Consider the following 49621-nt stretch of genomic DNA (forward strand, 5'->3'; position numbering starts at 1 on the left):
GGAGTAACTTGTGATGCTGATAATCTGTTGACTAGCAGTCTGACTCCACAAGCACCCACACGAATTGCTTGATTCAGTTGTTAAAGAGCGGTTGGTTAAGATCTTTCGTCTCAACCGAGGCGCGCATTCTACAGCAGCCTCATTTGCTGTCAAGTGATTATTTTCAGAAGTTTTCAAAGTTTCGCTTGGAAATCCTTAACAACTTCAACCACTTGCGCTTCAGATCTCTCGTCAGCGGGAGGCGAATTCTACAGCGTTACACGCTGCTGTCAACACCTCTTTTTCAACTCCCTTTCGGCTTCGATGAACTGAAGCAACCTGCTGCCGAAAACTGCGTAACTCGTTGTTTACCAAGGAGTTTTCCGTTTCGACTGCGCCGGAAGTGGGGCGAATTATAGACACCTGGAATCTGCCGTCAACCACTATTTACGCCTTTTTGGCAGAAGAGCCCTTTTTAGCCATCAGACGCGGGATTCGACGAGCCAAAGGCGGTAGCCGCAGCACTAACAGCAACGCACCTATAGAGGCATAGATCACCCACTCCTTCAGGTCGGCGCGCACAATCCAGAGCATATGCAGCAATCCAAGCCCGAGAATGACATACGCCAGGCGATGCAACTTCTTCCAGCCGGCCCTCAATCGTCGCTGACTGTATCGATTGGAAGTCACCGCCAATGCCAGCAAACCAAGAAAACCCAACACCCCGACAATAATGTAAGGCCGCTTGCGCAACTCGACACCCAACTGCGACCAGTCAAAGCCAAGTATGAATGCGCAATAACTACCGAGATGGAGCAGCACATAGGTAAAGCACCACAACCCCAACTGTCGCCGCACGGCATTCCACCCCGCCCAACCGGTGAGTTTCTGCAAAGGGGTCATGCTCAAGGTTACAAGCAGCAGAACAAGCGCCCCCAAACCCAGCCGATCAACCAGCACCTTGCCCGGATCCGGCCCAAGGACATCCTCCCAGGCCTGGTACAACCACAGCAGCGGCCACACCAGCACCACGACAAAGAGACCGATACGCCAAAACGGATAGCGCATCAGTAGTTCTTCCTCAAGTCGAGCCCCGTATATAGAGAGGCGACTTCCTCTGAATAGCCATTGAACATCTGCGTGTCACGCACATTCGGCTTGAACAGACCACTGGGCAGGCGGCGTTCACGCGCCTGAGTCCAGCGAGGATGATCAACGGCGGGATTCACGTTCGCATAAAAACCATATTCATCCGCAGCGATGCTCTGCCAGGTGGTTTTCGGCTGCTCGCTGACCAGACTGATGCGCACGATGGACTTGATGCTCTTGAAGCCATATTTCCAGGGCACCACCAAACGCAACGGCGCGCCGTTTTGATTAGGCAACTCACGCCCGTACATGCCCACCGCAAGAATCGCCAACGGGTTCATCGCCTCATCCAGACGCAGCCCCTCTATATATGGCCAGTCGATCAAGGCAAAACCGGAGCGTTGACCCGGCATGCTCTTGGGATCCTGCAGGGTTTCGAAGCGGATGAATCTGGCTTTCGAGGTTGGCTCGACTTCCTTGAGCAAGGCCGAGAGAGGAAAACCGATCCAGGGAATGACCATCGACCAGGCTTCCACGCAGCGCAGTCGGTAGATTCGCTCCTCCAGCTGATACGGTTTCATGAAGTCTTCCAGCGCATACCGACCGGGCTTGCCCACCTCCCCGTCCACCACCACCGACCACGGTTCCGTCTTCAGCGTGCCGGCATTGGCGGCCGGATCACCTTTTTCGGTGCCGAACTCGTAAAAGTTGTTGTAGTGGGTCGCATCCTTGAACGGGGTGATCGCCTCATCCTTGACGACAACCGCCCCCCACTTGACCGAGGAAAGCTTTTCGCTGAACCAGGAAGGCGCCTTGCCAGGCTCGACGCCCGCATAACGCGCCACATCGTCGGCAGCCGCCCACCGAGGAAGGCCGCTCACGGCCAAACCGGCAACAGCAACACCCAATACATTGCGTCGAGAAAGGTAGATGGATTCTGGCGTGACATCCGACTCATGGCAGTCGGATGCTTTAGGGACTTTGATCAGCATGGCTACTCCGCAGCATTGGAGAACAGATGCACCAACAGACTGCGGAGTATGAGGGAAATTACATCACTCGACGCTTTTACGCCGACGAAGATGTAACAGGTATTGAACCGGGCCGGACGCGGCATAGGCGAGGAAGACCAGCAGCAGAATGCGTGGCGGATCACTGAAAACAACCGCAAACACCAACACTACCGCGAGAATCGCCACGAAAGGCACTCGCCCCTTCAGGTCCAGCTCCTTGAAGCTGTTGTACTTGATGTTGCTGACCATCAGCATGCCGGCCGCCGCCACCATCAGCGCAACCAGGAAAGACATCTTGGAACCCTGGATGCCGTAGTCGCTGAACGCCCAGACGATACCTGCAACCACACCCGCAGCGGCGGGACTGGCCAGACCGATGAAGTAGCGCTTGTCCGCGGTGCCGACCTGGGTGTTGAAGCGCGCAAGGCGCAATGCCGCGCCCGCTACATAGATGAAGGCGACCATCCAGCCAACCTTGCCCATGTCACCCAAGGCCCAGCCGAAGGCCAGCAATGCCGGGGCCACACCAAAGGCAACCATGTCCGACAGCGAGTCGTACTCGGCACCGAATGCACTCTGGGTATTGGTCATGCGGGCTACGCGCCCATCAAGACCATCGAGCACCATGGCGACGAAGATCGCGATCGCCGCGAACGCGAAATACTTGCTCGCATTGACCGAGTCACCAGCACTCAGGGCCGCCTGGGCGCTCATCGAGTTGATGATGGAATAGAACCCCGCGAACAGGTTCGCAGTGGTGAACAGATTCGGCAGAAGATAGATACCGCGATGCCGGACTTTACGACCTTCGGCGTCATGCCCTTCTTCGACATGCTCATCGATGGGCAGCAGGCTTTCGGCGTCAGAAGGCTGGTTTGGCTCTTCGGGGCGTTCGCTCATGGACATTACCTTGCAACGGGTGGAAAGTTTGGACAGGTGTCTGGGACGAGGGTTCGGCCGCAAACGATGCAGCTTTATACCAGAACCGGTCTCCCAAACGAAAAAACGCGGCCTAAGCCGCGTTTTTCGTACAAGCGCGTGACTTAGTTTTTGGCTTTGTCGACGATCTTGTTGGCACCGATCCACGGCATCATGGAGCGCAGTTGCTCGCCGATGATTTCGATACCGTGAGCGGCGTTGTTACGACGCTTGGCGGTCATCGAAGGATAGCCGGTAGCGCCTTCGCTGATGAACATCTTGGCGTATTCGCCGTCCTGAATACGTTTCAGGGCGTTGCGCATTGCCTGACGGGATTCGGCGTTGATGACTTCAGGGCCGGTCACGTACTCGCCGTATTCGGCGTTGTTGGAGATCGAGTAGTTCATGTTGGCGATACCGCCTTCGTACATGAGGTCAACGATCAGCTTCAGTTCGTGCAGGCACTCGAAGTAGGCCATTTCCGGCGCGTAGCCAGCTTCAACCAGGGTTTCGAAACCGGCCTTGACCAGTTCAACGGTACCGCCGCACAGAACGGCTTGTTCGCCGAACAGGTCGGTTTCGGTCTCGTCCTTGAAGGTGGTTTCGATGATGCCGGTACGACCGCCACCAACACCGGCAGCGTAGGACAGAGCGACGTTCTTGGCGTTGCCCGAGGCGTCCTGGTAGATAGCGATCAGGTCAGGGATACCGCCGCCCTTCACGAACTCGGAACGTACGGTGTGGCCTGGAGCCTTCGGCGCGATCATGATCACGTCGAGGTCAGCGCGCGGTACAACCTGGTTGTAGTGAATCGCGAAACCGTGGGAGAAGGCCAGGGTGGCGCCCTTCTTGATGTTCGGCTCGATTTCGTTCTTGTACAGGGAGGACTGGAACTCGTCCGGGGTCAGGATCATGACCAGGTCGGCAGCTGCAACGGCAGAAGCAACGTCGGTCACTTTCAGGCCATGGGCTTCAGCCTTGGCAACGGTAGCCGAACCTTTACGCAGGCCGACAGTCACGTCAACGCCGGAGTCTTTCAGGTTGCACGCTTGAGCGTGGCCCTGGGAACCGTAACCGATGATGGCAACTTTCTTGCCCTGGATGATCGACAGGTCGCAGTCTTTATCGTAGAAAACTTTCATGAATTTCCCCTATATCAGGCCGTTCAGGCCGTTCGCTAATTTGGTTTAGATGCTGAGTACTTTGTCGCCGCGGGCAATGCCGGTCACGCCGCTACGGACGGTTTCCAGAATCGAGGCGGTGCCGATGGACTGAATGAAGCTGTCGAGCTTGTCGCTGGTACCGGTCAGCTGAACGGTATACACGCTGGCGCTGACATCGACGATCTGTCCACGGTAAATATCGGTAGTGCGCTTGATCTCGGCACGCTGGGCGCCGGTGGCCTTGACCTTGACCAGCATCAGTTCGCGCTCGATGTGAGCACTCTCCGACAGGTCGACCAGTTTTACCACTTCGATCAGCTTGTTCAGGTTCTTGGTGATCTGCTCGATGACTTCATCGTGACCAACCGTGGTCAGCGTCAGACGCGACAGGGTCGGGTCTTCGGTCGGGGCCACGGTCAGGCTTTCGATGTTGTAGTTGCGCTGCGAGAACAGGCCAACCACACGAGACAGAGCGCCGGGTTCGTTTTCCAGAAGCAAGGAAATAATGTGCCGCATGATTAGGTACGCTCCGTCTTGCTCAGCCACATATCGCGCATGGAGCCGTCTTTGATCTGCATCGGGTAGACGTGCTCGCTGGTATCGACCGAAATATCGATCACCACCAGGCGATCTTTCATGGCGAACGCTTCTTCCATCTTCGACTTCAAATCTTTCGATTCAGTGATGCGCACGCCAACGTGGCCATAGGCCTCTGCCAGCTTGACGAAGTCAGGCAACGACTCCATGTAGGAGTGCGAGTGACGGCTGCCATAGCTCATGTCCTGCCACTGACGAACCATACCCAGAACGCCGTTGTTCAGAATGACGATTTTTACCGGCAAACCGTATTGCAGGCAGGTGGACAGTTCCTGGATGTTCATCTGGATACTGCCTTCGCCCGTTACACAGGCGACGTCCGCATCCGGATAGCTCAACTGAATGCCCATGGCCGCCGGAAAACCGAAGCCCATGGTGCCCAGGCCACCGGAGTTGATCCAACGGTTCGGCTTGTTGAACTTGTAGTACTGCGCCGCGAACATCTGGTGCTGACCCACGTCGGAGGTCACAAAGGCGTCGCCCTTGGTCACTTCGCACAGGGTTTCGATCACGGTCTGCGGCTTGATGACGCTGCCGTCGCCCTTGTCGTAAGGGAACAGACCGCGATCACCGCGCCACTCGTCAACCTGCTTCCACCAACTGGCAACGGACTCCTTGTTCGGGGTCTCGCCGATTTCCTTGAGGATCGCGACCATTTCGGTCAGGACACTCTCGACCGGACCGACGATAGGCACGTCGGCCTTGATGGTCTTGGAGATCGAAGCCGGGTCGATGTCGATGTGAATGATCTTGGCGTTCGGGCAGAACTTGGCCGGGCCGTTGATCACGCGGTCATCGAAGCGCGCGCCGACGGCGAGGATCACATCAGCATGATGCATCGCCAGGTTGGCGGTGTAGCTGCCGTGCATGCCGAGCATGCCGATGAACTGACGGTCGGTGCCAGGGAAGCCACCGAGGCCCATCAGGGTATTGGTCACTGGCAGGTTGAGCATCTTCGCCAGTTCGGTCAGTGGTGCGGAACCACCGCCGAGAATCACACCGCCGCCCGAGTACAACACTGGGCGCTTGGCCGCCAGGAGCATTTCTGCCGCCTTGCGGATTTGACCGGAGTGACCGCGAACAGCCGGGCTGTAGGAGCGCAACTTGGCTTTTTTCGGGAAGACGTATTCGAACTTCTCGGCCGGATTGGTCATGTCTTTCGGAATATCGACGACGACCGGACCAGGACGACCGGATTGCGCCAGGTAGAACGCCTTTTTCATGACTTCCGGGATTTCCGACGCATGCTTGATCATGAAGCTGTGCTTCACGATCGGCCGGGAGATACCGATCATGTCGGTTTCCTGGAACGCATCCGTGCCGACCATGGTGCTAGGCACCTGACCGGAGATGATCACCATTGGAATGGAGTCCATGTAGGCGGTCGCGATACCGGTAATGGCGTTTGTTGCGCCAGGACCGGAAGTCACCAGTACCACACCGGCTTTACCGGTGGCACGGGCGTAGCCGTCAGCCATATGGGTAGCCGCTTGTTCGTGACGAACCAGGATGTGGGTCACTTCCGGTTCTTTGAACAGGGCATCGTAGACATGAAGAAGAGCACCACCCGGGTACCCGTAGATATATTTGACGCCTTCGTCACGCAAGAAGCGGACGAGCATCTCACCGCCAGATAAAAGCTCCACGTTGCTCACCTCTAAAACGCCAGAATACCGCCCACGAAAAATGGGACGGGTCTTAATAGGTTTACTTCTCGGCAGAGCATGAGCGACGGTGGTCGCCGACTACGTCAGCACTGACTGAGCAAGTATTGGGATCGTCCCAAGTGTTGCGGGGCTTTCCCACCCAGCGCGAGGTAACGCGTTGCGGGTGTAACAGGTCGACGCGGATATGCGCCTCATGATCTGCTGAGAGGGTCTGCTTCTGGCAGTCCCTGTACAGCGGACTTTGGATTCTTCTGTTTCGTCCTTCGCAAGTCAAGTCGTCTATGTGCTTTATTCTACTAAGCACATGAGAACGCAAGAAAAAACCCGTAAATCAGCCCTGTGTTAGCTTCGATTGCGCAACTTTTGGCAAAAAATTGGCACTCGAATGCACTTCCCCTGCAGCGGCTGACAAAATAGAGAGATATTGTGAACAACTGCCAGCGGATGCTGGCAGCTTCTGGCTCAGCGGGACGCTGTGATCAACTGATCAAACTGCTTGAGCAATACCTGCAACTGCCGATCCTTGCCCTGGACATTGCGCCCGGCAAAAACCATTTCAGCCATTTCCTGAATGCCCGAAGCGTTGGGTAGCGGCAAATCCTGCTCGAGGATCATCTTCATGCGTGGCAGGAAGATCCATTGCAGCCATTGCTCGAAATCCAGTGTATCGACCGAAAACGGCTCGACACTGGAAAGCGCTTCGGCAGAGGGCGAAACTTCATCCCACCACCCTTGCATCCGCAACTCGCGCTCGATCAACAACAGTTGATCGGCGATTTTCAGAAAGCGCGCATCCATCACAGCGTTACCTTGGCCTTCTGGCGAGCCAATGCAGCACCCTGGGAGTCACCCTGCTTTTCGCGCGCCTGGGCAATCAGCTCCCACAAGTTGGCCTGAAGGGCTGGACGGCCGCTGGCGAAGGTCAGCCCACGGCGAGCGAACTGTTCGGCCTGGGCGGCATCACCTTGAGCCATGCGCACCTGCGCCAGACGGTAAAGCACCTGCGGCTCACGCGGGGCAACGCGTTGTGCGCGTTCGAGGCTGGAGGAGGCACCGTTGAGATCACCGCTCGCCTGTTGCTGTTGAGCGGTGGTCAGCAAAGCCAATACCGGGCTGTCCAGTTGCTCGTCGGCGGAAAGTCCGCCCGAACTGGCCGATGGAATCCCGCTTGGCGACGACGGCATGCTGTAGCTGCCCTGATTGATCGGCGCCGATTGGACCGGCGACGTGTCAATCGGCCCCGGGGTGATCGGACCCGGGGTGATCGGCGTGGTGCTGATCGGCGTCGACGTCGTTGCCGCGCCTGGCACCATCACCACAACGCCGGTGTCGCCCTGCGGAATCGCCTGGGTCTGCGACTGACCTTGCGCAGGACGCTTGACGGTCGTCTGGCGGAAACCGCCATTGGCCGAGATCCGCTCACTGTTGGATACGGCGGTGCCGGAATCCACGACCGGAATCGAGCCACGTTGTACGCTGGAACAGCCGCTGAGCAAAGCTACGGCGGCAACCGCTGGAATCAACCACTTGTTCACTTGAAACCCTCTTTGCTTAATTCATCCAGCCCTTGACCCAGTCCATCACCGACTCAGCAGGGTTTTCACCACCGCAAGCGGCGCCGGGAGGCGGTTCGCTGCCGCGAATATACGGCATCTGCACGGCACCCGGGCAACCGGCGTCAGAACCTTGTCCGGTTCGCGAGTCCACCCAGGCCTGAACGATATTATCCGGCTGCGGCATGTCCAGCGGCAACGGGTCGGCCTTGCGCATGAAGCTGGTCCAGACCTGCAAGGCCCCGGTGGCGCCGGTGAATGGCGTCTTGCCATTGTCGTCGCGACCCAGCCAGACCACCGCCAGCAAATCCTGGCTAAAACCGGCAAACCAGCTGTCCCGCGAGTCGTTACTGGTACCGGTCTTGCCCGCCAGGGTCAGGGTCCTTGGCAGCACGTTATAGACCGAGCTGCCCGTACCTTCACGCATCACCCGCTGCATGGCGCTCTGGATCAGGTAAATGGAGGCCGGATCGAAACGCTGCTGAATCTGGAACGGATAACGCTTGAGCGGTTCGCCCTCGGCAGTCAGCACGCTACGAATCCCGCGCATCGGCGTATTGAAACCGCCGTTGGCGAGGGTCTGGTACATGGTCGCCACTTCGATCGGCGTCATGCCGCCAGCGCCAAGCAACATCGACGGGAAGGCAGGGAATTCACGGGTCACACCCAGGCGCTCCACCGTCTTCAGGACGTTCGGCACACCGACCGCCAAACCGAGACGCGCGGTCGACAGGTTGTAGGAATGCGCCAGACCTTGATAGAGGAACACCGTACCGTGAGACCGACGATCATAGTTCTGCGGTTTCCAGACCTGACCGTCCGCGCCTTTGACCGAGAAGGATTCGTCCGACAGCCAGCTGGTCAACGTGTACTGGCTCGGTTTCTCCAGTGCGGTCAGATAAACCGCCGGCTTGATCAGCGAGCCGATCGGCCGTACCGCATCCAGCGCCCGGTTGAACCCGGCAAAGCTGGCCTGGCGACTGCCGATCATGGCCTGCACTTCCCCGGTCTCCGGGTTGGTCACGACCATTGCCGCCTCGACGTCATCGGAACCCTTGCGCCCCGCCAGACGCTTGAAGGTGTCGTTGACCGAGGCTTCAGCCTTCATCTGCAGGATCGGGTCGAAGCTGGTGAAGATCCGCAGACCTTCCTCGGTCAAGTCTTCGTCGCGATAGTCTTCGCGCAACTGACGCTTGACCAGATCGAGGAAGCCGGGGAACGAGCTGTCCGCCAGACTGCCGCGCTTGGTCACGCCCAGCGGCATTTTCTTCGCCGCCTCAACCTGCTCGGCAGTCGCAACGCCCTGCTCTTGCAGCACATCGAGTACCAGGTTGCGCCGCTCGAGGGCACGCTCTGGATAACGACGAGGGTTATAGGAAGAAGGCCCCTTGACCATGCCCACCAGCAGCGCGACTTGATGCAGCTTGAGCTCGGCCAGCGGCTGACTGAAAAAGAACTGGCTGGCCAGACCGAAACCGTGCACCGCGCGCTGACCATCCTGCCCGATAAACACTTCGTTGAGGTAAGCCTCAAGAATTTCGGACTTGTCGTAATGCAGTTCAAGCAGCAGCGCCATCATCGCTTCGGTGAGTTTGCGGCTCAGGCTGCGCTCGTTGGTCAGGTAGAAGTTTTTGACCAACTGCTGAGTCAGGGTACTGCCGCCCTGACGCATGCGCCCGGACGAACCGTTGACCCAGATTGCACGGGCGATCGACTTCGGCGACACACCAAAGTGATGATAGAAATCACGGTCCTCGACCGCCACCAGCGTTTCAAGCAGGTACGGTGGCACCTGATCGATCTTGATCAGAATCCGGTCTTCGAGGTTTTTCGGGTACAGGCCGCCGATCAGCAGTGGCTCCAGGCGCACCACCGACAGTTTCGAGCCTTTTGCCCCCGCCAACTCGGCTACGTAATCGCCGGAGAAACGCACCCGCACCGGTTGCGCTTGCTCCATGCCTTCATAGAACTGGAAGCCACGGGTGTTCAGATCAACGGTATTGCCGTTGACCGACGCCGCCCCCGGACCATTGGCCACGCTTTCACGGCGATAGCCCAGGGCATCGAGCTCGGTCAGGAAATCATCCCTGCTCAGTTTCTGTCCGACGAACAGTTCGAGCGGGCGCGCGTAAACCTTGGCCGGAATGGTCCAGCGTTTGCCGGAGAACTTCTCCTGGACGATTGCATCAAGGTAAACGGCGAATCCGGCCAGCACCACAAGGGCGACCAGACTGAGTTTAATGGCCCAGCCCAGCCACGGGCGCAGGCCCCTGGAGGGTGGTTTTTTCGGGGTGCGGGGAGTTCGAGTACGAGTCATGGCGGCGGATTATACGCACTTTATTCATCCTCAACAGGAGCGCTCCGAGGTTTGCGTCAAGCGGACTTGCGGCCATAATGACGGCCTTGAATTTTCCAGACTCTGAAGGATCGCCTGTGAGCCAGTCCCTGATCGCTGCCCTGCAAAACCCTGCCCTCTACCCGCATCCTGTAGAGGGATTCCAGGTCATCGAGACCCATATTTCCTGGGTACTGCTCACCGGCCCCTATGCCTATAAAGTGAAGAAGCCGGTCAATTTCGGTTTTCTCGACTTCACCAGCCTTGAGGCTCGCGAACACTTTTGCGCTGAAGAGCTGCGCCTGAACCAGCGCCTGACCGACGATTTGTACCTTGAAGTGCTGCCCGTCACCGGCAGCGCCGAGGCTCCGCAACTGGGCGGCGAAGGCCCGGCCATCGAATATGTACTGAAGATGCGCCAGTTCTCGCAAACCGGCTTGCTCAGCACCCTGCAAGCCAATGGCGAACTGACCACCGCGCACATCGACGAGATGGCCGAGCAAATCGCCCGCTTCCACCTCAACGCACCGAAAGTGCCGGCCGGGCACGAAGCCGGCACCCCGGACAGCGTCATGGCGCCAGTGCGGCAGAACTTCGAACAGATCCGTCCGTTCCTCAGCGACAAGGCCGACCTGTTGCAACTCGACGCCCTGCAAGCCTGGGCCGAAAGCAGTTTCGAACGTCTCAAGCCGCTGCTCGCCCAGCGCAAGGCCGAAGGTTTCATTCGTGAATGCCACGGTGACATCCACTTGGGCAACGCCACCGTGATCAACGGCAAGGTCGTGATCTTCGACTGCATCGAATTCAACGAACCGTTTCGCTTTACCGACGTTTACGCCGACACCGGCTTCCTGGCGATGGACCTGGAAGATCGCGGCCTGAAGTGCCTGGCGCGTCGCTTCATCAGCCAGTACCTGGAACTGACCGGCGACTATCGCGGCCTCGAACTGCTGAACTTCTATAAAGCCTACCGCGCACTGGTTCGCGCCAAGGTTGCCCTGTTCAGCATGCCGGCCGACGCTACTGCGGTGCAGCGCGCCACGACCCTGCGCCAGTACCGCAATTACGCCAACCTGGCGGAAAGCTACAGCACCATTCCTTCACGCTTCATGGCCATTACCCACGGTGTTTCCGCTGTCGGCAAGAGCCATGTTGCCATGCGCCTGGTCGAAGCCCTGGGCGCGATTCGCCTGCGTTCCGATGTCGAGCGCAAGCGCCTGTTCGGCGAGCAAACCGTCGAGAACGACGTACAGGCCGGCATCTATAGCGCCGACGCCAGTGCAGCGACCTATGCCCGCCTGCACGAAATCTCCGACGTCATTCTGCGCGCAGGCTTCCCGGTGGTGGTCGACGCCACTTACCTCAAGCAAGATCAGCGTGACAGTGCAGCGAAGGTTGCCGAAGCCACCGGCGCACCCTTCCTGATCCTCGACTGCAATGCGCCACAGGCCGTGATCGAAAGCTGGCTGGCCATGCGCCAGGCGGACAAAAAAGACCCGTCCGACGCCACCCTGGCCGTCATCGCAGCCCAGCAAGCCAGCCGGGAAGCGCTGACGCCCGCGGAAATCCTCTGCAGCAAGCGCGTCCAGACCAATGAAAGCGGGACGCTCGATACCGTTGTCGCGCAAATTCGTCAGCGCCTTCCGGGCCTGTAAGGAAGTTTTTCAGCCGTGAAGCCTCCGCTGGCTTCACGGCCGTCAAATAGTGGCACTATACTGGCGTCATAAAACCAACAGGTGATGCGACATGAGCCAGCCGAAACTTCTCGACACACCGCTGTATGCCCTGCTGCACAAAGACGACATCAAAGGCTTCAACAGTGAACGCCCCAAGGATGGCCCCATCGACATGGTGGGTGGAGATTTCCGGGGGCTGGACCTGCGCGAGTTGAATGCCGACGGCGTGGATTTCAGCGACGCCTACTTCCGCTCCGCCGACTTGCGTGGCATCGATTTTCGCAAAGCTAACCTGGAAGGTGCGAGCCTGGCTCACGCGCAAATCTCCGGTACTTACTTTCCGGTGGAACTCAGTGCCGACGAAATCCTGATGTCGATGAACTTCGGCACGCGATTGCGCTATCGCACCCGCTGATCATCGTCGCTGACTGAAACCTCCAGCGTCTCTCGTTGCGCTGGGCTGCGGGGATGTTCGCCCTTGATTCCCAGACTCTGCCCCGCCTCTTTCTCCTGCACTCACAGTCTTATGAGCGCACTGCCAATACTCGTTTCTTAGAAGCTTTTGCGTCGTAAACGAGCAAACAATCACGCTTTTCCTACTGATGGCTACACTCCTCAGAAGATTGCCCACGCTCTCCATTCGGCCATCGCAAGGAGGCTTGATGAATGATGAACTGCAACACCTGAAGAATCTTGGCAAGACGTCAGCGCAATGGCTGCATGCCGTGGGCATCCATAGCGCTTCGGACTTGCGTCGCCTCGGGGCGGTGGATGCCTATCGGGCCGTGCGCACGCGCGGTTTTCGGGCGTCCAAGGTGTTGTTGTACGCAATTGAAGGCGCCCTGATGGACGTTCACTGGAATGATATTCCAGCCGAGCGCAAGGAAGCCCTGAACAAACAACTGGAAGCCATTTCTACACGCCACAAGAATTGATCCGACAAATATTTCTGAAGCTTTGCAACCTGAAACCCAATGATTACGAGGCCGGCAGGCACAATTGCGGCGAATCGCAAAGAAATCGAAAAACAGCGGTTGACTTGGTAATGAGAATCGATATGATTATCACAACTGGTCGCGAGACTGGTCGATATTCTGAAAAGCCCTTGGTTCGGACTCTCGGATTATCTCCTCATCAGGCTAATCACGGTTATTTGACCCGGCTCTTGCCGGGTCTTTTTTTGCCTGTGGAAAAGTACTGACAGGGTCAGGCGTAGCGTCCTTCCAAGGATTCCACGGGCAAGTCCGCCATTTGATAGCATTCAACACTCAAGCTCGGACATATCCGGTCACGAGCCGCGGGACCGAGGACAGACATGAAGTTGCTTTGCGCAGGTGCCGAGCTGGTCAATGACAGCAGCCGCGGGTTCGACATCGATGGTCAAAAGTTTTTTGCAGTGCGCCGCAATGGCCAGGTTTACGTCTACATCAATCGCTGCCCGCACCGGGGCGTTGCCCTGGAGTGGCATCCCGACCAGTTTCTCGACCCCAGCAACAGCCTGATCCAGTGCGCCACCCATGGCGCACTGTTCCTGATCGAAGACGGTGAATGCGTCGCCGGCCCTTGCGCGGGGCAAACCTTGACCAGCGTGGCCTGCCGCGAGGATGAACAAGGAATCTGGATCAGCCGTTAGCCACCCGGCAACACGTCCAGCCGCCGCTCGACCAGCATTTCTTCATGGCTCAACCGCACACCGTAGGCCAACACCTCGACCCCACAGGCAATCGCCTCACTCAGGGCCTGCGCATAAACCGCATCGATTTCCTGTGCCGGGCGCACAGCCTCGATGTCGGTGAGGCAAACACAGTACAACTGCACCGCGCGAATACCGTCCCTGGCCAGGTGCGCCAGCTCCCGCAGATGCTTGGCGCCACGCAGGGTGACCGCATCGGGAAACGCCGCCACCGCCGTACCATCGAAGCCCAGGGTCACGCTTTTGACTTCGACGTAGGCCGGCCCTTCGGGGTAATCGAGGCGAAAATCGATACGACTGTTTTCCTGACCATAAGCCACTTCGCGTTTGAGCCCGGTAAACCCGTTCAGCTCGGTGATGACGCCCGCTCGCAGCGCCTCTTCGATCAAACCATTGGCACGGGCGGTGTTCACGCAAAACAGCCGCCCTTGCGGGGTTTCACCGACCTCCCAGGTACCGGGCAACTTGCGTTTCGGATCGTTGGAGCGACTGAACCAGACCTGCCCGCCTTCGACCTGACAATTGAGCATCGAGCCTGTGTTCGGACAGTGAATGGTCAGCAATTCGCCGCCAACGGTTTCGATATCGGCGAGAAAACGCTTGTAACGTCGGATCAGGCGCCCTTCTTCGAGGGGAGGATGAAAACGCATCAGCCTTGCCAGCTCCGCAACCCACGGGCAATGCGCTCGACCGCCTCCTGCAAACGCTCGAGATTTTGCGTGTAGGCGAACCGCACATGATGTCCGGCCTGATAACGCCCGAAGTCCAGCCCCGGGGTGAATGCCACATGTTCGGTCTCGAGAAAATGCTTACAGAACGCGAAGGCATCGCCGCCGAACTTGCTGATATCGGCGTACAAATAGAAAGCCCCTTCGGGCTCCACGGCAATGCCGAAGCCCAATTCACGCAAGGCCGGCAGCAGGTAATCCCGACGCCGGCCAAATTCGGCGCGACGCTCTTCGAGAATGCTGATGGTTGCCGGCTCGAAACAGGCCAGCGCAGCGTGCTGTGCCATGCTTGGAGCACTGATATAGAGATTTTGGGCGAGTTTTTCCAGCTCACCGACGGCCGCGTCGGGGGCCACCAGCCATCCGAGCCGCCAACCGGTCATTCCGAAGTACTTCGAGAAACTGTTCAGAACGAATGCACTGTCGTCGACTTCCAGCACGCTGGCCGCATCGGTGCCGTAGGTCAGGCCGTGATAAATCTCGTCGACCACCAGATGACCGTGGCGCTCCTTGATCGCGACAGACAGCTTCGCCAACTCGTCGCGGGTCAGGATCGTGCCGGTCGGATTGGCTGGCGACGCCACCAATGCGCCGACGCTGTCGTGGTCCCAATGACGCTCGATCAGGCCCGGCGTCAATTGATAACGCACATCCGGGCCGACCGGCACCAGTTGTGCCGCGCCTTCGACCAGTCGCAGGAAGTGCCGGTTACACGGGTAGCCCGGGTCCGCCAGCAGCCAGTGTTTACCGGGGTCGACCAGCAAAGCGCTGGCCAGCAGCAATGCGCCGGACCCGCCAGGCGTGATGAGGATGCGCCGCGGGTCGATGTTCAAGCCATAACGCTGCTGATAAAAGCCCGAAATGGCCTCACGCAGCTGCGGAATGCCGCGCGCGGCAGTGTACCGGGTCTTCCCCGCTGCAAGCGCAGCCTGGCCGGCCTGGATGATCGGTTCGGCGGTGGTGAAGTCCGGCTCGCCGATTTCCAGGTGAATCACATCGTGACCGGCCGCCTGCAATTCATTGGCCCGCGCCAACAGCGCCATGACATGGAAAGGTTCGATCGCGCGACTGCGGGCACTGTAGGACTGAGCCATTGGCCTTCCTTCAACGGAAAAAAAACCGATTCTACCCAAGCGCAGGAACGAGCGAGAACCTAAAGCGGTCAGAGGCCTTGTAACACCGATCACAAACGACTCAAGCGCGCGCGCAAGGTTTGACTAAAATCAATAATTGAGCACGGTTCCAGAGCCACCAGACAACGGTTTGTCATCATTTGCAAGCACCCTGTGCCGCGAGCTCGACATCCGGGAGTAGCGCGGCCCGAGTTGATCTGGTAAGTTCGCCCGCTTGCAGCCGCAGGGCCGGCAGGTGTCGGTGATGGAGCAATCCTGCGCAGATGGATTACAAGAGTAGAGGCGGTCTATTTCATGTCCACCCAAGCAAAGCAGCAAAACCAGACGATCAGCGGCTTCGAGCCCTATGTTCAGAAAACCGGCGAAGAGTACATGGGCGAGCCCATGCGCAAGCACTTCACCAAGGTCCTGAATCAGTGGAAAAAAGAGCTGATGGAAGGTGTCGACAAGACCGTGGACCACATGAAGGACGAAGCGGCCAACTTTCCTGATCCGGCAGACCGTGCCAGCCAGGAAGAGGAATTCGCCCTCGAACTGCGTGCCCGCGACCGTGAACGCAAGTTGATCAAGAAGATCGACAAGACACTTCAGTTGATCGAAGACGAAGAGTACGGCTGGTGTGAATCCTGCGGCATCGAGATTGGCGTCAAGCGTCTCGAAGCGCGCCCTACCGCCGACCTGTGCATCGACTGCAAGACCCTGGCGGAAATCAAGGAAAAGCAAGTCGGCAAATAATGGCGACTTGAACGAAGAACGGAGCGTGCGAACGCTCCGTTTTTGTTTCCAGAATTCGCCTCGGCAATACACTGTGGGAGCGAGCCTGCTCGCGAAGGGGCCATCAACTTCAACATCGATGCTGGCTGATACACCGCATTCGCGAGCAAGCTCGCTCCCACAGGTGCCTGGCGCAAGCCCGAAACAAGTGACATTGTATTCATGACCGCCACCTCCCCCACTTACATCGGGCGCTTCGCCCCCACCCCTAGCGGCCATCTGCACTTCGGTTCGCTGGTCGCCGCACTGGCCTCCTACCTCGACGCGCGCTCGGTGGGCGGACGCTGGCTGATGCGCATGGAAGACCTTGATCCACCCCGCGAGGAACCCGGCGCCCAGGCGGCCATTCTCAAGGCCCTGGAAAGCTATGGCTTCGAATGGGATGGCGACCTGGTTCGCCAAAGCGATCGGCACGATGCCTACGCCGAGGTGCTCGATCGCCTGTTCAATCAAGGCCTGGCCTACGCCTGCACCTGCTCGCGCAAACAGCTGGAGCCGTATCACGGGATTTATCCGGGGCTGTGCCGAAATGCCGGCCATGGCACTGAGGATGCAGCCATCCGCCTGCGCGTACCGGAACTGGAATACCACTTCATCGACCGGGTGCAGGGCCAATACCGCCAGCATCTGGGGCGGGAAGTCGGCGATTTCGTGATCCGCCGCCGCGACGGGCTCTACGCCTATCAATTGGCCGTGGTCCTGGACGACGCCTGGCAGGGCATCACCGATATCGTTCGCGGTGCCGACCTGCTGGACTCCACGCCCCGCCAGCTCTACCTGCAAGAACTGCTCGGCCTGCCGCAACCGCGTTATCTGCATATCCCGCTGATTACCCAGCCGGATGGCAACAAACTCGGCAAGTCCTACCGCTCGCCACCGTTGACCGAGGATCAGGCTACGCCCCTGCTGCTGCGGGCGTTGCGGGCGCTGGGACAGAACCCTGGAACCGAACTGACGTACGCCACGCCACGGGAAGTACTGAATTGGGGCATTGTCCACTGGGATGCCTCGCTGATCCCGCGCACTCTGAGCCTGCCCGAGGCACAGCTATTGTGATCGCACTTGCAGTGGCGCGCCCATCCGTTACCATCGCCGCACGTTATCGGGCACACGCATAAAAAAGAGAGGCCGGGATGTACATCTATCGCTTGGTCCTGCTTTTGGTAGTGGGCATTTACCTGTTTTCCCCGGCCATCATGGATTGGTGGATCGACGCCACTGGCGCCTGGTATCGCCCTTATCTGCTCTGGCTGATTCTGATCGTCGTGACCTTCATCCTGCAGAGCCAAAAAGATGCCGATGAGCTTTAGCCTGACCCAGATGATCCTGATCAGCGCCGCGTACCTGGCGGTGCTGTTCGGCGTTGCCTGGATCAGCGAACGGGGCATGATTCCCCGGGCGATCATTCGCCACCCGCTGACTTACACCCTGTCACTGGGCGTCTACGCCAGCGCTTGGGCGTTTTACGGCACCGTGGGCCTGGCCTATCAGTACGGCTACGGCTTTTTGTCCAGCTACCTGGGGGTTTCCGGGGCATTCCTGCTGGCGCCGGTGCTGCTCTACCCGATCCTGAAGATCACCCGCACCTATCAACTGTCGTCGCTGGCGGACCTGTTTGCCTTCCGCTTCCGCAGTACCTGGGCCGGCGCGCTGACCACGATTTTCATGCTGGTCGGCGTACTGCCGCTGCTGGCCCTGCAGATTCAGGCGGTCGCCGACTCCATCGGTATCCTCACCCAAGAGCCTGTACAACATCGCGTGGCCCTGAGCTTCTGCGCCTTGATTACGCTGTTCACGATTTTCTTCGGCTCCCGCCACATCGCCACCCGCGAAAAGCATGAAGGCCTGGTGTTCGCGATTGCCTTCGAGTCGGTGATCAAGCTGATCGCCCTCGGCGGTGTCGGGCTGTATGCGCTGTACGGCGTGTTCGACGGCCCGCAACAGCTTGAACTGTGGCTGTTGCAAAACCAGACCGCTCTTGCTGCCCTGCACACGCCCTTGCAGGAAGGCCCGTGGCGTACATTGCTGCTGGTGTTCTTCGCCTCGGCGATCGTGATGCCGCACATGTATCACATGACCTTTACCGAGAACCTCAACCCGCGCTCGCTGGTCAGTGCGAGCTGGGGCCTGCCGCTGTTCCTGTTGCTGATGAGCCTGGCGGTGCCGCTGATTCTCTGGGCCGGCCTGAAGCTCGGCGCCACCACCAACCCGGAATACTTCACCCTGGGCATCGGCATTGCCGCCAACAGCAAGGCTTTGGCGTTGCTGGCCTATGTCGGCGGACTGTCCGCCGCCAGTGGCCTGATCATCGTCACCACGCTGGCGCTGTCCGGGATGGCCTTGAACCACCTGGTGCTGCCGCTGTATCAACCACCGGCCGAAGGCAACATCTACCGCTGGCTGAAGTGGACCCGCCGGGCGCTGATTGTCGCCATCATCATGGCCGGCTACGGCTTCTACCTGATGCTCGGTGCCGAGCAGGACCTGGCCAACCTCGGCATTGTCGCTTTCGTCGCCACGCTGCAGTTCCTGCCGGGCGTGCTCTCGGTCCTGTATTGGCCGACCGCCAACCGTCGCGGCTTCATCGCTGGCTTGCTGGCGGGGATCCTGGTGTGGCTGGTGACCATGCTGTTACCGCTGGTCGGCAACCTGCAAGGCTTCTACATTCCGCTGCTGAACATGATCTACGTGCTGGACGACACCAGCTGGCACATGGCGGCGATTGCCTCGCTGGCGGCCAACGTGCTGATGTTCACCCTGATCTCGCTGTTTACCAACGCCAGCACCGAAGAGGCCAGCGCTGCCGAAGCCTGCGCCGTGGATAACGTGCGCCGTCCGCAACGCCGGGAACTGCACGCCGCCTCGCCCCAGGAATTCGCCACGCAACTGGCCAAGCCACTGGGTGCGAAAGCGGCGCAGAAAGAGGTGGAACAGGCACTACGCGACCTCTATCTGCCTTTCGACGAACGCCGACCCTATGCCCTGCGCCGCCTGCGTGACCGCATCGAGGCCAACCTCTCCGGCCTGATGGGCCCGAGCGTGGCCCAGGACATGGTCGAGACGTTCCTGCCGTACAAGGCTGGCGGCGAAAACTACGTCACCGAAGACATTCACTTCATCGAAAGCCGGCTCGAGGATTACCACTCGCGATTGACCGGCCTGGCCGCCGAACTCGATGCCCTGCGCCGCTATCACCGCCAGACCCTGCAGGAATTGCCGATGGGCGTTTGCTCGCTGGCCAAGGATCAGGAAATCCTCATGTGGAACAAGGCCATGGAGGAACTGACCGGCATCGCCGCGCAGCGCGTGGTCGGTTCGCGCCTGAGTACCATTGCCGACCCATGGAAAGAACTGCTGCAAGGCTTCATCAATCTGCCGGACGAACACTTGCACAAACAGCACCTGGCCCTAGACGGCCAGACACGCTGGCTGAACCTGCACAAAGCGGCGATCGACGAACCCCTCGCGCCGGGTAACAGCGGCTTGGTGTTGCTGGTGGAAGATTTGACCGAAACCCAGATGCTCGAGGATAAACTGGTGCACTCCGAGCGTCTGGCCAGCATCGGTCGACTGGCGGCCGGCGTGGCCCATGAAATCGGCAACCCGATCACCGGTATCGCGTGCCTGGCGCAGAACCTGCGCGAAGAACGTGAAGAAGACGGCGAGTTGAAGGAAATCAGCGGCCAGATCCTCGAGCAGACCAAACGCGTGTCGCGCATCGTCCAATCGCTGATGAGTTTTGCCCATGCCGGCAGCCATCAGCACAGCGACGAGCCCGTCTGTCTGGCCGAAGTGGCTCAGGATGCCATCGGCCTGCTGGCCCTGAACCGACGCAATTTCGAAGTGCAGTTCTACAACCTGTGCGACCCCGAACACTGGGTCGAAGGCGACCCGCAACGGCTGGCCCAGGTATTGATCAACCTGCTGTCAAACGCCCGTGACGCCTCGCCTCCCGGCAGTGCGGTACGAGTCAAGAGCGAAGCCGGCGAACACACGGTCGATCTGATCGTGGAAGACGAAGGCAGCGGTATTCCGTCGAACATCATGGACCGATTGTTCGAACCTTTCTTCACCACCAAGGACCCTGGCGAAGGCACCGGTCTGGGCCTTGCACTGGTCTATTCCATCGTTGAAGAGCATTATGGACAAATCACCATCGACAGCCCGGCTGATGTTCAAAGCCAACGCGGCACCCGAATCAGGGTTACCTTGCCGCGTCATGTCGAAGCGACGTCCGCTGTGAACTGAGACCGTCGAGAGTATCGAATCAATGCCGCACATTTTGATCGTCGAAGACGAAACCATTATCCGCTCTGCCTTACGCCGCCTGCTGGAACGTAACCAGTACCAGGTCAGCGAAGCCGGATCAGTGCAGGAAGCACAAGAACGCTTCACCATTCCCTCGTTCGACCTGATCATCAGTGACCTGCGCCTGCCGGGCGCGCCTGGCACGGAGTTGATCAAGCTCGCCCAGGGCACGCCGGTGCTGATCATGACCAGCTATGCCAGCCTGCGCTCGGCGGTCGACTCGATGAAAATGGGTGCGGTGGACTACATTGCCAAGCCATTCGACCATGACGAAATGCTGCAAGCCGCCGCACGCATCCTGCGTGACCGACAAACGGTACAAGCCGGCGGCGAAGCGGTTACCGGCAAAGCCGCCAACGGCGCGGCGAAATCCGGGACCGACAACAGCAACGGTGAAATCGGCATTATCGGCTCGTGCCCACCGATGCAGGACCTGTACGGCAAGATCCGCAAAGTGGCACCGACCGACTCCAACGTTCTGATCCAGGGCGAATCGGGTACTGGTAAAGAACTGGTGGCGCGCGCCCTGCACAACCTGTCCAAACGCGCCAAGGCACCGATGATTTCGGTGAACTGCGCGGCGATTCCGGAAAGCCTGATCGAATCCGAACTGTTCGGCCACGAAAAAGGCGCATTCACCGGCGCCAGCGCCGGACGCGCCGGCCTGGTGGAAGCGGCGGACGGCGGCACCTTGTTCCTCGACGAAATCGGCGAACTGCCACTGGAAGCCCAGGCTCGCCTGCTGCGCGTATTGCAGGAAGGCGAAATTCGTCGCGTGGGCTCGGTGCAGTCGCAGAAAGTCGATGTGCGCCTGATCGCCGCGACTCACCGCGACCTCAAGAGCCTGGCGAAGATCGGCCAGTTCCGCGAAGACTTGTATTACCGCCTCCACGTTATCGCGCTGAAGCTTCCAGCCCTGCGCGAACGCGGTGCGGACGTCAACGAAATCGCCAATGCGTTCCTGGCGCGGCAAAGCGCGCGAATCAACCGCACCGACCTGAAGTTCGCCGCGGATGCCGAGCAAGCCATTCGTCACTACTCCTGGCCGGGTAACGTTCGCGAACTGGAAAACGCCGTCGAGCGCGCCGTTATCCTGTGCGAAAGCCCGGAAATTTCCGCCGAGCTGCTGGGCATCGACATCGAACTGGGCGACCTGGAAGACGACGAGTTCATTGGCCTGGCGCCCCAACAAGGCAACGGCAACACCGGTAACAGCAACCACGAACCGACCGAAGACCTCTCCCTGGAAGACTACTTCCAGCATTTCGTCCTCGAACATCAGGACCACATGACCGAAACCGAGCTGGCCCGCAAGCTCGGAGTCAGCCGCAAATGCCTGTGGGAGCGCCGTCAGCGCCTGGGCATCCCGCGGCGCAAGACCGGGGTGGCCAGCGAAAGCTGAACCGCACCTGTCTCATGTGCGGGGTAACACGTGACTTTGTGAAAAAACTGTTACCTCAGCTTTTTCACGTAACAAAAGCCGGGGCTTACGGTAACGAAGCCCCGGCTTTTTTTGGCCATCGAAATACCTGCAGACCGGCCTAACCCCTTGTTTTATTGGGTTTCGCAAAAGTTGGCACGCACCCTGCTATATGTTTGGTACAAGAACAATAACAAGCAATGCACAAGACAATAAAAATAAGACGAATCGACTCACGCACAATAAAAACAAGACGGCGAGAGGCGCAGCTAACTGATTCTTTTGGAGAGGCGTTGTATTTGGGGCTTGCCCCACGACCAGGCCGAGAACAACAAAAAACTGTCTTAAGACAGAGCCTGTACTGGTTGGATCGAAAGATCACTGCAATTCAGCGACCAAAGCAATCCGTTTGCTCTTGGCTCCCGATTGGGAGGGTCATGAAGGAAAGCTTCATGGCGAGGGCGCTCAACAAAAACAAGAAGCCCGAAACCAAAAATAAAAATAGAGCATGCAACTACTTCTTGGGGAGCTTCGGCTCCCCTTGTGGTTTCTGCGATTCGGAAAACCCCTGTGGGAGCGGGCCTGCTCGCGAAAAACCCATTGGCGCCGCTGGACACCTGATTCCCGCATTATCGTTAACGACCATCGCGAGCGTGCTCGCTCCTACAAGGTCAATTTGCGCCGTCCTACACCATCCCCCGACTAAATGCTAGAATCCCCGCCCATCATGCGGTCATTCTTCTGTTATGGCCGAATATTCCTTCAAACAGTGCATCCCATGCTGAAGAAGCTGTTCCAGTCATTCCGTACTCCCAAGCGTCCTACGCAACACATTCGCAGCACGCCTGAAGTGCTCAACAGCGGCCAACACTCGCTGCAGAAGGCGCAATTCAGCCGCTACGCGGTGAATATCGTTGAACGCCTGCAGAGCGCCGGTTATCAGGCTTACCTGGTGGGCGGTTGCGTGCGCGACATGCTGTTGGGTATCACACCGAAAGATTTCGACGTAGCCACCAGCGCCACACCCGAGCAGGTACGGGCCGAATTCCGTAACGCGCGAATCATCGGGCGCCGGTTCAAACTGGTGCACATCCACTTCGGCCGCGAAATCATCGAAGTCGCGACCTTCCGCGCCAATCACCCGCAAAACGAAGACGAGGAAGACAGCAACCAGTCTTCGCGCAACGAAAGCGGGCGCATCCTGCGCGATAACGTCTATGGCACCCTGGAAGAAGACGCGCAACGTCGCGACTTCACCATCAATGCCTTGTATTACGATCCGGTCAGCGAACGCATCCTCGATTACGCCAACGGCGTACACGACATCCGCAATCACCTGATCCGCCTGATCGGCGATCCGACGCAACGCTACCAGGAAGACCCGGTACGGATGCTGCGGGCCGTGCGCTTCGCCGCCAAGCTGAACTTCGGCATCGAAAAACACAGCGCCCTGCCGATCCGCGGCCTGGCGCCGATGCTGCGCGAGATCCCGTCGGCCCGCCTGTTCGAAGAGGTGCTCAAGCTGTTCCTCTCCGGCCATGCCGCCGATACGTTTGAAATGTTGGTCGACCTGCAGTTGTTCGATCCACTGTTCCCGGCCAGCGCCGAAGCACTGGAATACAACCCGACGTACACCCATACCCTGATCAGCGAAGCCCTGATCAATACCGACCTGCGGATCAAGCAGAACAAACCGGTAACCCCGGCGTTCCTGTTTGCAGCCCTGCTCTGGCCTGCCCTGCCGGCCCGAGTCCTGCGCCTGCAGGAGCGTGGCATGCCGCCGATTCCGGCGATGCAGGAAGCGGCACACGAGCTGATCGCCGAGCAGTGCCAGCGCATCGCGATTCCGAAACGTTTCACCATGCCGATCCGCGAGATCTGGGACATGCAGGAACGCCTGCCCCGCCGCAGCGGCAAGCGTGCCGATCTGCTGCTGGACAATCCGCGCTTCCGTGCCGGCTACGACTTCCTGCTGCTACGCGAAAGCGCCGGCGAGCAGACCGATGGCCTGGGCGAATGGTGGACGGACTATCAGGACGCCAACGAAAGCGAGCGTCGCGACATGATTCGCGACCTCAGCGGCAAGGACGAAGGCACCGGCGCCCCGCGCAAGCGTCGCCGCAGCGGGGGATCCAAGCGAAAACGCACCGCCGGCGCGTCGAGCACCACGGGCGAGTAATCCATGGAACGCATCTACATCGGCATGGGCAGCAATCTGGCTGACCCCGCCGAACAATTACGCAGCGCCGTCGAGGCGCTGGCGCAGTTGCCGCAATCGGAGCTGGTCGGGGTATCCGCGTTTTATCAAAGCGACTCGCTGCTACCCGGACAACCGCGCTACACCAACGCGGTGGCCGCTCTCGACAGCACGCTGGCGCCGCTCGACCTTCTGGATGCCTTGCAAGCCATCGAAAACGGCCAGGGTCGCGAGCGCCTTGAGCGCTGGGGACCGCGCACACTGGATCTCGACATCTTGCTGTTCGGTGATCGCCTGATCGACGAACCGCGCCTCAAGGTTCCCCATTACCACATGCAGGAACGGGCCTTCGTGCTGTATCCGCTGGCGGAACTGACCCCTGCGGATCTGCGCCTGGCCGATGGCCGGATCTTGGCCGAACTGCTCAAGGCATGCCCGTTCGTCGGCCTGGAACGCCTCCCCCAGATTTGACGAAGATCCCCTGTGGGAGCGAGCCTGCTCGCGATAGCGGTAGTACATTCAATATTGATATGGACTGACACACCGCCATCGCGAGCAGGCTCGCTCCCACATTGGTTTGTGACGAACACAAAAGTGCAGCCAACCGCCGAATCGAACAAACCTGCTGAATCGCATCAGTTACCCCGGTAACACCCCACCCGTAACAATGCGGTAACACACGCAATTGACTTCCCTCGTTCTCCTCACGACTATAGGCGTCCCGCTGCCGCCTACACGGCGTTCAAGGGCGCAATCCAGGCCTTAAAAGCACGACGAAAGAGCGTGCGCCTGTATTCAACGAAGAATCACGCGCGTTACTCGCAGTAGTTTCCACAGCGCCTGAATGAGGAACTTTTCATGCCAGCCATCACCCTGACCACCCTGCAAGGTCTGAAGCAAAAAGGTGAAAAGATCACCATGCTGACCTGCTACGACGCGACCTTCGCCCACACCTGCAACCAGGCCGGTGTCGAAGTGCTGCTGGTGGGCGACTCCCTCGGCATGGTTTTGCAGGGCCACGACAGCACCTTGCCTGTCACCACTTCCGAAATGGCTTACCACGTGGCCGCCGTCAAACGCGGTAACAGCGATGCCCTGATCCTCGCCGACCTGCCTTTCATGGCCTACGCCACCACCGAGCAAGCCATGACCAACAGCGCCCTGTTGATGCAGGCCGGCGCGCACATGGTCAAGGTCGAAGGAGCGTTGTGGCTGGCCGATTCGATCCGCCTGCTGGCCGAGCGCGGCATCCCTGTCTGCGCGCACATGGGCCTGACGCCGCAGTCGGTGAACATCCTGGGCGGCTACAAGGTCCAGGGTCGCAATGAAAACCAGGCGCGGCAGATGCGTGCCGACGCGATCGCCCTGGAACAGGCTGGCGCGGCAATGCTGCTGCTCGAGTGCGTCCCGAGCGAACTGGCGGAAGAAATCACCCAGGCGGTGAAGATTCCGGTGATCGGTATTGGCGCCGGCAATCGCACCGATGGCCAGGTGCTGGTTCTGCACGACATGCTGGGCCTGTCCATTACCGGGCGCATGCCGAAATTCGTGAAAAACTTCATGACCGGCCAGACCAGCATTGAAGCTGCATTGAATGCCTACGTGACTGAAGTCAAAGCGGCGACTTTCCCTGGAATCGAACACGGATTCTCTGCATGAACACCGTAAAAACCGTACGCGAACTGCGGGCCGCCGTGGCCCGAGCCCGTAGCGAAAGCAAGCGCATCGCCTTTGTGCCAACCATGGGCAACCTGCACAGCGGCCACGTGGCGCTGGTGACCAAAGCCTCCCAACGGGCGGACTTCGTGGTGGCGAGCGTTTTCGTCAACCCGCTGCAATTCGGTGCTGGCGAAGACCTCGACAAGTACCCGCGCACCCTCGCCGCCGACCAGGAAAAACTGCTCCAGGCCGGTTGCCATCTGCTGTTTGCCCCGACCGTTGAAGAGATGTATCCCGACGGCATGGCCGGCCAGACCCGCGTCAGCGTCCCGCAATTGTCCGAAGGCTTGTGCGGCGCCAGCCGTCCGGGGCACTTCGAAGGCGTGGCGACTGTGGTCAGCAAGCTGTTCAACATGGTCCAGCCGGACCTGGCGATTTTCGGCGAGAAAGACTTCCAGCAACTGGCGGTGATTCGCGCACTGGTTCATGACCTGAACATGCCGATCCAGATCATCGGTGAGCCTACTGTTCGCGCAAGCGATGGCCTGGCGCTGTCGTCGCGCAACGGTTTCCTCAGCGAAGAGCAACGCGCTGTGGCACCGGTGGTCTACCGCACGCTGAATGCGATCGGCGAAGCGATCAAGCAGGGCGAACGCGACTACCCGACGCTGATCGGCACCCAGATCAAACAGCTCGAAGCAGCCGGCCTGCGTCCTGATTATCTGGAAATCCGCCACGCCCTGACCTTGCGCCCGGCAACGGCGCAGGATCGTGACCTGGTGATTCTGGTGGCGGCGTTCCTCGGTACGACGCGGTTGATCGACAACCTGCACCTGAACCTCGACGCGCCAAACTAATCACCGAAATTCACCTGTAGGAGCGAGCCTGCTCGCGATGAACTCCGACGCGCCGCGTACATTCAGGAAACACGCGTAATCGTTAACGTCCATCGCGAGCAGGCTCGCTCCCACAGGGGCGCTTCTGCGTCCAAAAAGACTGTATTGCCGCCCACAACCCCTTCGGGCAAACTGCCCGCCGTTCGATTCCGACCTGGGAAATACTCATGCACGCCATCATGCTCAAAGCCAAGCTGCATCGCGCCGAAGTCACCCACGCTGTACTCGATTACGAAGGCTCCTGCGCCATCGACGGTGAATGGCTGGACCTGTCCGGCATTCGTGAGTACGAACAGATCCAGATCTACAACGTCGACAACGGCGAGCGTTTCACCACCTACGCCATCCGTGGCGAGGAAGGTTCGCGCATGATCTCGGTCAACGGCGCCGCCGCGCACAAGGCCAAGGTTGGCGATCGCGTGATCATCTGCGCTTACGCCCATTACAGCGAAGCCGAACTGCTCAACTTCAAACCGCGCATGCTCTACATGGCACCGGGCAATGAACTGAGCCACACCAGCAACGCCATTCCGGTCCAGGTCGCCTGACCCGAGCCTGTCTCTTCCGTTTGTCGGACCATTCCTAACTTCGATGTTAAAAAAGTACCGGAAACAGGTCAGACAAAGTCAAGACAGATCATTGCGCGGGGTTTACTGTAGTCGCCCTGCGCCATGAAATCGTGTCGACGCAGTTGACCGGAACGCCCACCCACAGCGCTCCGGGATTTTTAGTGTTCAAAAGGCCGTTCAAGTAATAAGGAAACCCGCAGCGATGGCGTATTACCGCACTCCTCATGACGTTACCGCTCTGCCTGCCTGGCAAGCGTTGAATGACCACCGCCAAGCCATGCAGGATTTCAGCATGCGCGAAGCCTTCAATGCCGATCCGCAGCGTTTTACCCAATTCACCCTCAGCAGCTGCGGCCTGTTTCTCGACTATTCGAAAAACCTGATCAACGCCGAGACCCGCAATCTGCTGGTGGGCCTGGCCAACGAAGTCGACCTCAAGGGCGCGATCAAGTCGCTGTTCGATGGCGAAATCGTCAACGCGTCCGAAGGCCGTCCGGCCCTGCACACGGCCCTGCGCCGCCCGGTCGGCGACAAGCTGTCGGTCAACGGCGTCAATGTGATGCCCGAAGTGCACAAGGTGCTGAACCAGATCACCGACCTCGTCGGCCGTATCCACGACGGTCTGTGGCGCGGTTACACCGAAAAACCGATCACCGACGTGGTGAACATCGGCATCGGTGGTTCCTTCCTCGGCCCTGAGCTGGTGTCCGAAGCGCTGCTGTCCTACGCCCAGAAAGGCGTGCGTTGCCACTATCTGGCAAACATCGACGGCAGCGAATTCCACGAACTGGCCATGAAGCTGCGCGCCGAGACCACGCTGTTCATCGTCTCGTCGAAATCCTTCAACACCCTCGAAACCCTGAAGAACGCCCAGGCCGCCCGTGCCTGGTATCTGGCCCAGGGTGGTTCGGAAGCCGAGCTGTATCGCCACTTCATCGCGGTATCGAGCAACAACGCCGCCGCTGTGGCGTTCGGCATCCGCGAAGAAAACATCTTCCCGATGTGGGACTGGGTCGGCGGGCGCTACTCGCTGTGGTCGGCCATCGGATTGCCGATTGCCCTGGCCATCGGCATGTCGAACTTCAAGGAATTGCTGTCCGGTGCCTACACCATGGACCAGCACTTCCAGACCGCGCCGTTCGAACAGAACATGCCGGTGCTGCTGGCCCTGCTCGGCGTGTGGTACGGCAACTTCTGGGGCGCGCAAAGCCACGCGATCCTGCCATACGATCACTACCTGCGTAACATCACCAAGCACCTGCAACAGCTGGACATGGAGTCCAACGGCAAGAGCGTGCGCCAGGACGGCAAGCCGGTTTCCACCGACACCGGGCCGGTGATCTGGGGCGGCGTCGGCTGCAACGGTCAGCACGCCTACCACCAGTTGCTGCACCAAGGCACCCAACTGATCCCGGCCGACTTCATCGTGCCGATCGTCAGCTTCAACCCGGTGTCCGACCACCACCAGTGGCTGTACGCCAACTGCCTGTCACAGAGCCAGGCGCTGATGCTCGGCAAGACCCTTCCTGAGGCCGAAGCCGAACTGCGCGACAAAGGCATGAGCGAAGACGATGTGCAGAAGCTCGCGCCGCACAAGGTGATCCCGGGTAACCGTCCGAGCAACACCCTGGTAGTCGAACGCATCAGCCCCCGTCGCCTCGGCGCTCTGGTGGCGATGTACGAACACAAAGTCTTCGTGCAAAGCGTGATCTGGGGCATCAATGCCTTCGACCAGTGGGGTGTGGAGCTGGGCAAAGAGCTGGGCAAAGGCGTCTACAACCGCCTGGTCGGCAGCGAAGAAACCCCGGCCGAGGACGCCTCGACCCAGGGGCTGATCAATTACTTCCGTGGTCGTCACCGCGGGTGATTTGAAGCCTGCCCACAGAGTGTGTATTGAGTACAAACTCTGTGGGCAACGAATATCCAATGTGGGAGCGGGCTTGCTCGCGAAGGCGGTGGTTCAGTCAACAAGAATGTTGAATGTACCGGCCTCTTCGCGAGCAAGCCCGCTCCCACAGTTGTTTTGTGTACGGCTTGAACCCATTGACCTCTCGGCGCATCTTAATCTTTGTCGCAAAACAAGATTAAGGAACCGTCATGTTCGATATCAGCACGTTCCCCAAAGCCGATGCCGTCCGCCGGGCCGCACAATTGAGTCAAGACGACTATCAGCGCCTGTACCGCCAATCCGTTGAACACCCCAGCACCTTCTGGGCCGAACAGGCCACGCGTTTTCTCGACTGGAGCGCGCCCTGGGAAACCGTCCAGCGCTACAACCTGAAAACCGGTGAAGCCAGCTGGTTTGCCGGTGCGCAATTGAACGTCAGCTACAACTGCATCGACCGGCACCTGGAGAAACGTGGCAATCAGGTCGCCATCATTTGGGAAGGCGACGACCCTGCCGACTCGACATCGATCACCTACAAAAAACTGCATGAAAACGTCTGCCGCCTGGCCAATGTGCTGAAAAGCCGTGGTGTGAAAAAAGGCGACCGCGTGTGCATCTACATGCCGATGATTCCCGAGGCGGCCTACGCCATGCTGGCCTGTACCCGCATCGGTGCGGTGCACTCGGTGGTGTTCGGCGGCTTCTCCCCGGACTCGTTGCGCGATCGCATTCTCGACGCCGACTGCCGCACCGTGATCACTGCCAATGAAGGCGTGCGCGGCGGCAAGGTCGTGCCACTCAAGCAGAACGTCGACAAGGCGCTGCAAAGCTGCCCGGACGTGAGCACCGTGCTGGTGGTCGAGCGCAGCAAGGGGCAGGTGAACCGAGTCGAAGGACGGGACATCACGTATCAGCAGGCCCTGAGCGAAGCCAGCGCCGATTGCCCGCCCGAGCCGATGGACGCCGAAGACCCGCTGTTTATCCTCTACACCTCCGGCAGCACCGGCAAGCCCAAGGGCGTACTGCACACCACCGCAGGCTACCTGCTGCAAGCCGCGATGACCTTCAAGTACGTGCTGGACTACCGCGACGGCGAAGTCTTCTGGTGCACCGCCGACGTCGGCTGGGTCACCGGCCACAGCTACATCGTCTACGGTCCGCTGGCCAACGGCGCGACCACGCTGATCTTCGAAGGCGTGCCGAACTACCCGAGTACCTCGCGCTTCTGGCAGGTGATCGACAAGCACAAGGTGAACATTTTCTACACCGCCCCGACGGCCCTGCGCGCACTGATGCGCGAAGGCCCGGAACCGTTGAAGCAAACATCCCGCGCCAGCGTCAGGCTACTCGGCACGGTTGGCGAGCCGATCAACCCGGAAGCCTGGGAGTGGTATTTCCATGAGGTCGGCGAAGAGCGTTGCCCGATCGTCGATACCTGGTGGCAGACCGAAACCGGCGGCATCATGCTCAGCCCGCTGGTCAGCGCCCAGCGGATCAAGCCTGGTTGTGCGACACAGCCGATGTTCGGCGTGCAACCGGTGCTGCTCGACGAGCAAGGCAGGGAAATCAAAGGTGCCGGCAGCGGCGTACTGGCCATAAAGTCGAGCTGGCCGGCGCAGATCCGCAGTGTCTATCGCGACCCGCAACGCATGGTCGACACCTACTTCAAGCCCTACCCCGGCTACTACTTCACCGGCGACGGCGCGCGGCGCGATGAGGATGGCGACTACTGGATCACCGGGCGCATCGACGATGTGATCAACGTATCCGGCCACCGTATCGGCACCGCCGAAGTGGAAAGCGCCCTGGTGCTGCACGAGAGCATCGCCGAGGCTGCCGCGGTCGGTTACCCCCACGACATCAAGGGCCAGGGCATCTATGTCTTCGTCACGCCCATGAACGGCGTCGATACCAACGATGAACTGAAGAAGGAATTGCTGGCCCTGGTCAGCAAGGAAATCGGCAGTTTCGCCAAACCGGACTTGATCCAGTGGGCGCCGGCCTTGCCGAAAACCCGCTCAGGCAAGATCATGCGGCGCATTCTGCGCAAGATCGCCTGCAACGAACTGGACAGTCTGGGTGATACTTCGACCCTGGCCGATCCGAGCGTGGTGCAAGGCTTGATCGATAAACGCCTGAATCAATGACGTATTGTGCCCTGTAGGAGCAAGCTTGCTCGCGATGAACGCCGACGCGCCGCGTATATTCAGGAAGCACGCGTTATTGTTAACGTCCATCGCGAGCAAGCTCGCTCCTACAGGTTCACCATGGAATTCATCCGCACCCGCATCGAAACCCAGATCATGAGCCTGACCGGTTTGTCCCTGGGCAAACTCGACCTGGAAAACCCCAAGGGCGACCCCGGGCTGTTCGGGCCGGACTCGGTGAGCTGGCAAGTCCATGGCGATTTCAGCAGCATGCTGATCGGCGGCATCAGCGCCCTGATGCTGCAGGCGCTGCACCCGCTGGCATTAGCCGGGGTCTGGGACCATTCGAACTTTCGTCAAGACATGCTCGGTCGCTTGCGCCGCACCGGGCAGTTCATCTCCGGCACCACCTTCGGCTCACGCCAGGACGCCGACTGGCTGATCGAGAAAGTCCGCACCATTCACCTGCAAGTGACCGGTACGGCGCCGGATGGACGCCCTTACGCAGCCAGCGATCCTGATCTGCTGACCTGGGTGCACGTCGCGGAGGTCAGCAACTTCCTCGCCGCGCACCTGCGCTATCGCAATCCACATTTGTCCCTCGCGGATCAGGATCGTTATTACGCCGAGATTGCCCTGGTTGCCGAACGTCTTGGGGCGCGTGATGTGCCCCGTTCACGGCAGGAAATTTCCGATTACCTTGAGCGCGTTCGCCCACAATTGTTGTGCGACGAACGCAGTCGGGAAGTTCTGCGCCTGTTGCTGAACGCCCCCTCCCCCAGTCGTCTGGCCAAGCCTTTCGGCGGTCTGATGATGCAGGCCGGGATCGACCTGCTGCCGGACTGGGCCAGCGACATGCTCGGCGTCAGCCAGAACCCGCTGCAACGCAAGCTGATCCGCGCCAGCGTCAATCGCAGTGCGCCGATGCTGCGCTGGGCGGTGCGGAATGGGTCGGTGCAGCGGGCCAGACGGCGGATGGGGTTGCTGAGTTAGAAACCACTGAAAAGCATCGCGAGCAAACTCGCTCCCACAGGGGGCTTTTGTTGTTCGAAAATCCCGCGTACGACACGAATCCAGTGTGGGAGCGAGCCTGCTCGCGAAGGCAGCGCCTCGATCCCGAGCCAAAACTGTTAAACTCCCGCGCCCAATTCCCTCCTGCAAGGCGCCCAGCATGTCTTCCTTGAATCAGGCGCTGCGCGCCGCCCTCGAACGTCGCCAGGATCTGCTGGCGGAGCTGCACAGTCAGGGCACCGATTGCTATCGCCTGTTCCACGGCAGCCAGGAAGGCGCCGGTGGCTTGACCATCGACCGCTACGGCCCGCAACTGCTGGTGCAAAGTTTCCACCAGGCACTGGAACGCGAGACGCTGCTGCAACTGCACGAAGCGATCAATCAACACTTGGGTTTTGAAACCCTGCTGGTCTACAACGACCGCTCCCGTGGCAATTCGCGCATCGATCGCGAAGACATCGTCTACCGCGCCGACGAAGCCGCCCTGCAAGACCTGGTCGGCCACGAATGGGGCCTGAACTATCGGGTGCGCGGTCGCCATGCCGGACAGGACCCGCTGCTGTTCCTCGACCTGCGCAACACTCGCGGCTGGGTCAAGGACCACAGCAAGAACAAAAGCGTGCTGAACCTGTTCGCCTACACCTGTGGTGTCGGCCTCAGTGCCGCCGCCGGTGGCGCGCGCGAGGTGTGCAACCTGGACTTCGCCGAAGGCAACCTGGCGGTCGGTCGGGAGAACGGCCAACTCAACCCGCAGTTGCCGACCATGGAATTTATCCAGTCCGACTACTTCCCGGCCATTCGCCAACTGGCCGGCCTGCCGATCAGCCAGCGCCGCGGGCAAAAACTGCCGAGCTATCAGCGCCTGGAACAGCGCCAGTACGATCTGGTGCTGCTCGACCCTCCGGCGTGGGCCAAGAGCGCATTCGGCACCGTCGACCTGCTGCGCGACTACCAGAGCCTGCTCAAACCGGCCTTGTTGACCACCGCCGACAATGGCGTACTGATCTGCTGCAACAACCTGGCAAAAGTCAGCATGGATGACTGGCGCGAGCAGGTTTTGCGTTGCGCAGAGAAGGCCGGACGGCCGGTGCGTGAATGGACCGTGATGAAACCGGGCGCCGACTTCCCGTCGATGGATCAGCAACCACCGCTGAAAACCCTGATTCTGCAGCTTTGACCGCTGTGGGAAAAATCTGAAACTTACTGATCAGGCCAATCACTTGGGAACCGGAAACGCGTGCCATACTCCAAGGCACTCCGACCCAGACAGATGAAGCCGCACATGTACAAAGGATTGATTCGCGCCATTGGCGCCTTGTTGACTGCTCTGGCCCTCTACAGCTTGCTGGGTTTTCTGATTTTACCGGGTGTCGCGTTACGCGTTGCCAACCAGCAACTGGCTAACTACGCCACCACACCCGCGACCATCCAGCGGATCGAATTCAATCCGTTCAGCCTTGAACTGACCCTTTGGGGCTTGAACATCGGCGAGCCCGGCAAAGAGCAGGTCGGTTTCGAACGCCTGTATGCCAATCTGCAACTCGACAGCCTGTGGACCAGGGCGGTGCACCTGTCCAATGTCGAACTGGACAAGCCCAAGACCGAAATCCTGTTCAGCAAGGATGGCAAACTCAATCTGCTCGGGCTGTTCAAACTGCCAGCGAGCGAGCCCACACCCGCCGACCCGGATGCCAAGCCGTTTCCGCTGCGCATCGAGCGGATCAAACTGGCGGGCGGCGCCGTGCACTTTGAAGATGCCCGGCCCAGCGAGCCCATCGAGTTTCTCTACGACACACTCGATTTCGAGCTGAAGAACCTCAGTACCCTGCCCGATGACAGCGCCGACATGACCCTGGTGGCCGTCGGCCCCAATGGCGGACAGATTGACTGGACCGGTAACTTCAGTCTGGTCCCGATCGCCTCCGAAGGTAAGCTGAAAATTACCGATGGCAAGATGAAAGCCTTTTGGCCCTATGTGCGCGATGCCGTGCCACTGGACCTCGAAAACGGCGTCATGAGCATCAGTACCGACTACAAATTCAGCCTGGCCAAGGAAACCGAGCTGTTGCTGAGCAATGTAGCGGTCAACATTGCACCCTTCGCGATCAAGGCCCCGGATGGCCGGCCGCTGGTGAAGCTCGAGCGCCTGGACGTCAGCGAAACCACCGTGGACCTGGCCAAACAGCAAGTGGTGGTCGGCAAGATCCGCAGCCACAAACTGGAAACCTGGGCCGCGCTGGAATCGGACGGCCAACTCGACTGGCAGAAACTGTTCGCCAGCCAACCGTCAAAACCCACCGCCAAAGCCAAGGCAGATGCCGAACCGGCCCGCACTCCGGCGGCGGCAGACTCACCGAAGCCCGAACCGGCCGCCCCAGGCAAACCCTGGCAGGTGCTGCTCAAGGACGTACAGTTGCGCGATTACCAGGTGCATCTGGCTGACCGAAAGGCACAGCCTCCCGTCGCCCTGGATCTGGCTCCGCTGAACCTCGACCTGCAAAACTTCGACAGCCTCAACGGTTCTCCCTTTACCCTCAAGCTCGATACCGGCGTGGGCAAGCAAGGCAAGATCATGGCCGACGGCGAGGTCAACCTGGCCCCGGTCAGCGCCAGGCTGAAGGTACAGACCAGGGACATCGACCTGCGGGTTGCCCAGTCCTACATCACGCCATTCATTCGCCTGGAATTGCGCAGCGGCATGCTCGGCAGCGATCTGGCGGTCGACCTGAAAAGCACCGAGCCCCTGGCGTTCAACGTCACCGGCCGCGCCCAGGTCGATCAGTTGCATACCCTGGACACCCTGAAAACCCGCGACTTCCTCAAGTGGCAACAGGTCGTGGTCGAAGGTCTGAACTATCAGCATGGGGACAGCCTGTCGATCGACAAGATCAACCTGTTCCAGCCCTACGCGCGCTTCATGATCAACGATGATCGCACCACCAACATCGATGACCTGCTGATTCCCCAACCGGCGGACTCCGGGGCAAAACAGGCGGTAAGCAAATCCGCCGGCAACGAGAAACCGCTGGGCATCCACATCGGTGGCATTTTCATCAATGACGGTTCGGCCAACTTCGCCGACTTCAGCCTGACGCCGAACTTCGCCACCGCCATCCAGCAACTCAACGGGCAGATCGGCACCATCGACAGCCGTCAGCAGAAACCGGCCGGTGTCGACGTCAAGGGCAAGGTCGATCGCTACGCACCGGTGACCATCAAGGGCTCGGTCAATCCGTTCGACCCGATGGCCAGCCTCGACATCGCCACCAGCTTCAAACGTGTGGAACTGACCACGTTGACGCCCTATTCCGGCAAGTTCGCCGGCTACCGTATCCGCAAGGGCCGGCTCAATCTCGACCTGCACTACCAGATCACCAAGGGTCAGCTCAAAGCCGAAAACAAAGTGGTGGTGGAACAACTGCAACTGGGTGAAAAAGTCGACAGCCCGGATGCCGTGAGCCTGCCGCTGAAACTGGCCATTGCCTTGCTCAAGGACGTCGACGGCAAGATCTCCATCGAACTGCCGGTCACCGGCGACCTGAACAACCCTCAGTTCAGCGTCATGCCGATTATCTGGCAGACCCTGCGTAACCTGGTCGTCAAAGCCGCGGCGGCACCGTTCAAACTCATTGGCGGGTTGGTCAACGGTGGTGGTTCGGAAGACCTGGGCAGCGTTTCATTCGCTGCGGGCTCCAGCGACCTGAGCAAGGACGCCGAAGGTGCCTTGGACAAACTGTCCAAGGCGCTCAAGGAACGCCCGGCCCTGCGCCTGGAAATCGAAGGCACCGCCGCCCAGAGCAGCGATGGCCCGCTGATCGCCGAACAACGCCTGGAACGTGAATACCAATACAACTACTACAAAATGCTCCAGCGCCGCGGTGACAAGGTCCCGGCCCAGGCTTCGTTACTGGAAGTGCCTGACGACGAAAAAGGCCCCCTGCTTGAAGGTATCTACCGCACTCGCCTGAAAACCCAGCCCCCTGCCGAATGGAAGGATCTGGGCAAGGAAGAACGCACAGCGAAAATGCGCGCCGAGGTGATCAAGTTCTGGAGCACCAGCGACGTGCTGTTGCGTCAACTGGGCCAGGAACGCGCCAGCAGTATCAAGGATTACCTGGTCGACAAGGCCCAACTGGAAGATGACCGGGTGTACTTCATCGACGCCAATCTGGGCGAGGCGCAAAGTGATGGCCGCGTGGTAACACAGATGCATCTGGATGCCGAGTGATGAATCGCCGGCTGGAGTCTGCTCGCGATGGCGACAAAACAGTCAACATTGATGTCGCCTGAAAGACTGTCATCGTCGGAACGCCGCCCGGAGCAGGCTCACTCCTGCAAATTGATTTTCAGCGCTACACATAGAACAGGCCCCGGCAAAAATGCACGGGGCCTGTGACGGCCACATCCTTATGGCCCTTCGCATGAACACTCAGGTGGCAACAGACGTAAGACTCGGCCCGTCTGTCGCGCCTTCTCCCGGTCCAGGCGAGAAGTCTTGCCTTACTCGGCTTTGAGGCCGTCAGCGGAGACCGCCTTGACCCCTTTGATTTTCTTGGTGATGGCCACAGCCATCTCTTTTTGCGAATCGGTCACAGCGGTGGTCGACGACAGCGATACCACGCCTTTGTTTGTTTCAACCTTGATGTCGCTACCTGGAATGCCTTTTTCGGTCATCAGGTCAGCTTTGACTTTGGTGGTGATCCAGGTATCGGAAGTAGCTTCTTTCGCTTCGGTCATTTCACCGGCAGCCAGCACCATTGGCGACTGGGTTGCCTGGGTGGTTTGAGCAAACGCAACGTTGGCCATGGTCAGGGTCAGCGCGGTAGCAGCAGCGGCAGTGATAGCGAACTTCTTCATACGAGTAACTCCTGTTTTTCGGAAAGTTACCTGGAATATTGCGAACGCTGTGCCAACTCTGAAACAGAGAGTAAATACATATTAATCAACAAGTTATAAAATCAGCCAATTTTCGGAATCATGCAAAATGCACGAGAAGCACAATCACTGCATGCAAGTTGCGGGTTTGTGGAAAGTTCCTAAGATGCTGAATTTCCGAGCTTTATCTGCGGCATTTGACGACAGGTCGACAAACAGGAAAATCCCCGCAAAAGCGGGGACTTGATTCAGCAATTCATGCCGCAGAACCGGTACACCCTTTAGGCAAGTAGTCCTGGGAAACGCTGCTCTTACATGACCAGCCTTTGTCTTCGTCCCGTGTCAAGGTGACGGTTTTGCCCTGGACCACCCCAGGGGCATTGTGCAACGTACAAACGATTGATCCCCCTCCCGCCTGCGTTGTGCCCGTCACAGACAGGGCGCAATGGTTGGTCGATGTCTCGCCGGCGGGCGCCACGTTGGCAATTGTCGGGGTTTCCCCCTGGCTGATCACATCCTCGAACGGCACCTTCATTGCAGTCAGCTCGGCCATCGCCGCCGTGACCTTGGCCCGCGCCTGGTACTTGGAATACATCGGCAGACCCAGTGTTGCCAGGATCCCGATGATCGCCACTACGACGAGCAACTCGATCAGGGTAAAACCTTTCTGATTGTTCATGTACAAGCTCCATGCATGAGTCGAAGGCTCATGACCTGCCCCATGGCAGCACAGCCTGTGCCAAGGCCAGAAGCCCCTGTTGGCAGGGGATATGGTGACAGCAAAGCCCTCACCTACTACCTGGATCAGCACTATCTGACGTTTTTTGTCACCTCACCCTTCCGGGTTTGGCCCCGTCCCCTGACTAGGCTATAAGAGCAATTCAATCGGAATACCCAGGACTGAACATGGCGGTCAAGGCAGCGAAAATCAGCGTGTATGCATGGGAAGGCATCGACCGCAAAGGCACAAAAGTGACCGGCGAACTCAGCGCTCAAAACCCGGCGCTGATCAAGGCGAAGCTGCGCAAGCAAGGCATCACTCCCGGCAAAGTCCGCAAAAAAAACCATTCGGTTTTCAACATGGGCAAGCGCATCAAGGCCCAGGACATTGCCCTGTTCACCCGGCAAATAGCGACGATGATGAAGGCTGGCGTACCGTTGTTGCAGTCCTTCGACATCATCGGCGAAGGCTTCGACAATCCGGCCATGCGCAAACTGGTGGACGAACTGAAACAGGAAGTTGCAGCAGGCAGCAGCTTCGCCGCCGCCCTGCGCAAGAAGCCCCGGTATTTCGATGAGCTGTATTGCAACCTGGTGGATGCCGGCGAACAGGCCGGTGCCCTCGACACCCTTTTGGAGCGGGTCGCGACCTACAAGGAAAAGAGCGAAAGCCTCAAGGCCAGGATCAGGAAAGCCATGACCTACCCGCTGGTGGTGGTGTTCGTCGCTGCGATTGTCACCGGGATTCTGCTGGTCAATGTCGTGCCGCAGTTCGAATCGGTGTTCAAAGGCTTTGGTGCCGAACTGCCGGCCTTCACCGTGATGGTCATTGGCCTGTCGCAATTCATGCAGGCCTGGTGGTGGGTGGTCCTTGGCGCGCTGATCACAACGGCCTTCGGCGTGCGCCACGCCCTCAGGACATCCCCGGCCTTCCGCGACCGGATGGACACCTGGCTGCTGAAACTGCCGCTGGTGGGCACCCTGATGCACAAGTCCGCCGTGGCCCGGTTCGCCCGTACACTGTCGACCACTTTCGCTGCCGGCGTGCCGCTGGTGGAGGCCCTGGAATCAGTGGCCGGAGCGACCGGCAATAGCGTGTTCAAGCGCGCGGTATTGCGCATCCGGCAGGACATCTCGACCGGCATGCAATTGCATTTCGCCATGCGCACCTGCGGCGTCTTTCCGAACATGGCGATACAAATGACCGCCATCGGCGAAGAGTCCGGCACCCTGGACGCTATGCTCGATAAAGTCGCGGGGTTCTACGAAGACAACGTCGATAACATGGTCGATAACCTCACCAGCCTGATGGAGCCGTTCATCATGGTGGTGCTGGGTGTTATCGTCGGTGGACTGGTAGTTGCCATGTACCTGCCCATCTTCCAACTTGGCTCAGCGATCTGACATGCCCTTGAATGAAATCCTGATTCACTCTGCGCTGGCCTTTGTCCTTCTCGCAGGCATCACTGGCCTGCTGGTCGGCAGTTTCCTCAATGTCGTGATCTGGCGCCTGCCGAAAATGCTCGAACGCGACTGGCGTGAGCAGGCCCATGACATTCTCGGGCTGCCTGGCGAAACACCGCTGCCGACCTACAACCTGTTGCTGCCCCACTCCCAGTGCCCGCACTGCGGTCACCGAATCCGCGCCTGGGAAAACATCCCGCTGCTCAGCTACGTTTTTTTGCGCGGCCGCTGTTCAGCCTGTGCGGCAGCGATCAGCCCGCGCTATCCGTTGACCGAACTGGCCTGCGGGCTGTTGTCGGCGTTTGTTGCCTGGCACTTCGGCTTCGGTTGGCCGGCCGGCCTGATGCTGATCCTGAGCTGGGGGTTGCTGGCGATGAGCCTGATCGACGCCGAACATCAGATTTTGCCCGATGTACTGGTGCTGCCGCTGATATGGCTGGGGTTGATCGTCAACAGTTTCGGCCTGTTCGTGTCGTTGCACGACGCGCTTTGGGGAGCGATCGCCGGCTACGGCCTGCTGTGGTCGGTGTTCTGGCTGTTCAAGCTGATCACCGGCAAGGAGGGCATGGGCTACGGTGATTTCAAGCTGCTGGCGATGCTGGGCGCCTGGGGTGGCTGGCAAATTTTGCCGCTGACCATCCTGCTGTCCTCGCTGGTGGGTGCCATTATCGGGCTGATCCTGCTGCGCTGGCGCAATGCAAAAACCTCGACGCCAATCCCTTTCGGCCCCTATCTGGCCATTGCCGGCTGGATTGCGTTGCTCTGGGGTGGTCAAATAACCGACCTCTATTGGCAGCTTGTCGGTTTGAAATGAATAGCCCTGTGGAAAAACCCTGGATTCTCGGCCTGACCGGCGGCATTGGCAGCGGCAAAAGTGCGGCCGCCCAACACTTCATCGACCTGGGTGTGCATGTGGTCGACGCCGATCATGCTGCTCGCTGGGTAGTGGAACCCGGTCGCCCGGCACTGGCACAAATCGCCGAACACTTCGGCCCTGGCGTGTTGCAGGCCGACGGGCAACTGGACCGCGCCGCGCTACGCAAATTGATCTTCGAGGTACCTGAAGAACGCCGCTGGCTGGAGGCCCTCCTGCATCCGCTGATCGGCGAGGAGATCGCTCACCACCTGGCGCTGGCAAAATCGCCTTATGCGATTCTGGTTTCGCCGCTGCTGATCGAGTCCGGGCAATACGCCATGACCCAACGGGTATTGGTGATCGATGCCCCCGAACAATTGCAGATCGAACGTACCCTGCAACGTGACCAGACCAGCGAGCAGCAAGTCCAGGCGATCCTCAAGGCTCAGTCCAGCCGCCAGGATCGCGTGAGCCATGCCGACGACGTCGTGGTCAATGACCGCGACCTTACCTGGCTGCACAGCGAGGTCGAGCGCCTGCATCACTTTTATCTTTCATTGCGTGGAGGCCAGTCATGAGCCAACCAACAACCGTCGAATGCCCAACCTGTGGCGCCCCTGTGGAATGGACCGCCGAGAGCAAATTCCGGCCATTCTGCTCCGACCGCTGCAAACTGATCGACCTGGGTGCCTGGGCGTCCGAAGAGCACAAGATTCCAGTGGCTCCCGATGCCGAGGACGAAATGTTCAGCGGTGACTTCGACCCGCGTCACTGATCCATCGAATGGGCGATTCCAGGTCTTGATGCGGATCAGGACTTGGGATCGTCGTCCTTCCAGGGAGCCGAGAGATAGCGGGTGCGGTTGAACGTCTCAAGCCACTCCGGACAAAACACCACCAGCGCACTGACGATCATGCCGTTGATAAACGCTTCGGGAAAAATGATCAGCCACAGATATCCGACAAAATCTTCCAGCCAGTACGGCATCTCGAAACGCTCGTCGAACCATAGCAACCATAGCGCCAGCAGCAGACACAGCAACGCCGACAGCGCGGCGGCAAAGAATCCGGAAACGAAGATATACACAAAGGGATTTCGTGGCTGCGCCCGCTCCACCAGGATCGCGCAGCACTCGGTGACCAGCACCGGCAGCGCAATCAACAGCGCGCCATTGACCCCGACAGCCGCCAGGTCCTGTCGGTCGAGTAACACCAGCCCCGTTTGCGCAACCAACCCGCCGACCAGCGCCAGCGGCCAGTCCAGCAGTAGCGTCACCGCTGTCATGCCGATGAAGTGGTAAGACACGCCGGTATCAAAGTCGCGCCGCACCAGCCACAACAGAAACAGCGCAAACACCGTTCCAAACAGCAGATGCTGACGACGGCTGTCGGTGAACAGTTCAACCCACGGCGCGCGGCAGATCGCCCAGATCAACACCGGCACATAGATCAGCCAGCCGACCGCAAGGGTTTGCGATGACAGCAACTCGGCACCGATCATGGCTACGCGCGCCTCCCAGGCGAAGAACAACAGGCACTCAGTCTACACCGCCGCTCTCCCGCCCTTCGACTTCAGGCCCAATGCCGCGGATCGTTCACCACTGCATCATGCTCGGCGAATAGTTTCGGTAGCTCAGACTTGAGAAAGTCCACCCAGGTGCGGACCTTGGCATCGAGAAAGCGTCGCGAAGGATACAGCGCGTACACATTGCGTTCGCGCAGACGCCATGCCGGTAACACGCGTAGCAAAGTGCCGTCGCTCAAGGGCCGCATCGCGGTGTAGAACGGCAGCAGGCTGATACCCATGCCCGCCTCCGAAGCCTTGACCATCGACTCGGCAACATTGCACTGAAAGGTCTTGGCCGGGCTGACGGCGTGCTTGCCGTGCTCGTCCTGGAAAAGCCATTGATCGCTGTACAGCGGGTCGAGCATGCGCAGGCATTGATGATCGTTCAGCGCCAGCGGCTGCTGCGGCACACCCCGGCGTTGCAGGTAAGCCGGGGAGGCACAGGGCACGCTGTAGATCTGCCCGACGGCCTGCGCAACCATTTGCGAGTCGGCCAGTTCGGGAGCGATCGAAATCACCACATCGTGCCCCTCCTCCAGCGGGTCGGGATTGCGTTGCGACAAGGTCAGTTCGAACACCACATCGGGATAAAGCTCGCTGTAGCGGGCGATCAACGGCGTGAGCAGCACACCCAGGCCGTTCATGCTGTGCACCCGCAGGCGTCCGGCCGGATTGGTATGAGCGCCACGGGCCTCGGCCGTCGCCTCATCCATGGCATCGACGATTTGCCGGCTGCGCAGCAGGAAGCGCTCGCCAGCGTCGGTCAGGCTCAAGCGCCGCGTGGTGCGTTGCAGCAGACGCGCCTGTACATGCTCCTCCAGATCCGCCACCAATCGGGATACCTGCGCGGTCGACAGATCCAGCGCATCGGCAGCCCCGGTGAAACTGGCGCAGTCCACCACCCGGATGAACACACGCAAGTTGTTAAGCACATCCATAAGCCCCCCTCGGGCGATGACTGTTACGTTTTATGTAAGGCTGCATCCGCCGTTCGCCCCTTTATCCGTCGGTGGCAAAGACTAAAATTCAGACATCAGAACCAACACGGAGCACGCCAACATGAAAACGTTGATCAGCCTCTTGCTGACCGTCATCGCCACCTCGGCCATGGCCGCCGACAACGAACCCCTCGCGGTCCTGTATAACCCGGCGCAGCCACTGGACATCGCCAGCGTGGTTTCTGTGTCGGACACCGCGACCGCATGCGGGGTTGTACCGGCGACCATGGAGTATGTCGATCATCAGGGCCAGACCCACCGTGTGACCTACAACGTCATCGGTGATTGCACCAACAACCTGTGATCAATGGCTCACAACAAGGTCCACGTGTAGCTGAGGATCAAGCGGTTCTCGTCGATATCACTTCGGTAATTGGAACGCGCCATCGCGTTGCGCACACGGATGCCAAGGCCTTTGAGGCTGCCGCTCTGCAATACATAGCCGATATCCAGGTCACGCTCGCGGTCCTTGCCTTCATAGCCCTTGCCGGTATCGACGTTATTGCCGCTGATGTAGCGCACGGTGCTGGTCAGCCCCGGTACGCCGAGCGCCGCGAAGTCGTAGTCGTAGCGCGCCTGCCAGGAACGCTCATCGGTGAAGGCGAACTCGTAGGTCGGCACTTCGTTGCCCAGTGGTGAGATGTTGGCGAACACCCGTGGGAACGCACTGTCTCCGAACATGCCCTGATAGCCGACGTAAAACGTATGGCCGCCACGCTTGGCCGACAGCAACGAGAAGAACGCCTGGTTGTCGATGTTGCCCAGCAGTTTTTTGCCGTCTTCGCGCGAATCGTAGTAACCGAGGTTGGCGCCGAGGATCCAGTCACCCATCGGCTCACTGTGCTTCAAACCCAGAAAACGCTGGTTGTAGATATCTTCCAGTTGCCCGTACCAGGCGCTGACCGAGCTGCGCTTGTCGTTGAAGACATAATCGGCGCCGGCAAAATTGAAACCGTCACTGCTGACCTGGCGCTGCGGCACGTGCCCCAGCATCGCTTGCATCTTTTCGTCGCCAGCCTCGTTGCGCAGGCTGGTTGAACTCAAGTGACCACCCTGCAGCGTCAGGCCGTTGATCTCGTTGGAGGTGATGCTTGCGCCCTGATAACTCGGTGGCAGCAGGCGAATATCGCTGAAGGCCAACACCGGCAGATTGGGTTGCAGCTCACCGACTTTCAGCTCGGTTTTTGAGTAGCGCATCTTCAACGCGCCTTCCAGACGGCTGTAGTTGTCCGCCGCGCGGCCGTCGCTCTGCACCGGCAGCAAACCGGTATTGGTCCGGTCCGGGGCGCTGTCGAGCTTGAGGCCGAGCAAGCCGATGACGTCCACCCCAAACCCGACGGTGCCCTGGGTGTAACCGGACTTCACGTTGAGAATGAAACCCTGGGCCCACTCTTCAGCCTTCGATTGCTGATTGGCGCCGACGATGTCGGAATAGTCGCGGCTGAAGTAGTAATTGCGCGCCTGCAACGTCGCGGTGGTGTCTTCGACAAAGCCTTTTTCAGCGGCCATCGCGCCTGTGGAAAAACCCGAGACGACAGCCAGGGACAACGCCGAACCGGTGGTTGGGAGAATCTGTTTCATCGTTTTTCTCTTATTGTTATTGATCGACGGGTTGAAGGACTTCAGTTGCAGTGGATTTTCGACGGGGAACGGAACGACGGGCGCTCAACAGCACATGGGTGACCATGCCGAAAATCAGCCCCCAGAACGCCGCGGACAAACCGAACAACGACATGCCCGAAGCCGTGACCAGAAAGGTCACCAGCGCGGCTTCGCGATCGCTCGGCACCGCCATCGCGCCCGTTAACGCGCCGGCAATGGCGGCGAACAGGGCCAGCCCGGCCAGCGCCGCGATCAACTCTTTGGGGAACGCTGAAAACAGCGAGACCAGCGTGGCGCCGAAGATCCCCAGCAGCAGGTAACACAGCCCGCCGACGACCCCGGCCACGTAGCGTTTGCGAGGATCTTCGTGGGCTTCGCGGCCGGTGCAGATCGCTGCGGTGATCGCCGCCAGATTCAGTCCATGGCAACCAAACGGCGCCAGCAATGCCGTGCCCAGCGCGCTGCTGGCGATGATCGGGCTCGCCGGCGTTGGATATCCACTGGCGCGCAGCACCGCCATGCCGGGCACGAACTGACCGGTCAACGCCACCATCACCAGCGGCAAGGCGATGTTCAGGATCGCGCCCAGGCTGAACTCGGGCGTGATCCACACCGGCGTGGCCAGGCCGATCACCAGCGCTTCACGGTGCAAATCACCGGTGAACGCGGCAATCGAACAGCCCACCAGCAGCACCATCATCACTGCATAACGCGGCATCACCCGCTTGCAGATCAGGTACGTGGCAAACATCGCCAGGACCAGCAACGGCTTGCGCTGCATCGACACGAACAACCCGGTGCCGAAACTGAACAGGATGCCCGCCAGCATTGCCGCCGCGATGGCTGCCGGCAGTTTGCTGATGATCCGGTCAAACGCCCCCGAGATCCCGACCACGAAAATAATCAGGCTGCTGACCAGGTAAGCGCCCACCGCCTCTGCCATGGAAATCTGCGGCAACAGCGCCACCAGCAGCGCCGAGCCCGGCGCCGACCAGGCGATGATCACCGGAACTCGGTAGCGCAGGCTCAAACCGATCCCGAGCACGGCGCTGCCAATGGAGATCGCCCAGATCCAGGACGACAACACTTCCCGCGAAAGCTGTGCCGCTTCTGCCGCCTGAAAGATGATCACCAACGGCCCGGCGTAAGAAATCACCGTGGCAATGAATCCAGCCACGGCGGCTGACAACGAGAAGTCCTGGAAGAACGCTTTCATGATTCAGGCACCGGTCGCTGACAACACGGGGTTGACGCCAGCAGCGCTGCGTCGGCTGCTGATGGCGAACACGGTCATGGCCAGGGCCGCTACCGCGCCGGGCAAGGCAAACGCCATGAAGTTCAGTTGCAGGGGCAGGCTGATCCCGAGCAAGGCACCGCCCAGCAGCGGACCGACGATGGCCCCGTTGCGCCCGATGCCCGAGGCCCAGCCCAGGCCGGTCGAACGAATCGTCATGGAGTAGAACTGCGCGGCGCAGGCGTACAAGAGAATCTGCGAGCCAATGGTGGTGGCACCCGCAATCGCGATCAGCAAGTACAACACCGGCATCGGGCTATTGAAGCCCAACAGGGTGATCGACACCGCCGCCATGGCGAAAAACACCGACAGCACTCTCGGCAGATTGAGTTTGTCGCCCAGCACCCCGCCACCGACCGCGCCGAAGATCGCTCCGAAGTTCAACACCAGCAGGAACGACAGGCTCGAACCCAGGCTGTAACCGGCGTTGGCCATCAGTTTCGGCAGCCAGGAACTCAGCGCGTACACCATCAACAGGCAGCAGAAAAACGCCAGCCACAACATCAGCGTGCGCAGCGCACGGCCTTCACGGAACAACTGCAACACCGGGGTGCCCGTACCTTTCACTTCGGCCATGTGCAATTGATCGGACGTTTGCGCGACGTAGGCCGGATCGATGCGTTCAAGAATGTTGCGCGCCTCTTCATTACGCCCCTGACGCAACATGAAGCCCACCGATTCAGGCAGGAAATACATGATCAGCGGCAACAGCAGCAATGGCAGGATCGCCACGTAAAACACCGACTGCCAGCCGAAACTCGGGATCAGCACGATGCCCAGCCCAGCAGACAGCATGCCGCCCACCGAGTAACCGCTGAACATGATCGCGACCAGCGTGCTGCGGATTTTTTTCGGTGCGTACTCGTTCATCAGTGCCACGACGTTAGGCATCACGCCGCCAATGCCGAGCCCGGCAATGAAGCGACAGAGGCCGAACTCGGTGGGGTTGCGGGCAAAACCGTTGAGCACGGTGAAGCCGCTGAAGAGCATCACGCAGATCGTGATGGCTTTCTTGCGGCCGATCCTGTCCGACAACGGACCGAAGAACAGCGCGCCGAACATCATGCCGAACAGTGCATAACTGCCCAGTGCACCGGCTTGCAGAGGACTGAGCCCCCACTCTTTCATCAGCATCGGCAAGACCACGCCGTAGATCACCAGATCGTAACCGTCGAAGATGATGATCAGGGCACACCAGAACAGCACCATCCAGTGAAAGCGGTTGAAACGAGCGTTGTCGATAACCTCATGTACGTCGATCTTGCGCATGGCATATATCTCTTGTTGTTGTTTTTTTAGAGCGTCGGTAACACGGCTTACGTCCGTACAGCCGAGGGTAGAGCTGCCCGATACGTGGCAATAGCCAGTGAGCGCAGATCACTATCCGTTTTGTGCAGAGCCCTGGAACGGGCGTGGGAACGGGAGGCGATGGGCCTCGCCGATAAATTGTCTTCTTTGCGAACACATTTGAACGCTAAGCTTGGGCCTATGGATGACTCAGATTATTTACGCCTGCTGACCATCGCGGCCGAGCAAGCCAACGCATTCCTGTCCAATGCCCGCAAATGGGAGCGTGAGCGTTGGGTGTGCCAGCGCCTGCTGCAAGGCTTGAACATTCCCTATCGCGCCGACGAGTTCGCCCCCGCCGGGGAGCCGCCGGATGTGTTGTTTCGCGATGCCAGTTTCGAGGTGTTCTTCGTGCTCGACGAGGGTCGGCGCCTCAACGATGAATGGCGCGATGAACTGCAACGTCGGCGCAGCGCGTTTTCCCTGAGCCAACTGGTACGCCGCGAGGCCAAGCCACGGCGCATCCCCGCCAACGAGTTCTTGCTGCGATTGGCGCCGACTTTGCGCAAAAAAGCGCACAACTACAAAGAACGCGGTATGGATCTGGGTGAGCTGGACATCATTGCCTTCGCCAGCCTCAAACGCGAAGTGCTGGACCTCAACAGCCATTTCCCGCCACCGACCGAATACCTGCGCCAGGGCTGGCGCTCGCTGTCGCTGGTCGGGCCGACCTTCGCCCGTGTACTGTTCGCTCACCCGGATGCTCCGGACTTTTTGCGCAGCAACCTGGGGCGCAGCATTGTTTTTGATGTCGGGATCAGTCTGTGAGACTCGAGCCTTTCTCCGCTCAGCAGCTAAGCTCCGTTCACAGCTGAATAATTTCCCTGTAGCTTCCAGACATTCAGCAACGTCTACTCCTGACGAGGCCCGATATGACCAGCCGCCTGAACCCCGACGACCAAAAGCATGTCGAAGAGTACCTGCAGTTGTCCCAGCATCAAGTCGAGCGCCGGCCTTTTCGGCCGTGGATGCTCCTTGTACTGGTATTGGCAGTGACCATTGGTCTGGGCCTGCTGAGCCGACTTATCAGTTATCTGACGCTATGAGCTGCCTTGCGCTCGCTTGGGTAACCGTACCGATTTCTTTTAGCCTTGCGAGTTATCCCCATGTCCCATCGTATTGTCATTGTCGGCGGCGGCGCCGGCGGTCTGGAGTTGGCTACCCGTCTGGGTAAGACTCTGGGCAAGCGCGGCACAGCCAGTGTGATGCTGGTCGACGCGAACCTGACCCACATCTGGAAACCGTTGTTGCACGAAGTGGCGGCCGGCTCCCTGAATTCTTCCGAAGACGAACTCAACTATGTCGCCCAGGCCAAATGGAACCACTTCGAGTTCCAGCTGGGACGCATGAGCGGTCTCGATCGTGCGAGCAAGAAAATCCAGCTGGCCGCCACCTATGACGAAGCCGGTCTGGAGCTGGTGCCGGCCCGTGAAGTGCCTTACGACTCGCTGGTGATCTCCGTCGGCAGTACCACCAACGATTTCGGCACCCAGGGCGCGGCGCAACACTGCCTGTTCCTCGACACCCGCAAACAGGCCGAGCGTTTCCACCAGCAATTGCTCAATCACTATTTGCGCGCTCACGCCGGTCAGACCGACACGATCGAGCAAATCAGCGTAGCCATCGTCGGCGCCGGTGCCACCGGGGTCGAACTGGCCGCCGAACTGCACAACGCCGCCCACGAATTGGCAGCCTATGGCCTGGACCGGATCAAACCGGAAAACATGCACATCACCCTGATCGAAGCCGGTCCACGGGTGCTGCCGGCGCTGCCGGAGCGGATTGGCGGGCCTGTGCATAAAACCCTGGAGAAACTCGGGGTCAACGTGATGACCAATGCAGCGGTCAGCGAAGTGACCGCCGACAGCCTGATTACCGCGGACGGTAAAGTGATCAACGCCAGCCTGAAAGTCTGGGCCGCAGGGATTCGTGCACCGGGTTTCCTCAAGGACATCGATGGCCTGGAAACCAACCGCATCAATCAGCTGCAAGTGCTGCCGACCCTGCAAACCACCCGCGACGAGAACATCTTCGCGTTCGGTGACTGCGCCGCCTGCCCGCAACCGGGCAGCGACCGCAACGTGCCGCCACGCGCCCAGGCCGCTCACCAACAGGCTTCGTTGCTGGCCAAATCACTGAAACTGCGCATCGAAGGCAAGGCCCTGCCAGAGTACAAGTACACCGACTACGGCTCGCTGATCTCGCTGTCGCGTTTTTCGGCTGTGGGTAACTTGATGGGCAACCTCACCGGCAGCGTGATGCTCGAAGGCTGGCTCGCGCGGATGTTCTACGTGTCGCTGTACCGCATGCACCAGATGGCGCTGTACGGGCCGTTCCGCACGGCGATGCTGATGCTGGGCAGCAAGATCGGACGTGGTACCGAGCCACGGCTCAAGTTGCACTAACACCTGTAGGAGCGAGCTTGCTCGCGAAGATCGTTAACGAAAACGCAGCGTTTCTGGTTTAACGCGGCGCTCTCAGGTTCT

At 59.6% G+C, this 49621-nt stretch carries 45 protein-coding genes; 27 read left to right on the forward strand and 18 right to left on the reverse strand.

The window, feature by feature from the left end:
* Window positions 1-426 precede the first annotated feature (426 nt).
* From msrQ to mrcB, 9 genes are all read right to left on the reverse strand, one after another.
* Window positions 427-1047, reverse strand: a complete 621-nt coding sequence (gene msrQ, locus BSF44_RS23275; RefSeq protein WP_095945495.1) for a protein-methionine-sulfoxide reductase heme-binding subunit MsrQ — start codon at window positions 1045-1047, stop codon at window positions 427-429.
* On the reverse strand, window positions 1047-2060 hold the full coding sequence (gene msrP / locus BSF44_RS23280; RefSeq protein ID WP_095945496.1) for a protein-methionine-sulfoxide reductase catalytic subunit MsrP: 1014 nt from the start codon (window positions 2058-2060) through the stop codon (window positions 1047-1049). The genes msrQ and msrP overlap by 1 nt, the downstream gene beginning before the upstream one ends.
* A 63-nt stretch (window positions 2061-2123) precedes the next feature.
* Window positions 2124-2981, reverse strand: coding sequence for a CDP-diacylglycerol--serine O-phosphatidyltransferase (gene pssA / locus BSF44_RS23285; RefSeq protein WP_095945497.1), 858 nt, complete (start codon window positions 2979-2981; stop codon window positions 2124-2126).
* Window positions 2982-3124: 143 nt separating this feature from the next.
* Window positions 3125-4141, reverse strand: coding sequence for a ketol-acid reductoisomerase (gene ilvC / locus BSF44_RS23290; RefSeq protein WP_003228216.1), 1017 nt, complete (start codon window positions 4139-4141; stop codon window positions 3125-3127).
* A gap of 45 nt (window positions 4142-4186) precedes the next feature.
* The gene (ilvN, locus tag BSF44_RS23295) at window positions 4187-4678 is read right to left on the reverse strand and encodes an acetolactate synthase small subunit (protein WP_003176102.1); all 492 of its coding nucleotides are present in this window, start codon (window positions 4676-4678) and stop codon (window positions 4187-4189) included.
* A 2-nt stretch (window positions 4679-4680) separates the two neighbouring features.
* On the reverse strand, window positions 4681-6405 hold the full coding sequence (locus BSF44_RS23300; protein WP_095945529.1) for an acetolactate synthase 3 large subunit: 1725 nt from the start codon (window positions 6403-6405) through the stop codon (window positions 4681-4683).
* A gap of 483 nt (window positions 6406-6888) precedes the next feature.
* Entirely contained in the window at window positions 6889-7224 is a 336-nt protein-coding gene (locus BSF44_RS23305; RefSeq protein ID WP_095945498.1) for a YqcC family protein, read from the reverse strand.
* Window positions 7224-7961 (reverse strand): tetratricopeptide repeat protein, encoded by a 738-nt coding sequence (locus BSF44_RS23310; RefSeq protein WP_095945499.1) that lies wholly within the window; start codon window positions 7959-7961, stop codon window positions 7224-7226. The genes BSF44_RS23305 and BSF44_RS23310 overlap by 1 nt, the downstream gene beginning before the upstream one ends.
* A gap of 16 nt (window positions 7962-7977) precedes the next feature.
* Entirely contained in the window at window positions 7978-10296 is a 2319-nt protein-coding gene (gene mrcB / locus BSF44_RS23315; protein ID WP_095945500.1) for a penicillin-binding protein 1B, read from the reverse strand.
* A 116-nt stretch (window positions 10297-10412) separates the two neighbouring features.
* Here mrcB and BSF44_RS23320 point away from each other — a divergent pair, with 116 nt between their 5' ends.
* From BSF44_RS23320 to BSF44_RS23335, 4 genes are all read left to right on the forward strand, one after another.
* Window positions 10413-11969: a bifunctional aminoglycoside phosphotransferase/ATP-binding protein gene (locus tag BSF44_RS23320; protein WP_095945501.1), complete on the forward strand. Its 1557-nt coding sequence runs from the start codon at window positions 10413-10415 to the stop codon at window positions 11967-11969.
* Window positions 11970-12060: 91 nt separating this feature from the next.
* A complete protein-coding gene (locus BSF44_RS23325; RefSeq protein ID WP_008053898.1) occupies window positions 12061-12405 on the forward strand; it encodes a pentapeptide repeat-containing protein in 345 nt (114 codons plus the stop codon).
* A 247-nt stretch (window positions 12406-12652) separates the two neighbouring features.
* Window positions 12653-12925: a TfoX/Sxy family protein gene (locus BSF44_RS23330; RefSeq protein ID WP_008053897.1), complete on the forward strand. Its 273-nt coding sequence runs from the start codon at window positions 12653-12655 to the stop codon at window positions 12923-12925.
* A 380-nt stretch (window positions 12926-13305) separates the two neighbouring features.
* Window positions 13306-13623, forward strand: a complete 318-nt coding sequence (locus tag BSF44_RS23335) for a Rieske (2Fe-2S) protein (RefSeq protein WP_095945502.1) — start codon at window positions 13306-13308, stop codon at window positions 13621-13623.
* Here BSF44_RS23335 and sfsA read toward each other — a convergent pair.
* Together sfsA and BSF44_RS23345 are read right to left on the reverse strand one after the other, a co-directional pair.
* Window positions 13620-14333 carry a DNA/RNA nuclease SfsA gene (sfsA, locus tag BSF44_RS23340; protein WP_095945503.1) on the reverse strand — a complete coding sequence of 238 codons (714 nt, stop codon included), beginning with the start codon at window positions 14331-14333 and terminating at the stop codon, window positions 13620-13622. The two genes, BSF44_RS23335 and sfsA, sit on opposite strands and share 4 nt — an antisense overlap.
* Complete coding sequence (locus BSF44_RS23345) at window positions 14333-15505, reverse strand: pyridoxal phosphate-dependent aminotransferase (protein ID WP_095945504.1); 1173 nt, start codon at window positions 15503-15505, stop codon at window positions 14333-14335. The genes sfsA and BSF44_RS23345 overlap by 1 nt, the downstream gene beginning before the upstream one ends.
* A 333-nt stretch (window positions 15506-15838) precedes the next feature.
* On the opposite strand from BSF44_RS23345, the gene dksA reads away from it, so the two are divergent.
* The 15 genes from dksA to BSF44_RS23425 all read left to right on the forward strand — a co-directional run bounded on the left by dksA (window position 15839) and on the right by BSF44_RS23425 (window position 36641).
* On the forward strand, window positions 15839-16279 hold the full coding sequence (dksA, locus tag BSF44_RS23350; RefSeq protein WP_008053890.1) for an RNA polymerase-binding protein DksA: 441 nt from the start codon (window positions 15839-15841) through the stop codon (window positions 16277-16279).
* A 201-nt stretch (window positions 16280-16480) separates the two neighbouring features.
* Complete coding sequence (gene gluQRS, locus BSF44_RS23355) at window positions 16481-17374, forward strand: tRNA glutamyl-Q(34) synthetase GluQRS (RefSeq protein WP_095945505.1); 894 nt, start codon at window positions 16481-16483, stop codon at window positions 17372-17374.
* 77 nt (window positions 17375-17451) lie between these two features.
* On the forward strand, window positions 17452-17628 hold the full coding sequence (locus tag BSF44_RS23360) for a hypothetical protein (RefSeq protein ID WP_003176118.1): 177 nt from the start codon (window positions 17452-17454) through the stop codon (window positions 17626-17628).
* A complete protein-coding gene (locus tag BSF44_RS23365) occupies window positions 17612-20566 on the forward strand; it encodes a sensor histidine kinase (protein ID WP_172435390.1) in 2955 nt (984 codons plus the stop codon). Before BSF44_RS23360 ends, BSF44_RS23365 begins: the two co-directional genes overlap by 17 nt.
* 22 nt (window positions 20567-20588) lie before the next feature.
* Entirely contained in the window at window positions 20589-22028 is a 1440-nt protein-coding gene (locus BSF44_RS23370) for a sigma-54 dependent transcriptional regulator (protein ID WP_095945507.1), read from the forward strand.
* Window positions 22029-22824: 796 nt separating this feature from the next.
* Window positions 22825-24225, forward strand: coding sequence for a polynucleotide adenylyltransferase PcnB (locus tag BSF44_RS23380; RefSeq protein ID WP_172435391.1), 1401 nt, complete (start codon window positions 22825-22827; stop codon window positions 24223-24225).
* Between the two features lie 3 nt (window positions 24226-24228).
* Entirely contained in the window at window positions 24229-24714 is a 486-nt protein-coding gene (gene folK, locus BSF44_RS23385; RefSeq protein WP_095945510.1) for a 2-amino-4-hydroxy-6-hydroxymethyldihydropteridine diphosphokinase, read from the forward strand.
* Between the two features lie 387 nt (window positions 24715-25101).
* Window positions 25102-25902, forward strand: a complete 801-nt coding sequence (panB, locus tag BSF44_RS23390) for a 3-methyl-2-oxobutanoate hydroxymethyltransferase (RefSeq protein WP_095945511.1) — start codon at window positions 25102-25104, stop codon at window positions 25900-25902.
* Complete coding sequence (gene panC / locus BSF44_RS23395) at window positions 25899-26759, forward strand: pantoate--beta-alanine ligase (protein WP_095945512.1); 861 nt, start codon at window positions 25899-25901, stop codon at window positions 26757-26759. Before panB ends, panC begins: the two co-directional genes overlap by 4 nt.
* Window positions 26760-26965: 206 nt before the next feature.
* Window positions 26966-27346, forward strand: coding sequence for an aspartate 1-decarboxylase (gene panD, locus BSF44_RS23400; protein WP_003228271.1), 381 nt, complete (start codon window positions 26966-26968; stop codon window positions 27344-27346).
* A 223-nt stretch (window positions 27347-27569) separates the two neighbouring features.
* Window positions 27570-29234 (forward strand): glucose-6-phosphate isomerase, encoded by a 1665-nt coding sequence (gene pgi / locus BSF44_RS23405; RefSeq protein WP_095945513.1) that lies wholly within the window; start codon window positions 27570-27572, stop codon window positions 29232-29234.
* A 230-nt stretch (window positions 29235-29464) separates the two neighbouring features.
* Window positions 29465-31402 carry an acetate--CoA ligase gene (gene acs, locus BSF44_RS23410; protein ID WP_095945514.1) on the forward strand — a complete coding sequence of 646 codons (1938 nt, stop codon included), beginning with the start codon at window positions 29465-29467 and terminating at the stop codon, window positions 31400-31402.
* 120 nt (window positions 31403-31522) lie between these two features.
* A complete protein-coding gene (locus BSF44_RS23415; RefSeq protein WP_095945515.1) occupies window positions 31523-32395 on the forward strand; it encodes an oxygenase MpaB family protein in 873 nt (290 codons plus the stop codon).
* Between the two features lie 178 nt (window positions 32396-32573).
* Window positions 32574-33590, forward strand: coding sequence for a class I SAM-dependent rRNA methyltransferase (locus tag BSF44_RS23420; protein WP_095945516.1), 1017 nt, complete (start codon window positions 32574-32576; stop codon window positions 33588-33590).
* A 93-nt stretch (window positions 33591-33683) separates the two neighbouring features.
* Window positions 33684-36641, forward strand: a complete 2958-nt coding sequence (locus BSF44_RS23425) for a DUF748 domain-containing protein (protein WP_095945517.1) — start codon at window positions 33684-33686, stop codon at window positions 36639-36641.
* Window positions 36642-36913: 272 nt separating this feature from the next.
* Here BSF44_RS23425 and BSF44_RS23430 read toward each other — a convergent pair whose 3' ends face one another.
* Window positions 36914-37270: a BON domain-containing protein gene (locus BSF44_RS23430; RefSeq protein WP_095945518.1), complete on the reverse strand. Its 357-nt coding sequence runs from the start codon at window positions 37268-37270 to the stop codon at window positions 36914-36916.
* A gap of 274 nt (window positions 37271-37544) precedes the next feature.
* Window positions 37545-37967, reverse strand: coding sequence for a pilin (locus tag BSF44_RS23435; protein WP_095945519.1), 423 nt, complete (start codon window positions 37965-37967; stop codon window positions 37545-37547).
* A gap of 227 nt (window positions 37968-38194) precedes the next feature.
* On the opposite strand from BSF44_RS23435, the gene BSF44_RS23440 reads away from it, so the two are divergent.
* From BSF44_RS23440 to yacG, 4 genes are read left to right on the forward strand one after another with little or no spacing between them, the layout of a single operon-like run.
* A complete protein-coding gene (locus tag BSF44_RS23440) occupies window positions 38195-39412 on the forward strand; it encodes a type II secretion system F family protein (RefSeq protein WP_095945520.1) in 1218 nt (405 codons plus the stop codon).
* 1 nt (window position 39413) lies between these two features.
* On the forward strand, window positions 39414-40286 hold the full coding sequence (locus BSF44_RS23445; RefSeq protein ID WP_095945521.1) for an A24 family peptidase: 873 nt from the start codon (window positions 39414-39416) through the stop codon (window positions 40284-40286).
* Window positions 40283-40906, forward strand: a complete 624-nt coding sequence (gene coaE, locus BSF44_RS23450) for a dephospho-CoA kinase (RefSeq protein ID WP_095945522.1) — start codon at window positions 40283-40285, stop codon at window positions 40904-40906. Before BSF44_RS23445 ends, coaE begins: the two co-directional genes overlap by 4 nt.
* Window positions 40903-41103 carry a DNA gyrase inhibitor YacG gene (gene yacG / locus BSF44_RS23455; protein WP_007970539.1) on the forward strand — a complete coding sequence of 67 codons (201 nt, stop codon included), beginning with the start codon at window positions 40903-40905 and terminating at the stop codon, window positions 41101-41103. The genes coaE and yacG overlap by 4 nt, the downstream gene beginning before the upstream one ends.
* A 35-nt stretch (window positions 41104-41138) precedes the next feature.
* Here the strand turns inward: yacG and BSF44_RS23460 are convergent, their stop codons facing one another.
* Together BSF44_RS23460 and BSF44_RS23465 are read right to left on the reverse strand one after the other, a co-directional pair.
* Complete coding sequence (locus tag BSF44_RS23460) at window positions 41139-41828, reverse strand: energy-coupling factor ABC transporter permease (RefSeq protein ID WP_095945530.1); 690 nt, start codon at window positions 41826-41828, stop codon at window positions 41139-41141.
* A gap of 71 nt (window positions 41829-41899) precedes the next feature.
* Window positions 41900-42832: a LysR family transcriptional regulator gene (locus BSF44_RS23465; RefSeq protein ID WP_095945523.1), complete on the reverse strand. Its 933-nt coding sequence runs from the start codon at window positions 42830-42832 to the stop codon at window positions 41900-41902.
* 121 nt (window positions 42833-42953) lie between these two features.
* Between BSF44_RS23465 and BSF44_RS23470 the strand changes: the two genes are divergently transcribed.
* The gene (locus BSF44_RS23470; protein WP_095945524.1) at window positions 42954-43196 is read left to right on the forward strand and encodes a DUF2790 domain-containing protein; all 243 of its coding nucleotides are present in this window, start codon (window positions 42954-42956) and stop codon (window positions 43194-43196) included.
* A gap of 8 nt (window positions 43197-43204) precedes the next feature.
* Here the strand turns inward: BSF44_RS23470 and BSF44_RS23475 are convergent, their stop codons facing one another.
* Genes BSF44_RS23475 through BSF44_RS23485 form a run of 3 tightly spaced genes read right to left on the reverse strand, consistent with a single transcriptional unit; the run spans window position 43205 to window position 47057 of the window.
* Window positions 43205-44473, reverse strand: a complete 1269-nt coding sequence (locus BSF44_RS23475) for an OprD family porin (RefSeq protein WP_095945525.1) — start codon at window positions 44471-44473, stop codon at window positions 43205-43207.
* Between the two features lie 16 nt (window positions 44474-44489).
* Complete coding sequence (locus tag BSF44_RS23480) at window positions 44490-45710, reverse strand: benzoate/H(+) symporter BenE family transporter (RefSeq protein ID WP_095945526.1); 1221 nt, start codon at window positions 45708-45710, stop codon at window positions 44490-44492.
* A 3-nt stretch (window positions 45711-45713) separates the two neighbouring features.
* Window positions 45714-47057, reverse strand: coding sequence for an aromatic acid/H+ symport family MFS transporter (locus BSF44_RS23485; RefSeq protein WP_095945527.1), 1344 nt, complete (start codon window positions 47055-47057; stop codon window positions 45714-45716).
* A gap of 219 nt (window positions 47058-47276) precedes the next feature.
* Between BSF44_RS23485 and BSF44_RS23490 the strand changes: the two genes are divergently transcribed.
* From BSF44_RS23490 to BSF44_RS23500, 3 genes are all read left to right on the forward strand, one after another.
* On the forward strand, window positions 47277-47903 hold the full coding sequence (locus BSF44_RS23490) for a DUF1780 domain-containing protein (RefSeq protein WP_007970534.1): 627 nt from the start codon (window positions 47277-47279) through the stop codon (window positions 47901-47903).
* A 104-nt stretch (window positions 47904-48007) separates the two neighbouring features.
* Window positions 48008-48181, forward strand: coding sequence for a DUF3094 domain-containing protein (locus tag BSF44_RS23495; RefSeq protein WP_007970531.1), 174 nt, complete (start codon window positions 48008-48010; stop codon window positions 48179-48181).
* A 60-nt stretch (window positions 48182-48241) separates the two neighbouring features.
* Entirely contained in the window at window positions 48242-49540 is a 1299-nt protein-coding gene (locus BSF44_RS23500) for an NAD(P)/FAD-dependent oxidoreductase (protein ID WP_095945528.1), read from the forward strand.
* Window positions 49541-49621: the final 81 nt, after the last annotated feature.

Source organism: Pseudomonas sp. ACN8, assembly GCF_002303925.1.
Taxonomy (GTDB): domain Bacteria; phylum Pseudomonadota; class Gammaproteobacteria; order Pseudomonadales; family Pseudomonadaceae; genus Aquipseudomonas.

What these genes read in the sequence shown, in the direction of transcription:
- gluQRS (WP_095945505.1), top strand. Translation starts at nt 16,481, where the DNA reads ATGACCGCCACCTCCCCCACTTACATCGGGCGCTTCGCCCCCACCCCT.
- BSF44_RS23425 (WP_095945517.1), top strand. Translation starts at nt 33,684, where the DNA reads ATGAAGCCGCACATGTACAAAGGATTGATTCGCGCCATTGGCGCCTTG.
- sfsA (WP_095945503.1), bottom strand. Translation starts at nt 14,333, where the DNA reads ATGCGTTTTCATCCTCCCCTCGAAGAAGGGCGCCTGATCCGACGTTAC.
- ilvN (WP_003176102.1), bottom strand. Translation starts at nt 4,678, where the DNA reads ATGCGGCACATTATTTCCTTGCTTCTGGAAAACGAACCCGGCGCTCTG.
- BSF44_RS23365 (WP_172435390.1), top strand. Translation starts at nt 17,612, where the DNA reads ATGCCGATGAGCTTTAGCCTGACCCAGATGATCCTGATCAGCGCCGCG.
- BSF44_RS23345 (WP_095945504.1), bottom strand. Translation starts at nt 15,505, where the DNA reads ATGGCTCAGTCCTACAGTGCCCGCAGTCGCGCGATCGAACCTTTCCAT.
- yacG (WP_007970539.1), top strand. Translation starts at nt 40,903, where the DNA reads ATGAGCCAACCAACAACCGTCGAATGCCCAACCTGTGGCGCCCCTGTG.
- BSF44_RS23490 (WP_007970534.1), top strand. Translation starts at nt 47,277, where the DNA reads ATGGATGACTCAGATTATTTACGCCTGCTGACCATCGCGGCCGAGCAA.
- BSF44_RS23380 (WP_172435391.1), top strand. Translation starts at nt 22,825, where the DNA reads ATGCTGAAGAAGCTGTTCCAGTCATTCCGTACTCCCAAGCGTCCTACG.
- ilvC (WP_003228216.1), bottom strand. Translation starts at nt 4,141, where the DNA reads ATGAAAGTTTTCTACGATAAAGACTGCGACCTGTCGATCATCCAGGGC.
- panC (WP_095945512.1), top strand. Translation starts at nt 25,899, where the DNA reads ATGAACACCGTAAAAACCGTACGCGAACTGCGGGCCGCCGTGGCCCGA.
- BSF44_RS23360 (WP_003176118.1), top strand. Translation starts at nt 17,452, where the DNA reads ATGTACATCTATCGCTTGGTCCTGCTTTTGGTAGTGGGCATTTACCTG.
- BSF44_RS23460 (WP_095945530.1), bottom strand. Translation starts at nt 41,828, where the DNA reads ATGATCGGTGCCGAGTTGCTGTCATCGCAAACCCTTGCGGTCGGCTGG.
- BSF44_RS23305 (WP_095945498.1), bottom strand. Translation starts at nt 7,224, where the DNA reads ATGGATGCGCGCTTTCTGAAAATCGCCGATCAACTGTTGTTGATCGAG.
- BSF44_RS23370 (WP_095945507.1), top strand. Translation starts at nt 20,589, where the DNA reads ATGCCGCACATTTTGATCGTCGAAGACGAAACCATTATCCGCTCTGCC.
- BSF44_RS23495 (WP_007970531.1), top strand. Translation starts at nt 48,008, where the DNA reads ATGACCAGCCGCCTGAACCCCGACGACCAAAAGCATGTCGAAGAGTAC.
- BSF44_RS23480 (WP_095945526.1), bottom strand. Translation starts at nt 45,710, where the DNA reads ATGAAAGCGTTCTTCCAGGACTTCTCGTTGTCAGCCGCCGTGGCTGGA.
- pgi (WP_095945513.1), top strand. Translation starts at nt 27,570, where the DNA reads ATGGCGTATTACCGCACTCCTCATGACGTTACCGCTCTGCCTGCCTGG.
- BSF44_RS23420 (WP_095945516.1), top strand. Translation starts at nt 32,574, where the DNA reads ATGTCTTCCTTGAATCAGGCGCTGCGCGCCGCCCTCGAACGTCGCCAG.
- BSF44_RS23325 (WP_008053898.1), top strand. Translation starts at nt 12,061, where the DNA reads ATGAGCCAGCCGAAACTTCTCGACACACCGCTGTATGCCCTGCTGCAC.
- BSF44_RS23435 (WP_095945519.1), bottom strand. Translation starts at nt 37,967, where the DNA reads ATGAACAATCAGAAAGGTTTTACCCTGATCGAGTTGCTCGTCGTAGTG.
- BSF44_RS23415 (WP_095945515.1), top strand. Translation starts at nt 31,523, where the DNA reads ATGGAATTCATCCGCACCCGCATCGAAACCCAGATCATGAGCCTGACC.
- BSF44_RS23335 (WP_095945502.1), top strand. Translation starts at nt 13,306, where the DNA reads ATGAAGTTGCTTTGCGCAGGTGCCGAGCTGGTCAATGACAGCAGCCGC.
- BSF44_RS23485 (WP_095945527.1), bottom strand. Translation starts at nt 47,057, where the DNA reads ATGCGCAAGATCGACGTACATGAGGTTATCGACAACGCTCGTTTCAAC.
- BSF44_RS23440 (WP_095945520.1), top strand. Translation starts at nt 38,195, where the DNA reads ATGGCGGTCAAGGCAGCGAAAATCAGCGTGTATGCATGGGAAGGCATC.
- BSF44_RS23500 (WP_095945528.1), top strand. Translation starts at nt 48,242, where the DNA reads ATGTCCCATCGTATTGTCATTGTCGGCGGCGGCGCCGGCGGTCTGGAG.
- BSF44_RS23430 (WP_095945518.1), bottom strand. Translation starts at nt 37,270, where the DNA reads ATGAAGAAGTTCGCTATCACTGCCGCTGCTGCTACCGCGCTGACCCTG.
- panD (WP_003228271.1), top strand. Translation starts at nt 26,966, where the DNA reads ATGCACGCCATCATGCTCAAAGCCAAGCTGCATCGCGCCGAAGTCACC.
- BSF44_RS23470 (WP_095945524.1), top strand. Translation starts at nt 42,954, where the DNA reads ATGAAAACGTTGATCAGCCTCTTGCTGACCGTCATCGCCACCTCGGCC.
- msrP (WP_095945496.1), bottom strand. Translation starts at nt 2,060, where the DNA reads ATGCTGATCAAAGTCCCTAAAGCATCCGACTGCCATGAGTCGGATGTC.
- dksA (WP_008053890.1), top strand. Translation starts at nt 15,839, where the DNA reads ATGTCCACCCAAGCAAAGCAGCAAAACCAGACGATCAGCGGCTTCGAG.
- msrQ (WP_095945495.1), bottom strand. Translation starts at nt 1,047, where the DNA reads ATGCGCTATCCGTTTTGGCGTATCGGTCTCTTTGTCGTGGTGCTGGTG.
- acs (WP_095945514.1), top strand. Translation starts at nt 29,465, where the DNA reads ATGTTCGATATCAGCACGTTCCCCAAAGCCGATGCCGTCCGCCGGGCC.
- pssA (WP_095945497.1), bottom strand. Translation starts at nt 2,981, where the DNA reads ATGAGCGAACGCCCCGAAGAGCCAAACCAGCCTTCTGACGCCGAAAGC.
- panB (WP_095945511.1), top strand. Translation starts at nt 25,102, where the DNA reads ATGCCAGCCATCACCCTGACCACCCTGCAAGGTCTGAAGCAAAAAGGT.
- coaE (WP_095945522.1), top strand. Translation starts at nt 40,283, where the DNA reads ATGAATAGCCCTGTGGAAAAACCCTGGATTCTCGGCCTGACCGGCGGC.
- BSF44_RS23475 (WP_095945525.1), bottom strand. Translation starts at nt 44,473, where the DNA reads ATGAAACAGATTCTCCCAACCACCGGTTCGGCGTTGTCCCTGGCTGTC.
- folK (WP_095945510.1), top strand. Translation starts at nt 24,229, where the DNA reads ATGGAACGCATCTACATCGGCATGGGCAGCAATCTGGCTGACCCCGCC.
- mrcB (WP_095945500.1), bottom strand. Translation starts at nt 10,296, where the DNA reads ATGACTCGTACTCGAACTCCCCGCACCCCGAAAAAACCACCCTCCAGG.
- BSF44_RS23445 (WP_095945521.1), top strand. Translation starts at nt 39,414, where the DNA reads ATGCCCTTGAATGAAATCCTGATTCACTCTGCGCTGGCCTTTGTCCTT.
- BSF44_RS23330 (WP_008053897.1), top strand. Translation starts at nt 12,653, where the DNA reads ATGAATGATGAACTGCAACACCTGAAGAATCTTGGCAAGACGTCAGCG.
- BSF44_RS23465 (WP_095945523.1), bottom strand. Translation starts at nt 42,832, where the DNA reads ATGGATGTGCTTAACAACTTGCGTGTGTTCATCCGGGTGGTGGACTGC.